This window comes from Streptomyces sp. NPDC027185 (assembly GCF_055567035.1).
In genome coordinates this window covers 555,512-611,710 of sequence record NZ_JBVHRF010000002.1, presented here as the reverse complement: position 1 = coordinate 611,710, position 56,199 = coordinate 555,512, and the positions used below count along the sequence as shown (strand labels likewise).

Genomic DNA, 56,199 nt, shown 5'->3' with positions numbered 1-56,199 from the left:
GGGTGACGGGGCGGCGGGCCGGGGCGGGGGCGTGGGCGGCGGGGCCGGGCCGTGAGGTGTCCGTACATCCGACCGGTGCGCCGCCCGGTCGCCGCGCACATGGGCGGATTCGGCGCCCCACGGAGCAACGCGCACGGCCGCCGGAGTGCAGCACATCCCGCTTTGGGCTCTTATGTGGTTTACGTGTGGCCGGAGAGCTGAGGAGGCGCCGTATGCGGGGAGCGAAGCGCGCGAGGTGGGCCGTCTGTGCCGTGTCCGTCGCCCTGACGGCGACCGCCTGCGGCGGCGGGGTCGACACCCGCGGGTCGGGCGCCGCCGGAATCGTCAGCTCGTCCTGGGGCGATCCGCAAAACCCCCTCGAACCGGCCAACACCAACGAGGTCCAGGGCGGCAAGGTCCTGGAGATGATCTTCCGGGGTCTCAAGCGGTACAACCCGAGGACCGGCGCCGCGGAGAACGTCCTCGCCGAGTCGATCGAGACCACCGACTCCCGGCACTACACCGTCACCCTCAAACCCGGCTGGACCTTCAGCAACGGCGAGAAGGTCACCGCGAAATCCTTCACGGACGCCTGGAACTACGGCGCGCTGCTCGACAACCGGCAGAAGAACGCACCGTTCTTCCAGTACATCGAGGGATACGACGCCGTCCACCCGGAGAACGGCAAACCCACCGCGAAAACCCTCTCCGGCCTCAAGGTCATCAGCCCCACGAAATTCACCGTCACGCTGAACCAGAAATTCTCCAGCTGGCCCGACACCCTCGGCTACAACGCCTTCATGCCGCTGCCGCAGACCTTCTTCACCCATCACGACGCCTGGGTGAAGAAACCGGTCGGGAACGGTCCGTACGCCGTGGAGTCCTACACCAAGGGCTCCGCGATGAAACTCCGGAAATGGGCGAAGTACCCGGGGCCCGACAAGGCCCGTAACGGCGGCATTGACCTGCGGGTCTACACCGACAACAACACCGCCTACACCGACCTCCAGGCCGGAAACCTCGACCTCGTCGACGACATTCCCGCCACCCAGCTCAAGAACGTCCACGCCGACCTCGGCGACCGCTACATCAACCAGCCGGCGGGCGTCATCCAGACGCTCACCATCCCGATGTACGACAAGGACTGGAACAAGAAGAACGGCGACAAACTCCGCCGCGGCATCTCCATGGCCATCGACCGCGCCTCGATCACCAAGGAGATCTTCCAGAACACCCGCACCCCCGCCACCGACTGGACCTCACCCGTCCTCGGCGCCAAGGGCGGCTACCGCCCCGGGCTCTGCGGCGAAGCCTGCGAATTCCACGCCGCCAAGGCGAAAGCGCTCGTCAAGGAGGGCGGCGGGCTCCCCGGCGGCCACATGACCCTCGGGTACAACGCCGACACCGGCTCCCACAAGGACTGGATCGACGCGATCTGCAACAGCATCAACAACGCCCTCGACGACGACAAGGCGTGCGTCGGCGCCCCCGTCGGCACCTTCGCCGACTTCCGCAACCGCATCACCTCCGACAAGATGACCGGTCCGTTCCGCGCCGGCTGGCAGATGGACTATCCGCTCATCCAGAACTTCCTCCAGCCGATGTACTACTCCAAAGCCTCGTCCAACGACGGCAAATACAGCAATCCAAAATTCGACACCCTCATCAACGAGGCGAACGCCGCCACCGACGAGAAAGCGGCCGTCGCGAAATTTCAGGACGCCGAGAGGATCCTCGCCCAGGACATGCCGGCCATTCCGCTCTGGTACCAGAACGGCAACGGCGGCTACTCCGACCGGATCGCCAATGTGGCGCTGAACCCCTTCAGCGTCCCCGTCTACAACGAGATCACGGTCCACTGACCCAGAACCCGGAGCCCTCATGGGACGCTATGTGATCCGGCGGCTGCTCCAGATGATCCCGGTGTTCATCGGCAGCACGCTTCTGATCTTCCTCATGGTGTACGCACTGGGTGACCCGGTGGCCGCACTCTTCGGCGACCGGGCGCCCGATCCGGCCACCGCCGCCCAGATCCGCGCCGATCTCTATCTCGACCAGCCACTGTGGAAACAGTATCTGCACTACATGGCGCAGATCTTCCAGGGGAATTTCGGCACCGCGTTCAACGGACAGCCGGTCACCGAACTCATGGCCGCCGCCTTTCCCGTGACGCTGCGGCTCACCCTCGTCGCCATCGTCATCGAAATGGTCGCCGGAATCGTCCTCGGCGTCTTCAGCGGACTGCGCCGCGGGCGCGCCGTCGACACCACCGTGCTGATCTTCACCCTCGTCGTGGTCTCCATCCCCACCTTCGTCAGCGGCTACGTCCTGCAATTCCTGCTCGGCGTGAAATGGAACTGGGTCAAACCCGCCGTCTCCACCGACGCCCCGCTCGATGAACTCCTGCTCCCCGGACTCGTCCTGGCGCTGGTCTCCCTCGCGTACGTCACCCGGCTCACCCGCACCTCCATCGCCGAGAACGCCCGCGCCGACTACGTCCGCACCGCCATCGCCAAAGGGCTGCCCCGCCACCGCGTCATCACCCGCCACCTGCTGCGCAACTCGCTGATCCCGGTGGTCACCTTCATCGGCACCGATATCGGCGCGCTCATGGGCGGCGCCATCGTCACCGAACGGATCTTCAACATCCACGGCGTCGGATTCCAGCTCTACCAGGGCATCCTGCGCCAGAACTCACCCACCGTCGTCGGCTTCGTGACCATCCTGGTGCTGGTCTTCCTCGTCGCCAACCTCCTCGTCGACCTGCTCTACGCGGTCCTGGACCCGAGGATCCGCTATGCCTGACCCCTACGCGCCCAAAGAGGCCATCACCCACGGCGACGGCGGACCCGCCGCGCTCGCCATCGGCGAGGCCGAATCCCTGGAACGTCCCCCCGGCGCCGGACCCGGCGGCACCCCCACCGGCAAACCCCGCAGCCTGTGGAGCGACGCCGCCCGCGACCTGCGCCGCAACCCGGTCTTCCTGCTCTCCGCGCTGATCATCCTGTTCCTGGTGGTCATCGCGATCTGGCCGCAGCTGATCGCCGACGGCAACCCCTACCGCGCCGACCTCGCCAAGGCCCAGGCGGGACCGGAGCCCGGCCACCCCTTCGGCTACGACACCCAGGGCCGCGACGTCTACACCCGCGTCGTCTACGGAGCCCGCGCCTCCATCACCGTCGGCGTCTGCGCCACCGCAGGCGCCGCCCTGCTCGGCAGCCTCCTCGGCGGGCTCGCCGGATTCTTCGGCGGCTGGTGGGACACGCTGCTCTCCCGGCTCGCCGACATCTTCTTCGGCATCCCCGTCATCCTCGGCGGACTGGTCTTCCTCTCCGTCGTCACCAGCTCCACCGTCTGGCCGGTCGTCGGCTTCATCGTCCTGCTCGGCTGGCCGCAGATCGCCCGTATCGCCCGCGGCGCCGTCGTCACCGCCAAGCAGAACGACTACGTCCAGGCGGCCCGCGCCCTCGGCGCCGGCAACGGCCGCACCCTGCTGCGGCACATCGCGCCCAACGCCGTCGCGCCGGTGATCGTCGTCGCCACCATCGCGCTCGGTACGTACATCTCGCTGGAGGCGACGCTGTCGTTCCTCGGCGCCGGGCTGAAACCGCCCACCGTCTCCTGGGGCATCGACATCTCCGCCGCCTCCACCTCCATCCGCAACGCGCCGCACATGCTGCTGTGGCCGGCCGGGGCGCTGAGCATCACGGTGCTGGCGTTCATCATGCTCGGCGACGCGGTCCGCGACGCCCTCGACCCCAAGCTGCGCTGAGGAGCGGGCAGATGACCAGCAACGACAGCGCCACCGCGCCCCGGCCGGAGAGCACGGACACCGGCGGGCCGCCCCTCCTCGACGTCCGCGATCTGTACGTGGAGTTCCGTACCCGCGACGGCGTCGCCCAGGCGGTCAACGGTGTCAGCTACCGCGTCGCCGCCGGGCAGACCCTCGCCGTCCTCGGCGAGTCCGGCTCCGGCAAGTCCGTCACCGCCCAGGCGATCATGGGCATCCTCGACTCGCCGCCCGGCTTCGTCACCGGCGGCGAGATTCGTTTCCAGGGCCGTGACCTGCTCACCCTCGGCCGGGAGGAGCGCCGCCGGATCCGCGGCACCGGTATGGCGATGATCTTCCAGGACGCGCTCTCCGCACTGAACCCGGTGATGTCGGTCGGCGCCCAGCTCGGCGAGATGTTCCAGGTCCACCGCGGGATGTCCCGCAAGGCGGCCCGCGCCGCGGCCGTCGAGCTGATGGACCGGGTACGGATCCCCGCCGCGAAGAGCCGGGCCGGCGACTATCCGCACCAGTTCTCCGGCGGGATGCGCCAACGCATCATGATCGCGATGGCGCTGGCCCTGGAACCCGCCCTGATCATCGCGGACGAGCCGACGACCGCCCTCGACGTCACCGTCCAGGCCCAGGTCATGGACCTGCTCGCGGAACTCCAGCGCGAGTACCACATGGGCCTCATCCTCATCACCCACGACCTCGGCGTCGTCGCCGACGTCGCCGACACCATCGCCGTCATGTACGCCGGACGCATCGTCGAGACCGCCCCCGTCCACCACCTCTACCGGGCCCCCGCCCACCCCTACACCCGCGGTCTGCTGGACTCCATCCCGCGCCTGGACCACAAGGGCCGGGAGCTGTACGCGATCAAGGGCCTGCCGCCCAACCTCACCGCCATCCCGCCCGGCTGCCCCTTCCACCCGCGCTGCCCGCTCGCCCAGGACGTCTGCCGCACCGACCGGCCACCCCGCTACGAGGTGGCCCCGGGCCGCACCAGCGCCTGCCACTTCTGGAAGGAGACGCTCGATGGAGCCCGCTGACCGCCGACCGGCCGACGCCTCCGGCGTGCCCGGTACGCCCGGGACACCCGATGCCTCCCGGGCGGCCGCAGGCCCGGCCGCCGGTTCCGGTTCCGCCGCCGGTTCCGGTTCCGCCGCCGGTTCCGGTTCCGCCGCCGGTACCGGTTCCGGGCCCGGGACCGGCCCAGGTTCCGGCGCCGCCCCCGGCCCCGGCAACGGTTCCGGTTCCGCCGCCGGTACCGGCCCACGCCCCGCTCCCGGCCCCCGTTCTCCCGCCGGTTCCGGCCTTGGGGAACCGGTGCTGGAGGTCCGCGGTCTGGTCAAGCACTTCCCGCTCACCCGCGGCATCCTCTTCCGTAAGCAGGTCGGCGCGGTCAAGGCGGTCGACGACGTCTCCTTCGACCTCCACCGCGGCGAAACGCTCGGCATCGTGGGGGAGTCGGGGTGCGGCAAGTCCACCGTCGCCAAGCTGCTGGTCGGTCTGGAACACCCCACCGCCGGGGAGATCCGCTACCGGGGCGAGGACATCACCAAACTGTCGGGCCGCGCCCTGAAAGCCGTCCGCCGCAACATCCAGATGGTGTTCCAGGACCCGTACACCTCGCTCAATCCGCGGATGACGGTCGGCGACATCATCGGTGAGCCGTACGACATCCATCCGGAGGTCGCGCCCAAGGGCGACCGGCGCCGCCGGGTGCAGGAACTGCTGGACGTCGTCGGGCTCAACCCGGAGTACATCAACCGCTATCCGCACCAGTTCTCCGGCGGCCAGCGCCAGCGCATCGGCATCGCCCGGGGCCTCGCCCTGCGCCCCGAGATCATCGTCGCCGACGAACCGGTCTCCGCCCTCGACGTCTCCGTCCAGGCCCAGGTCGTCAACCTGCTGGAGAAGCTCCAGAACACCTTCGACCTCAGCTACGTCTTCATCGCCCACGATCTCTCCGTGGTCCGCCACATCTCCGACCGGGTCGCCGTCATGTACCTCGGCCGGCTCGCCGAATCCGGCACCGACGAGCAGATCTACGACCACCCCACCCACCCCTACACCCAGGCCCTGCTCTCGGCGGTGCCGGTGCCCGACCCCGAGGCACGCGAGCACCGGACCCGCATCCTGCTCACCGGCGACGTACCCTCCCCGGCCGACCCGCCCTCCGGCTGCCGCTTCCGCACCCGCTGCTGGAAGGCCCAGGACCTGTGCGCCGAGAAGGTCCCGCCGCTCGACGTGCCGCCCCGCTACACCGCCCCGGACGCGGGCCCGGCCGCCCACCCCTCGGCCTGCCACTTCGCGGAGGAACGGGAGGTGGTGGCGAGCGAGTGAGGGCGGGGGAGGGGCAGGGCCGGGGCCGGGGCCGGGCGCCCCTGGAGCCGGGGCCCCGCCCGCCGCGCACCGCCCCGAACCGCCCCCGAACCGCCCCCGGAAAAGGCCGGAGCCCGCCTCCCGTGGATCTGGGGTGTGGGAAGCGGGCTCCGGCTCCGAGCGGAGGCGGTTGAGACCGGGTCAAAGGGTCTTGCCGGGGGAACCGGCGTCGTCCGCCGGGCCCTCCTGCGCTGCCTCCTCGATCGCGGCCAGGGCGGGGTCGAGGACGATGTCCTCACCGCGCGCCGCGATCGTCGGCTCCTGAGGGAAGTGGCAGGCCGTCAGGTGACCCGCGTCGTTCCCCGTGATCTGGACCAGCGGCGGCTCCTCGGTCGCGCACTTGTCCTGCGCCTTCCAGCACCGGGTGCGGAACCGGCAGCCGGACGGCGGGTTGACCGGCGAGGGCACGTCACCGGCGAGCCGGATCCGCTGCTTCTCCTCCTCCACCGACTCGGTGAACTTCGCCTCCGGCACCGCCGACAGCAGCGCGTGGGTGTACGGGTGGCGCGGCCGGCTGTAGATCTCGTCGCGGGTACCCACCTCGACGACCTTGCCGAGGTACATCACCGCGACCCGCTGGCTGAAGTGGCGCACGATCGCCAGATCGTGGGCGATGAAGAGGAACGCGATCCCCAGCTCCCGCTGGAGGTCCTGGAGCAGGTTGACGACCTGCGCCTGGATGGAGACGTCCAGCGCCGAGACCGGCTCGTCGGCGACGATCAGCTTCGGCTCCAGGGCGAGCGCCCGCGCCACACCGATGCGCTGGCGCTGACCGCCGGAGAACTCGTGCGGGAAGCGGTTGTAGTGCTCGGGGTTGAGACCGACCGTCTCCAGGAGTTCGCGGATCCGCTTCTCCCGGCCGCCGGCCGGATTGATCCCGTTGATCTCCATCGGGCCGCCGATGATGGTGCCCACCGTCTGCCGCGGGTTCAGCGACGCGTACGGGTCCTGGAAGATCATCTGGATCTCGGAGCGGACCGGCGCCAGCTCCTTGCGCTTGGCCCGGGTGATGTCCTGCCCCGCGTAGGTGATCTTGCCGGAGGTCGGCTCCATCAGGCGGGTCAGCAGCCGGCCGGTGGTCGACTTGCCGCAGCCCGACTCGCCGACCAGGCCGAAGCTCTCGCCCGCGTGCACGGTCAGATCGACGCCGTCGACCGCCTTGACCGCGCCGACCTTCCGCTTGAACGGGAAACCGCCGTAGATCGGGAAGTGCTTGGTGACGCCCTCGGCGACGAGCAGCGGTTCGCCCGCCGCGGGCGCGGCGTCCCGCGGCGAGGGGAGGGTGACGTTGTCTGTCATGGTGATGGCTCCCTAGCCCAGCCGGGGCTTGATCTGCTCGGTGAAGAAGGTCTGGCGCTGCTCCGCGCTGAGGTGGCAGGCGGCGGCCCGCCCGTCCGGCAGCGCCGGCCGCTCCTGGGTGCACAGCCCCCCGGCGACCTCGGCGGGGAAGCCGCAGCGCGGGTGGAACGCACACCCCGACGGCGGGTTCAGCAGGCTCGGCGGCGACCCGGGGATCGGGTACAGCGCCTCGTTGACGTCGGAGGACAGCCGCGGCATGGAGCTGAGCAGACCCCAGGTGTACGGGTGCTGCGGCTGCGTCAGGATCTCCTTGACCGAACCGCGCTCCACCGCCCGGCCCGCGTACATCACCAGCAGGTCGTCGGCGACGTCGGCGACCACACCGAGGTCGTGGGTGATCAGGATGATCGCCGAGCCGAACTCCTGCTGGAGGTCCTTGAGGAGGTCGAGGATCTGCGCCTGGACGGTGACGTCCAGCGCCGTCGTCGGCTCGTCCGCGATCAGCAGCTCGGGGTTGCAGACCAGCGCCATCGCGATCATCGCGCGCTGGCGCATACCGCCGGAGAACTGGTGCGGGTAGTCGTCCACCCGCAGGTTCGGCTGCGGGATGCCGACCTTCGTCAGCATCTCGATGGCCCGCTGCCGGCCCTCCCGCTTGGAGGCGCCGGTGTGCTTCATGTACGGCTCGGCGATCTGCCGCCCGACCGTGTAGTACGGCGACAGGGCGGTCAGCGCGTCCTGGAAGATCATCGCCATCTTGTTGCCGCGGAGCTTCTCCAGGGTCTTCTCCCGGGCTCCGGTCAGCTCCTGGCCGTCCAGGTGGATCTCGCCGCTGATCGCCGTCGACTTGGGGTTGTGCAGCCCCAGCACGGCGAGGTTGGTGACGGACTTGCCGGAGCCCGACTCGCCGACGATGCCGAGGGTCTGGCCGCGTTCCAGGTCGAAGGAGAGGCCGTCGACCGCCTTGACGATGCCGTCCTCGGTGGAGAACCGCACGTGCAGGTCGCGCACGGAGAGGAAGGGGTCGGACCCGGTCGGGGCCGGTGTGCCTTCGGTCGTGGGGAGTGTGGTCACTTCAGGCTCTCCTAGGACAGGCGCACGCGCGGGTCGATGAAGGCGTACGCCGCGTCCACGATGATGTTGAACACCAGGATCAGGGCGGCGCTGAAGAGCATCACGCCCAGCACCATGGGCAGATCGAGGGTGGTGACGGAGTCGATCGCCAGCCGGCCGATACCGGCGAGCGAGAAGGTGAACTCGGTGATCATGGCGCCGCCGAACAGCGAGCTGAGGTCCATGCCGAGGATGGTGACGATGGGGATCAGCGAACCGCGCCAGGCGTACCGCAGGAAGACGTAACGGGCGGGCATGCCCTTCGCCTTGGCGGTGCGCACGTGCTCCTCCTGGAGCTGCTCGATCATCGTCGAGCGGGACATACGGGTGTACTGCGCGGTGAAGATCGTCGACATCACCAGCCACGGCAGCAGCAGGCCCATGAACCAGCCGGCCGGGTTGCTGGTCAGATCCACGTACTTCGGCGAGTCCATCACGCCGCTGTAGACGAAGATGCCCAGGACGATGGGGCCGAGGATGTAGATCTGCACCGAGCTGAGGACCATCGAGACGCTGGTGACGGCCTTGTCGAGGAACGTCCCGCGCTTCCACGCGGCGAGCAGACCGGCACCGATACCGATGACGAGGAACGCGACGGCGCCGCCGAGGGCCAGCGAGGCGGTGGTGGGCAGCCGGTCGACCATCGTCGCCCAGACGTCCTGCTTGGTGGCGAAGGAGTAGCCGAAGCAGGGGGCGCCGCAGTGCCCGATGCTGTAGTCGCGGCCGACGAAGATGCCGGAGAGGAAGTCCCAGTACTGCGTCGGCAGGGGCTTGTCCAGGCCGAGGTTCTGGTGGATCAGGGCGATGTTGTCGGCGGTGCAGTTCTTACCGCAGGCCATCAGGGCCGGGTCGCCGACCGCGAAGAACACGAAGAAGGTGACGGCGCTCAGCAGGATGAGGGTGACGATCGCGCCGAACGTCCGGCGAAATAGAAAGGGAAGCATGACAGTTCGCTGCTCTCAGGACGGCGGCGGCTGTGGGCGAGGAGAAGGGGCGGCGAAGGCCCCGGAGAGCGCGCGCTCCGCCGTGTGCGCGCTCTCCGGAGTGCCTTGAGGGACGCTTACTTCTTGAGGAAGAGCGTGTTCGGGTCGATGTAGCTGACGTCGTTGTTGTAACGGGCGCCGCCGATGTTCGAACCGTAGAGCTGGAGCGTCTTCGTGTAGTAGGCCGGGGCTGCCGGGTTGACCTTCTCCACGATGTACTGGTGCAGCTTCTTCCACTCCTCGGTCGCCTTCTTCGCGTCAGCGATCTTGCTGATGCGGGCGATCTCCTCGTTCACGTGCTTGTCGTTGACGTGCGAGTAGTTCGACGAGCCGTCCTGGATGGTGGTGCCGTCGTACGACGGCGGGATCACCGTGGAGGCGTCCGGCCAGTCCTGGCCCCAGCCGGTCATGTAGATGTCGAAGCCGTTGTCGACCTTGCCCATCTGCTGGTACCAGGAGGCGGCGTCGACCTCCTTCTTCTGCACGTTGAAGCCGGCCTTGTTCAGCGCGTCCTCGATGAGGACGGCCTCCTTCTGGCGCGCCTCGGTGTTGGAGTAGGCGTAGACGAGCTTCATGCCCGTCTTGCCGGCCTCCTTCAGAAGCTTCGCGGCCTTCTCCGGCTCACCGTTGGGGTGCGACAGCTTGCCGTAGGGGTCGTAGCCCTTCTTGTAGCCGGCGACGGTGGGGGCGAGCAGACCGCCCGCGATCTCACCGCCGTAGCTGCCGCCGTTGACGCGGACGAGCTGGCTGTCCGGCAGCGCGTAGGTGATCGCGTCACGGATCCGCTTGTCCTTGATGCGGTCCATGTTGAAGTTCATCTGCCACACGTAGGGCTGGTAGCCCTGCACGAGGCGCTTGCTGGCGCTGGGGTTGTCCAGCACCTGCTTGGTCGAGGTCGGCTCGACCTGGTTGGTGAAGCTGACGGCGTTCTTGGCCTCACCCTGGTCCGCCATCAGACGCTTGGTGGAGTCCGACGCCTGGTGGTTGAAGGTGATGTTGTACCCGTCCGGGTACTGGTGCCGCATCGCGTCGGTCTTCGGGTCCCAGTTGGTGTTGCGCACCAGCTGCATGGACTTGCCGGCCTTGAACGACGCGATCTTGTACGGGCCGGAGGTGACCGGCTTGACGTCGTAGTTGTCCTTGGTGTCCTTCGGACCGTCCGGGACGACGCTGTAGCCGGGCATCGTCAGCGCGTAGGGCAGCTGCGACTGGGGCTGCTTGAAGTGGAAGATGACGGTCTTCTCGTCCGGGGTGTCCAGGACGGTCTTCGGCAGGTGGTCACCCTTGTACGGACCGTCCGGCAGCGCCTTGCGGTACGCGGTACCGGTGCCCGACAGCCACTGCTGGACGTAGGTCGGGCCGTCGGTGATGAACTTCGCGTACATCCGCTCGATGGTGTGGCGGATGTCCTTCGAGGTGATCGGCGTGCCGTCCTCGAACTTGATGCCGTCCTTGAGCGTGTACTTCCAGGTCTTGCCGCCGTCGGACATCTGCCCGGCGTCGGTGGCGAGGTCGCCGACGACCTTCTGCTTGCCGCTGTCGTCCTGCTGGAAGCTGGTCAGTCCACGGAAGATCAGCTGCGACAGCGACTTCATGTCGCTGACGTACATCTGCGCCGGGTCCAGGTGGTTGTAGCTGTCACGCTGGTAGACGCGGATGGTGCCGCCGGACTGCGCGCCCTTGACCTCCTTGGCCGGGCCGGTCGAGTCGGCGGCGGTGCCGAGCGGGACGGCTTCCGCCTGCGACGCGGCGTCCGCGTCGGTCTGCGACTTGTCCTTGCCGCTGCCGCTGCCGGCGCTGCAGCCGGTGAGCGCGAGCGAGCCGGCCGCGAGGGCGACTATGACCGCGCGTGCTCTGCGCGGGGAGAGTGCGTTCATGAGGTCAAGCACCTGCCTGTCAGTTTGGTGTCCTGATGTGCTGTCTGACGCTTCCGGTGGGAGGCCGGTGCGGGGGCGACAGCTGCCCCCCTCAAGTGGACGCTCAGCGACCGGATTTGGGGTCGAAGGCGTCCCGGACCGAGTCCCCGAGCAGGTTGAAGCAGAGGACGAAGATGACCATCGCGGCGCCGGGGAAGAGCAGGAACGTCGGGTCGCTCTCGTAGATGTTGCCCGCGGTGCGGAAGAGGCGGCCCCAGTCGGGGGTGGGCTCCATGATGCCGACGCCGAGGTAGGACAGACCCGCCTCCGCCGTCACGAACAGCGGGAGCATGTAGGTGCTCTGCACCAGGATCGGCGTGACCACGTTCGGCAGCAGCTCCTTGCGGATGATCCGCCAGGGCGAGGCGCCGGTGATCCGCGCCGCCTCGACGAACTCCCGCTCGCGGAGCGAGAGGACCTGGCCGCGCAGGAGCCGCGCCAGACCCATCCAGCCCAGCGCCCACTGCACGAGGATCAGCGCGACCACCCGGATGTAGGTGGGGGTCTCGTCGCCCGGCGGCACGAAGAGGGCCACGACGACGGGCATGAACGCCACGAACGTCAGCTGGCTGGGGAAGGCCATCAGGAAGTCCATGACCCGGCCGAGCCAGTAGTCGGTGCGGCCGCCGAGGTAGCCGGCGGTGACACCGAGGATGGTGCCGGTGATGACCACCAGAATCGTTACGGCGACCGAGATGCCCAGCGAGGTCCGCATGCCGTACAGCAGCTGGGTGAAGAGGTCACGGCCCAGCTGGGGCTCGATGCCGAACCAGTAGTCGGCGGAGACACCGCCGTTCGGCCCGGCCGGGAAGCCGAACTCGTCGAGGAGGTTCGGGTCGCTGTTGGAGTAGAAGGTGTACGGGTCCTTGCCGTACAGCGAGGAGATGACGGGGGCCAGCGCCGAGATGACGAAGAACGCCAGGACGACGATGCCGCAGAACATGCCGGTGCGGTCCCGCTTGAACCGCGCCCACATCAGCTGGCCGGGGGAGCGGCCGACGAGTTCACCGCCCTTGCGGTTCTTCTCCTTCTTCAGACCCTCCGGCTCAAGCCCTGGGGTATCGGACTGTGCAGCCGCGGTCTGGGATGGACTAGTCATCGCGAAGTGCCCCCGCGCCGAGTTCTCTTGGAACGTGAAGCGGCGCCGGTCGCACCGCTGGATGAGCGGACTTTCGCAAGTGATTTATGGCGGAGTCAAGGGGATCGGGGGCGCTGATGCGCAGGTCGTTCGCTTCTTGAGCGGATATTGCGCAGATCGACGCCAGGGCGTGCTTGACACCCCCGGAAGATGTCCGGAATGGCGGACATAAGGCAATCAATTGCTGTAACACGACGGCAACTTGGCCGTCGCTTCACCGATATACGGACGCGTCTTGCTGAACTACGTACGGTCATGAGGGTGCCGCGGACGCGGCCGGGAAGCGAACAGCACACCCGGCCGCACACCGCGGCACCGCTCCCGTCAGGCCGTCCCGGTGAGCCCCAAGGACCGCTTCAGGAAGTCCACCTGGAGCAGCAGGAGGTTCTCCGCCACCTGTTCCTGCGGCGTCATGTGGGTTACCCCGGACAGCGGCAGCACCTCGTGCGGCCGGCCCGCCGCCAGCAGCGCGGAGGAGAGCCGCAGCGAGTGCGCCACCACGACGTTGTCGTCCGCGAGCCCGTGGACGATCATCATCGGGCGGTGCGGCTCCCGCGCCCCGGACAGCCCCTCGTCGGTGAGCAGCGAGTTCGCCGCGTACACCGCGGGCTCCTCGTCCGGGTGGCCGAGGTACCGCTCCTGGTAGTGGGTGTCGTACAGCCGCAGATCGGTGACGGGGGCGCCGACCACCGCCGCGTGGAAGACGTCCGGGCGGCGCAGCGCGGCCAGCCCCGCGAGATAGCCGCCGAACGACCAGCCGCGGATCGCGACCCGCGTCAGGTCCAGCGGGAACCGCCCGGCCAGCGCCTGCAACGCGTCCACCTGGTCCTGGAGCGCCACCTCCGCGATCCGCCGGGAGACGGCCTTCTCCCAGGCGGGGGAGCGGCCCGGGGTGCCCCGGCCGTCCGCGACGACCACCGCGAACCCCTGGTTCGCGAACCACTGCGACGTCAGATGGGCGTGGTGGGCCGCGACCACCCGCTGACCGTGCGGCCCGCCGTACGGATCGAGCAGCACCGGCAGCGGACCGTCGCCCTCCGCGTACCCCTCCGGCAGCAGTACCGCGCACGGGATCTCCCGCTCCCCGGCGCGCACCAGCCGCGGCCGCGCCGCGAGCACCGGCTCCTGTGCGTACGAACCGATCACCGCGACGCCCTCCTCGGCGCCGTCCGCACCCGGCCGCACCACCTCGACCCGGGTGCCGGGCTGTTCCAGACTCGCCTGCGACAGCACCACCACGTCCCCGCCGCGCACCGCGGACGTCACCGTCGGGTACGGCCGGGCGCCGAGCCGCTCCGGCGCCGCGGGGCCGTCGCCGCGGTGGCGTACGCGGTACACGCCGATGTCGTGCATCTCCGGGCCGCTCGCCGCGAAGAGGACGTCGTCCTCGCCGATGTCCAGCACCGCGCGGACGTGCAGCGGCGCCGCCGTCAGCGCCCGGTCACCGGCGAACAGCCGCCGCGCGGCCGGCTCCGTACCGTCCGCGGTGTCCGCGATCCGGACGAGCCGTCCGTCAGGTGTCCACGCCGGGACGCCCGGGTGCAGCTCGTTCCACACCGGGTCGGTGTCCTCGTGCACCGTGCGCGTCGCACCGGTCGCCTCGTCGACCACCAGGCAGTGCTGGGTGCGCTGGTCGCGGCTCTGGACGAGCAGCAGCGGCGGGCCCGCCGCCGACCAGTGCACCCGCGCGAGATAGGGGAAGCGCTCACGGTCCCAGGTCACGTCCGTACGGGAGCCGTCGAGGCCCAGGAAGGCCAGCGTCACCTCGGCGTTGGGGGTGCCCGCCGCCGGGTACGGGACCTCGGCGGGCGCCCGGTCCGGATGTGCCGGGTCGGCGATCCACCAGCGGCGCACCGGCGTGGTGTCGGCGCGCGCGGCCAGCAGCCGGTCGCTCCCCGGCGACCACCAGAAGCCGCGGTGGCGGCCCATCTCCTCCGCCGCGATGAACTCCGCGAGCCCCCAGGTCACTTCGGGCCCGTCCGGCTCGGCCAGCGCCCGGTCACCGCCGTCGCCCTCGCCGTCGGCGCGCACCACCCGCAGCGCGCCGTCGGCGGCGTACGCCACGTACCGGCCGTCGGGGGAGGGGCGCGGGTCGACGACCGTGCCGGTGGCGGGGAGTTCGCGGGCGGTACCGGCGCGCAGTTCGGCGGCGAAGAGCCGGCCCGACAGGGCGAACGCCGCGATCTCGGCGGCGGCGTCCACCGCGTAGCCGACGATGCCCGCCGAGCCGTCGCGGGTGCGCTCCCGGCGGGCCCGCTCCGTCGCCGACAGCTCCTCCTCGGCGCCGGTGAGCAGCGCGGGCGGATCGGCGGCGAGGTACTCCCGGCCCCCGGCGACGTCGAGGACCCACAGCCGCTGGGTCCGGTCGGTGCCGGAGGCGGAGCGGAGGAAGGCGACGCGGGCGCCGTCCGGGGAGACGGTGAAGCCGCGCGGCGCGCCCAGCGTGAAGCGCTGGGTACGGGCGTGCTGGCGTGGGAAGGGCACGGGTTCGGACTGTCCGGTCATGGGCCGAGCCTATGGCGTACGTCCGGGCCGTGGACGGAACTTGGGACAGGGCCCGGCCGGCGGGCGGGACCTCACTCGTCGCACCAGCGAATCCGGCGTGCGCCCCTTGTCTGCTCCCGTGCACCGAGATATGCGCGCGCCCGGAAAGTTATGATCCCTTGCGCGTAGTGGGTGCGGGGTAAAGAGCCCTTTGCATTCCCGGGAGTTGAGCCGTCCACGGCGGTTTTGCCCCCTCATATCTGTCCGGTCCGTGCGTACTTGGAGGTGAACCGCCGTGGCACTCTCGATTTCGGCGGTGGTGCTGCTGGCGATCATCGTCTTCTTGCTGGTCAAGAAGGCCGGGCTGAAGGGCGGGCATGCGTTTGTGTGCATGCTGCTGGGCTTCTATCTCGCCAGCTCGTCCGTAGCCCCGACGATCAAGCAGCTGACGACGAACGTCGCCGGGATGCTCGGGGGTATCAAATTCTGACGTACAGCGCGTAGGGGCACCGTCCCCGGACCGGGCCGCGACACCGCGCCCGCTCCGCCCGCCCGGCACCGGACGCGATCTGGGGCCGGGCGGCGGCATGTCCGGGCGCGGACGGGCCGCGGGCGGGGCCGGGCGGTGCGGTGCGTTTGGGCCCCGGGCGGGCGCGGGTGGCGGCACCGGGCCCGGCGCCCTGAGCGGCGTGCCGGGCACCCGCGGGGCGTCCCGGGGCCCGCCGGGCGGGTGTGCCGGGGCCCGGACGCGGGCTCGTAGGCTGTTCCCATGACGGAGCCCGCCCCCACCCCGCCCGCGCACCCCGGTGCCGACCGGCCCCGTCGTCTGCTGCTGGTGCACGCGCACCCGGACGACGAGTCCATCAACAACGGCGTCACGATGGCCCGGTACGCCGCCGAGGGCGCCCAGGTCACGCTGGTGACCTGCACCCGCGGTGAGGAGGGCGAGGTCATCCCGCCCGAGCTGGCACACCTGGCGCCCGACCGGGACGACACGCTCGGTCCGTACCGCGTCGGGGAGCTGGCCGGTGCGATGGCCGCGCTCGGCGTCGCCGACCACCGCTTCCTGGGCGGCGCGGGGCGCTACCGCGACTCCGGGATGAGGGGCGCCCCGCAGAACGACCGCCCCGGCGCCTTCTGGGCGGCGCCGCTCGACGAGGCGGCCGCCCACCTCGTCGCCGTCGTCCGCGAGACCCGCCCGCAGGTCCTCGTCACCTACGACCCGGACGGCGGCTACGGCCATCCCGACCACATCCAGGCGCACCGGGTGGCGATGCGCGCGGCCGACCTCGCGGCCGACGGCACGTTCCGGCCGGACCTCGGCGCACCGTGTGCGATCGAAAAGATCTACTGGAACTGCGTGCCCCGCACGGAGGTGGAGAAGGGCTTCGCGGCGCTGCGCGCGGCGGGCCGCCTCTTCCCCGGCATCGCCGCCGTCGACGACGTCCCCGGGGTCGTGGCGGACGGAGAGGTCACCGCGGAGATCGCCGGGGAGGCGGTCCACGTCGCGGCGAAGACCGCCGCGATGCGCGCGCACGCCACCCAGATCGCCGTCGACGGCCCGTTCTTCGCCCTCTCCAACGACCTCGGGCAGCCGCTCTTCGGCACCGAGTACTACCGGCTCGTCCGGGGCACGGCCGTCCCGGCGGCGGACGGCCGTGAGCACGACCTCTTCGCGGGCACCACCGGCGACCCGGCGGGCCCTCACCCCACCGACGGCCACCAGGAGGCGGGCGTATGAGCGCGGAGAAGAAGAACGGCGTCCCCCGCACCCGGGCCGGCGGCTCCGGGGTACGCGCCGGGGCCGGCGGCGCGTCCGGCGGCGGGCGCGCGGGCGCCGCCGCCGCGGCGATGGCCCGGCCGGTGACACCCGGCCGGATCGCACTGTACGTCCTGCTGCTGATCGGCGGCGTGCTGGTCGCGCCCGCCGGGGTGCTGCTCCAGGCCGCGTGGTTCCCCGGCGGACTGCTGCTGGCGCTGGCCGGTCTCGCCGGGCTGCTGTACGGCGGCGGGCGGGCCACCGAGACCGTCGCCGGGGTGCTGGTGCCGGGCGCCGCCTGGCTGGTGACGGTCTTCCTGCTGCTGGGCACCGCCCGTCCGGAGGGGGATTTCCTCTTCGGCGCCGGGCTCGGCTCGTACCTCTTCCTGCTGGGCGGGATCCTGGTGGCTGTGATCTGTGCCACCGCGGCGCAGCGGCGGGCGCTGGGCGCACCGCCCGGCCGCGCCGTCTGACGCCGCGTCCGCCGCCCGTGCGCGGGCCGTGGCGCGCCGGGCGGACCGGCCGCGTGGCCGGGGACGACCGTCCGGCCGTCGCGGGGCGTGACGCCCGGTGCCGCGGCCCCGGCCCTTTCGCGGAGCGCGGGGGCGCGAGGAGGCGCCGCGGCGCGAGGTGCGGTGCGGAAAGAGCCGCGGCCCGCTCCGCGAAGGGCGGAACGGACACCCTCGGGGTACGCCCGTCGTCGTGGTCTTCCCGTGCTCTTCGGGTGGCCCTGCGCGGCGGCCAGTATGGTGGTGCGCGCCGCCGCGCCGCCCTGGGGGCGCCTCCCCGGTCCCGGGTCCTGGGCCCGGACTCAACTCTGACGAGCGGCGGAGCCAATCGGGAGAACCTGCTTTGAGTCGTGAATCTGACAGTTCGTCCTCCGGCCCCCAGGGCCGGGGCAGCGCCGTCTACCCCTCGGGAACGCCGCCGTACGGCACGGCCCGGGGAGCGGGCGAGGCGGCGAGAGGTGCCGCCGCGCAGCCGGAGGAGCAGAAGACCGAGACCACGCTGACGACGCGGATCAAGATCAACATTCCGGGCTCGCGGCCCATCCCGCCCGTCGTCGTCCGCAAGCCCGTGGAAGCGGGGGAGGAGACCGGTGTGAGCGGAGCGGACGGTACGCCCGGGGAGGGCGCCGCACCCGGCACCGGCCCGGCGGCGGAGGCGGCGGGCACCGCGCCCCGGCTCCCGCGCCGCTCGCCCGCCGACCGGCGCCCCGGCGGCGCGCCCGGCCGGCCCGGCGCCCCGTCCGGCTCCGGCGAGACCACCAGCTCCTGGTTCGCGCCCCGCAAGGGCCCGAGCGCGTCGTCCACGACCGGTTCGCACCCGGCGCCCGGCGCGTCTTCCACGACCGGTTCGCACCCGGCGCCCGGCGACCCGTCCACGACGGGTACGCATCCGGTGCCCGGCGACCCGTCCACCACCGGTGCGCACCCGGCGCCCGGTGCGTCCGGTGGCGCGCCGGGCCGGCCCGACCTGCCGTACTTCTCGGACGCGCCGTCCGGCGGCGCACCGTCCGGCGGTGATGACCCGCTCGGGCTCTCGCCGTTCGACGGCGGTGCCCGGCCGGCCCAGGAGCGCTCGCCGTTCGACGCCCCGGCGCCCGGCGCCGCCTCGCCGTTCGACGCGCCCGGCGACCTCAGCCCGTTCGACGCCCCCGCGGCTGCCGGGCCGGCCGGTCCCACCACCGGGCCCGCCCGTGGTGACAGCCCCGTCAACCTCCCGCCCGGCTTCAGCGACCCGGGCGCGCGCACCCCGTCCGGCGGCGCCCCCGCCGGGATCACCGGCGGTCTCGCCGCGGGCCCGGCGAGCGGCGTCGCGGCCGGTCCGGCCGGACCGAAGCCGTCGGCCAAGGGCCCGCGCGGCGGCGGCCGGGGCCCGGACACCCTCGTCGGCGGCGTCCCGAAGGTCCCCGCCGCCGACGGCCCGTCCTCCCGCGAGGGCAAGGACGGCGTGGCGGCCGCCCCGGCGCCGCTGCCCAGGATCCCCGAGCCGATCAACCCGCCGAAGAAGAAGGGCCGCAACAAGCTGGTCCTGGCGGGCGCCGGTCTCGTCGTCCTCGCCGCGGTCGCCTACGGCGCGGGGCTGCTCCTCGACCACGCCGACGTCCCCAACAACACCACCGCGCTCGGGGTGGACATCGGCGGACAGGCCAAGGACGACGCCGTCAAGAAGCTGGAGGCGGCGCTCAAGGACCGCACCGGAGCGCCGCTGAAGCTCACCGTCGACGGCGCCGAGCGGACCCTGGACCCGGTCAAGGCGGGCCTGGGCGTCGATGTGCAGGCCACCGTCCGGGGCGCCTCCGGCCGGGACTACAACCCGGTCTCCGTCATCGGCTCGCTCTTCGGTGTCGCCCGCACCGCGCAGCCCGCGATGACCACCGACGACGAGAAGCTGGAGGTCGCGCTGCGCCAGATCGCGGGCGGCTCCGGCGGCACCGGCGAGGGCGGCATCACCTTCTCCGGCGGCCGGGCCGTGCCGCACTACGGCAAGCCGCACAAGGCCGTCGACGTCGCCGCCTCCAAGGCGAAGGTCGCCGACGCCTACCGGCAGCGCGTCACCACCGGCACCCAGCCCGCCCTGACGCTGGCCGCCTCCACCCAGCAGCCCCGGGTCTCCAAGGAGGCCGTGGACCGGGCGCTCAAGCAGTTCGCCGAGCCCGCCATGTCCGGTCTGATCACCGTCCGCACGGACGCCGCGCACACCGTGTCGTTCAGCCCGGAGAAGTCCATCCCGAAGTTCCTCTCCTTCCGGCCGGGCGCCGACGGCAGCCTCGTCCCGTACTACGACCGGGCCGCCCTCAAGGCGCTCTACGGCGACACCTTCAACGGCGTCCTGCTCACCAAGGGCGACGGCAGCAAGAAGCCGGTCACCCCCGCCGAGGTGGCCAGCGCCGTGCAGCTGGCGCTCCAGGGCACCACCCCCGCCGACCGGGTGCAGACCATCGGCGAGGGCTGAGCCGCCCGCACCCCTGACGACGAGGCCCCCGGAAGCGCGTTCCGGGGGCCTCGCCCGTGCCGTCCCGGGACCGCACCCATGACAGATGTCATGGCGGAGTGCGGACAGCCGACACTGCCGCCGGGCACGCCCGTCCGGCGAAGCTTGGGGCATGACGACGACAACACCGACGGCCGCCCCGGACGCCGCGCGCCGGCCGGGCCCGGCCCCCGCGGTCAGCTTCCGCGAAGTCACCAAGGAGTACGGCGCGGTGCGCGCCGTGGACGGTATCGATCTGGAGCTGTACCCGGGCGAGACGGTCGCCCTGCTCGGCCCCAACGGCGCCGGGAAGTCCTCCACCCTCGATCTGCTCCTCGGGCTGCGCAACCCGGACTCCGGCACGGTGGGCGTCTTCGGCACCACCCCGCAGCGGGCCATCGCCCAGGGCAAGGTCGGCGCGATGCTGCAGAGCGGCGGCCTGATGCAGGGCGTCACCGTCCGCGAACTGGTCGGCCTCGCCCGGGACCTGCACCCCCGCGCCTACCCGCTCGACACGATCCTGCGCGCCGCCGACCTCACCGACATCGCCGACCGCATGATCGGCAAGCTCTCCGGCGGCCAGGAGCAGCGGGTCCGCTTCGCCCTCGCCACCGCCGGCGCCAACGACCTGATCGTGCTGGACGAGCCGACCACCGGCATGGACGTCTCGGCCCGGCAGGCGTTCTGGGGCACCATGCGCGCCCAGGCGGACGCGGGCCGCACCATCCTCTTCGCCACGCACTACCTCGAAGAGGCCGACGCCATCGCCGACCGGGTGATCGTGCTGCACCGCGGCCGGGTCCTCGCCGACGGCACCGCCACCGAGATCAAGGCCCGCGCCGGCGCCCGCCGGATCGCCTTCGACCTGGAGGGCACCGTCGACGAGCAGGCGCTGCGAACCCTGCCCGCCCTCACCGCGCTGGAGGTCTCCGGCCGTACCGTCCGCATCCGGTCGCACGACGCCGACGCGACCGTCCACGCCGTCTACGGCCTCGGCCTGTACCCGAGGAACCTGGAGGTCGCCGGGCTCGGCCTGGAGCAGGCGTTCCTCGCCCTGACCGCCGCCACCGACGCCACCACCGCCGAGGAGGCGGGACGATGACCACCTTGATCCTGCTGGAGATCCGCCGCGCGCTGCGGAACAAGAAGTTCATGTTCTTCTCGGTGATCTATCCGCCGGGGCTCTACCTGATCATCGCGGGCGGCGCGAACAGCAGCCCGATGCCCGGGATGAAGCTCGACATGGGGCTGTACTACATGGTCGCGATGGCCGCCTTCGGCGCCATGACCGCCGTCCTCCTCGGCAACGCCGAACAGATCGCCAAGGAGCGCGAACTGGGCTGGGTGCGCCAGCTGCGGCTCACCGCCCTGCCGGGCCGCGGCTACGTCTCCGCCAAGATCGCCGCGGCGGCCACCGTCAGCCTGCCGTCGATCGTGCTGGTGCTGCTGGTCGGCGCGCTGGTCAAGGACGTCCGCCTCGACGCCTGGCAGTGGGCCGCCATCGCCGTCTCCATCTGGCTCGGCAGCTTCGTCTTCGCCGCCCTCGGCGTCGCCATCGGCTACCTCGTCACCGGCGACGCGGTCCGCCCGGTCAGCATGCTCTGCTACTTCGCCCTGGCGTTCCTCGGCGGTCTGTGGATGCCGCTGACGATCCTGCCGCAGTGGGTGCAGAGCCTCGCCGACTACGTCCCCACCCACGCCTACGCCGCGCTGGGCACCGCCATCGAGGGCGGGGGCGCGCCGCACCTGAAGGACGTCACGGTGCTGCTGGTATACCTGGCGCTCTTCGTGAGCGGCGCGGCCTGGCTGTACCGCAAGGACACCCGGAAGGCATGACGACGGTGACGACGGACCGCGAGGCGGAGGAGAACCCGATCCGGATGGGGCAGCCGCCCCGCACCCGGCGGCAGGCCGTCTCCAAGGCGCTGTGGATCGCCGTGTGGATGCTCTACCTCGCGGGCCCGGTCGCCGATCTCCTCACCGGCTCCGCCCCGCTCACCACCCGCGTCCTGGGCGCCACCGGCCTCGCGGTGTACGTCGCGCTCTACTTCGCGCTGGTCTTCCGGCACATGTGGCGGGGCGTCACCCCACGGGCGGTGTACCCGGTGCTCGCCGCGCTGCTGGCACTCTCCGTGGCCCTCGCCTGGAACCTCGGCGCCAACTGGCTGGTGCTGTTCATCTTCACCTCGGTGGCCACCGGCGTCGTCCTGCCGTGGGAGCACGCCCGCTGGACCGTCCCGGCCGTCACCGCCGTCCTGCTCACCCTCGGCCTCCGCTTCCCCGAGGTCCGCGGCTACTACCTCCTCGCGTACGGCCTCCCGGCGCTCGGCAGCGGCTACACGATGGTCGGGGTGCAGTACCTGATCCGTACGACGAGGGAACTGCGCGCCGCACGGGAGGAGGTCGCCCGCCTCGCCGCCAACGACGAACGGCTGCGGATGGCCCGTGACCTGCACGATCTGCTGGGCCACTCGCTCTCGCTGATCACGCTCAAGAGCGAGCTGGCGGGCCGGATGCTGCCCGCCCGCCCCGAGGACGCGGCGGCGCAGGTCGCGGACATCGAACGGGTCAGCAGACAGGCGCTGGTGGACGTACGCGAGGCCGTCAGCGGCTACCGCAGGCCCCGGCTGGCCGTCGAGCTGGCCGGGGCGCGCACCGCGTTGCGCACCGCCCGGATCGCGGTGGACGCCGATCCGGCCCTCGACCGCCTCGACCACGCGCTGCCCGAGGCGGTCGAGGGCACCTTGGCCTGGGCGCTGCGGGAGGCCGTCACCAACGTCGTCCGGCACAGCGGCGCCCGGCACTGCGCCCTGCGCCTGACCGAGGAGACCGGTCCGGCGGACGGCGCGCGCACCCTGCGGCTGACCGTCTCCGACGACGGCGCCGGCGCCCCGCGCGCCGCGGCCGACGGCAACGGCCTCGGCGGTCTCCGCGAACGCCTCGCCCTGACCGGCGGCCACCTGGAGACCGGCCCCGCCGCCCGGCACGGCTTCGTCCTCACCGCCGTCGTACCGCTGCCGGAGAAGGACGAGGACGAGGACGAGGCCGCGGACGAGGGCGGCGCGGGGACGGCGGCTCCGGCCACGCCGCCCGCACCGGGGACGGTGCGGTAGCCGGCGGACACGGCGGGGCCTCTCCCGGCCGGTCCTCGGTCCCGCACCCGTCCGTCCGCTCGCGTTCTCCGCCCGTAAGCTGGCCGCATGATCCGTCTGCTGCTCGCCGAGGACCAGTCCATGGTCCGGGAGGCGCTGGCCGCGCTGCTGGAGCTGGAGGACGATCTCCGGGTCGTCGCCCAGGCGTCCCGGGGCGACGAGGTCGTCCCGCTCGCCCGGGAGCACACCGTCGATGTCGCGCTGCTCGACATCGAGATGCCCGGCATGAGCGGTCTCGACGCGGCGGCGGAGCTGCACACCGCGCTGCCCGGCGTCCGGATCGTCATCCTCACCACCTTCGGGCGGCCCGGCTATCTGCGCCGCGCCATGGAGGCGGGCGCCGACGCGTTCCTGGTCAAGGACGCCCCCGCGGCGCGTCTTGCCGAGGCCGTCCGGCGGGTGCTGGGAGGTGAGCGGGTCATCGACCCCGCGCTGGCCGCCGCCGCCCTCGCCGACGGCGTCAGCCCGCTCACCGACCGCGAACGCGAGATCCTGCTCCGCGCCGACGAGGGCGGCACCCACGCCGAACTGGCCCGCCACTTCCACCTCTCGCAGGGCACCGTCCGCAACCACCTCTCCGCCGCCATCCGCAAGACCGGCGCCCGCAACCGCGCCGAGGCGCTCCGCACCGCCCGCGCGAAGGGCTGGCTCTGACCTGCGGCGATGCCCGCCGGACGAGGAGTTGCCCGCACCACGGGCCCGCCCGGCCGCACCGCGTCCGGAAGCCGCCCCCCGGTCTACGGGCCTCAGTTGAGCATCGACCTGATCTCCGCCGCCCGCCGCCGTACCGTCTCCGCGGCCTGCGGGTCCACCGCCTCGACCACCCGGGCGTACTCCTCCAGCTCGGCCGCGCCCTCCAGGAACCGGCCGCAGCTCACCAGCAGGTGGCCCCGCTCCTGGCGCAGCCGGGCCGGATGGCCGGGGAGCAGCAGGGCCAGGTCGACGGCCCACAGGCCGACCGGGGCGTGCTCGGGGCGGGCCTGCGCCCAGGCGCGGATGTTGTTGAGGATGCGCGCGACGATCTCCAGCGGATCGGCGGGCAGCAGCATCGGCGCCTCCAGGGGCGCCCCGGTCGCCCCCGCCACCAGCTCCGCCGCGTCCGTGTCGGAGAGCAGCCGGCCCCCGGCGAACGGATCGGCCAGCACATGCGCCCCCTGCGGATCGCCGAACCCGACGACGAAATGGCCCGGCAGCGCCACGCCGTACACCGGCGCCCCGGCCCGCCGGGCGACCTCCGTCCACACCACCGACAGCAGGATCGGCAGCCCGCGCCGCCGCCGCAGGACCTGGTGCAGCAGCGACGACTCCAGCCGCCGGTAGTCGGCCGCCATCCCGCCGAAACCGAGGCGGCGGCCCAGCAGCTCACCGACGTTACGGGCCCACGCCGCCGGGCCGCCCTCCGGCGCGAACGGCAGCCGCCCGGCGAGTTCGTCCAGCTCGATCTGGACGGCGTCCGTGCCCGCCTCGTCCAGCGCCGGATCGCCCTCCGCGGCGATCAGCAGACAGAGCAGGGCCAGATCCGGCCGCTCGGCCCGCGCCTCCTCGGCGAACCGGCGCCGCCGCGCCCGCGCCGCCGCACCGGGCCCGTCCGGCCCGGTCGCGCTCAGGGGGCCACCGCCGCGGGCGCGGTCCGGTAGTGGTAGCCGTGGTGGTCGGTGAAGCCGAGCCCGTCGTAGAGCGCCAGCGCCGCCGCGTTGTCCGCCTCGACCTGGAGATACGCGGCCGAAGCCCCCTCGTCCAGGGCGCGGGCGGCGAGCGCCGCCATCACCAGGTGGGCCAGCCCCCGGCGCCGGGCCGCGGGCGCCACCTCGACCGCCGCGAACCCGGCCCACCGGCCGTCCACCACACAGCGCCCGATCGCCTCCGCGCCGCCGTCCGCGCCGTCCACCGTCGCGAACCACACCGACGGACCGCCGGTCAGCACCGCCCGCGCCCCGGGCACCGACCCCGGCGCCCGGTGGTAGCGCGCCAGCCACGCCGCGTCCGGCTCCCGCTCCAGCCGCACCCGGGCCAGGTCCGCGCCGGTGTCCGCGAGCGGCGCCAGCGCGGCGGTCCGCACCCGCGTGTGACCGGACGCCGGCCAGCCGCGCCGCGCCAGCTCGGCGGCCAGCTCCTCGTCGGCGTCCGGGCGGCCGGTGGTCACGGAGACGATCGCCGGCAGGGCGCGCGCCGCGTACCAGTCGGCGGTGCGCGCCAGCGCCTCGTCCAGCGGGACGCCGGGGGCGCCGAGCGGCAGGACCGAGTTGGCCCGCCGGGTGAAGCCGCCGGACGCCCGCAGCGTCCACCCGCCGAGACGCTCGGTCTCGACCGCCGGCCAGCCCCGGGCCGCGACCTCGGTCAGCTCCCGCACATCGGCCGCCGGGCCCCGCCGCCGGGCCGGGGTCTGTGGCACCACCTTGGCCGCGACCAGCAGTTCTTCCCCGATCCTGACCTGCTCGCCATTCCTGCGTGTGATGATGAGCACACCGTCCGTCCAGGATGTGAGCACCCCGACCGCGTCCGTGAACGCCCACTGACCTGCACTGTCGTCCGTACGGCGCCGGACCGATACCCTTTTGCCCACGTCAGCATGGGTGATGCGAACTTCAGCACGACCGTCGGTCATGAATTCCACCGCTCTTCCCGCCCCTCTTGTTCGTCTCGTGTCCGGGAACGGAGATACTAGGTGCGGGCATCGACGACGCCGCGCTCCCGCGCGCCCTGCGGCGGCCTGCCAATCGGTCCGCCGGCCCTACCGAGGAGGAACGACAGCGTGACCTACGTCATCGCGCAGCCTTGTGTCGACGTCAAGGACAAGGCATGCATCGAGGAGTGCCCCGTCGACTGCATCTACGAGGGCTCCCGGTCCTTGTACATCCACCCGGACGAATGCGTCGACTGCGGGGCCTGCGAGCCGGTCTGCCCGGTCGAGGCGATCTTCTACGAGGACGACACCCCTGACGAGTGGAAGGACTACTACAAGGCGAATGTGGAGTTCTTCGACGAGCTGGGCTCGCCCGGTGGTGCCAGCAAGCTCGGCCTGATCGAGCGCGACCACCCCTTCATCGCCGCACTGCCGCCGCAGAACCAGTAACGGCCCGGTCCGTGCGGGCGGCGCGACGCCGCCCCGCACGGGCGCGGCCGCCGGCCCGGTCCCGCGGCGTCCGAAGGTCCCGTACGGCACCGACCGCCGTACGGGACCTTCGCGCTTCCCCGGCCCCGGCCCGCGCCGTCGCGCCGGATCCGCCCCGCACCAGAAAGAGAGCATCGTGGGCGCAGTCTCCTCCCTCCTTCCGGTCTTCCCCTGGGACCGCCTGGAGCCCTACAAGGCCACGGCCGCCGCACACCCCGACGGCATCGTCGACCTCTCCGTCGGCACCCCCGTCGACCCGGTGCCCGAGCTGATCCGTACGGCGCTGAACGACGCGGCCGACAGCCACGGCTACCCCACGGTCTGGGGCACCCCGGCCCTGCGCGACGCCCTCACCGGCTGGGCCGCCGACCGCCTCGGCGCCCGCGGACTGACCCACGCGGGCGTCCTGCCGGTCGTCGGCTCCAAGGAACTGGTCGCCTGGCTGCCCACCCAGCTCGGCCTGGGCCCCGGCGACAAGGTCGCCCACCCGCGCCTGGCCTACCCGACGTACGAGGTCGGCGCCCGCCTCGCCCGCGCCGAACCGGTCGCCTACGACGACCCGACCGACCTCGACCCGGCCGGTCTGAAGCTGCTCTGGCTCAACTCGCCGTCCAACCCGACCGGCCGCGTACTGACCGCCGGTGAGCTGCGCCGGATCGTCGCCTGGGCCCGCGAGCACGGCATCCTGGTCGTCAGCGACGAGTGCTACCTCGAACTGGGCTGGGAGGCCGACCCGGTCTCCGTCCTGCACCCGGACGTCTGCGGCGACTCCCACGACGGCCTGGTCGCCGTCCACTCGCTCTCCAAGCGCTCCAACCTCGCCGGATACCGCGCCGCGTTCGCCGTCGGTGACACCGCCGTCCTCGGCGAGCTGCTGAAGATCCGCAAGCACGGCGGCATGATGGTCGCCGCGCCCGTCCAGGCGGCCACCGTCGCCGCCCTCGGCGACACCGCGCACGTCACCGAGCAGCGGGAGCGCTACGCCCGCCGCCGCGCCGCGCTGCGCACCGCGTTCGAGGCGGCCGGGTTCCGCATCGAGCACAGCGAGGCGTCGCTCTACCTCTGGGCCACCCGCGACGAGCCCTGCTGGGACACGGTCGGCCACCTCGCCGAGCGCGGCATCCTCGTCGCCCCCGGTGACTTCTACGGCCCGGCCGGCGACCGCTTCGTCCGGATCGCCTTCACCGCGACCGACGAACGCGTCGAGGCGGCCGTCCGCCGTCTCGCGTAGCGCACGGACGAAGGGGCCCGGGGAGTGGTGAACTCCCCGGGCCCCTCCGTGGTGTCCGGCGCCTCGGCGCCGGCCGTCAGCCGCCGATCGGGAGACCGCCGAGCAGGCCCTTCGCGGGCAGCTGGTGCGCCGCGCCGGCCACGCCCTTCACCGCGTCGGTGGGCAGCGTGTCGGTCGACAGACCGTCCTTACCGGTCTTGCCGAGGACGTCCCCGACGGTCTCGGCGGTGTGCTGGGTGGTCGGCGCGGCCCGCTCGACGACCGGGCCCGCGGTCTCGACCAGCGCCGGGGCGAGCTTCTGGGCCGCCGCGCCGCCGGCCTCGTTCACCAGGCCGACGCCTTCGTGCGCGACCGTGTCGACGGCCTCGCTGGTGCGGGGCGAGTCCAGGGTGGTCAGCCCGCCCAGGTCGGTCGCGCTCGGCAGGGGCGCGGCGCTCGCGGAACCGGCCACGGCGACCACGGGTGCCGCGCTCGCCGCGACCAGCAGGGCGGCTCGGGCGATCCGGCGCGTAACGGGGAGGGACATGGTGCTCCTTCGACGGGGGCGCGTACTTCTGACAGAGGGGCACGGGATGTGCCGGGTCCGCCGGGCGGACGGACGCCCTGACTACCGCGTCAGCCCTCCGAAGGTTGCGGTGAACTCCGGTAAAGAGTTGATAACGCGTCACATAATCCGTCGTGGCGAAATGCGGGCAATATGTGCGTCCGCTCGCCCGTTGCGGCACTGCCGCCACCCTTGTCCCACAAGGGAATGCGCCCGCGCCCGCTGTGCGCCGCGGAGCAACGGCGCGGCCGTTCACGGGAGTTGGCGGATGTGCCCCGATGGGGGGAAGCGCCGGACTACTGCCCGGTGGTGATCCGTACGGCAGGCGCCGCGCCCGGGGCGTCGCGGCCGGTGTCGCGCTGCCAGCCCTGACCGGCGTCCGCCGCCCGCCAGGTCCGCCCGGCGTAAGAGATCTGTTCGATGCCCAGTCCGGCGGAGTGGGCCACCGACCACAGCGCCACCTGCCAGCCGCGCCGCGCCCCGCCGTCCGTACCGGAGCCCGCCACCGGCACCGTCACCGTCCGGCCCGCGCCCTTCGAGGACGTGTCCTTCGCGCCCCCCGGGAGCACCCCGGCGCCGAACTCCCGCACCAGCAGCCCGCGCACCCGCGCCGCGTCCGCCGCGCCCGTGCCGTCCTCCGGGCGCGGCACCACACAGGTCAGCGCCGCGCCCCGGCGCCCGCTCAACGCGTCCGCCAGCAACGCCGCGTCCGCCTCGTGCTTGGCGTACGCCAGCGGATAGCCGCTGCGCTGCACCCGCTGCGCCGCCTCGGTCACCGGCAGCCGCTCGTAGCCGGGCACCTTCACCAGATGCGCGTAGAACTGCCCGGCGGCGTACACCGGATCCATGATCTGCCGGGGTGTGCCCCAGCCGTGCGAGGGGCGCTGCTGGAACAGGCCCAGGGAGTCCTTGTCGCCGTGGTCGAGATTGCGCAGCCCGGACTCCTGCATGGCCGTCGCCAGCGCGACCGTCACCGCCTGCGGCGGCAGCCCCCGCGCGCTCGCCACCGCCGAGAGGGTCGCCGCGTTCGCCGCCCGCTCCGGCGGCAGCTCGTACGCCGCGCCGCCGCCCGCCGCCGCCACCGTGCACCGCGGCTCCCCGGGCCCACCGGTCAGCCGCTCCACCGCGACGTACGCGCCCACGCCCAGCAGAACGGCGACGGCCGCGGCGGTACGCCACGGGCGCCGGCGACGGGCGGGGGGAGGAGCGGCGGCCTGCACGCCATCACCGTAGCGAAGCCGGCGGCGGGCGGCCCGGGGTCGCCCGCACTCCCCGGCGCCCGGGTCCGGCGGGCGGCCCGCGGCCCCGCGACGGCCGCGCGCGGCCAGGCTCTAGGGTTGACGGTATGGAGCGCTCCGCAGATCACCCCGCCCTCGACCTGTCGCTCGACGCCGCCGAGCTGACCGCGCGGCTCGTCGACTTCCCCTCCGAGAGCGGCAACGAGAAGGACCTCGCCGACGCCGTCGAGCACGCCCTGCGCGCGCTGGACCACCTCACCGTCGACCGCTACGGCAACAACGTCGTCGCCCGCACGCACCTCGGCCACGCCGAGCGGGTGGTGCTCGCCGGGCACCTCGACACCGTCCCGATCGCCGGCAACGTCCCCTCCCGCCTCGACGACGACGGCTACCTCTGGGGCTGCGGCTCCTGCGACATGAAGTCCGGTGTCGCCGTCCAGCTCCGCATCGCCGCCACCGTCCCCGCGCCCAACCGCGATCTCACCTTCGTCTTCTACGACCAGGAAGAGGTCGCCGCCCACCTCAACGGCCTCGGCCACGTCGCCGACGCCCACCCGGACTGGCTCGCCGGCGACTTCGCCGTCCTCCTGGAGTCCTCCGACGGCGAGGTCGAGGGCGGCTGCCAGGGCACCCTGCGGGTCCTGCTGCACGCCAGCGGTGAGCGCGCCCACTCCGCCCGCGGCTGGATGGGCTCGAACGCCATCCACGCCGCCGCCCCGATCCTGGCGAAGCTCGCCGCGTACCAGCCGCGTCGCGCCGTGATCGACGGACTGGAGTACCGCGAGGGCCTCAACGCCGTCCGCGTCGAGGGCGGCGTCGCCAACAACGTCATCCCCGACGCCTGCACCGTCACCGTCAACTTCCGCTACGCGCCGGACCGCACCCCCGAAGAGGCGCTGGCCCACGTCCGTGAGGTCTTCGCGGACTGCCCGGTGGACGAGCTCACCGTCGACGACCACTCCCCGGGCGCGCTGCCCGGCCTCTCCCATCCGGCGGCCAAGGCGTTCATGGACGCCGTCGGCGGCACCGCGCGCCCCAAGTTCGGCTGGACCGACGTCTCCCGCTTCAGCGCCCTCGGCGTCCCCGCGGTCAACTACGGCCCCGGCAACCCGCTCCTCGCCCACAAGCGGGACGAGCGCGTCCTCGCCGAGCGCATCGGCCACTGCGAGGAGCGGCTCCGCGCCTGGCTGACCAGCTGACCCGCCGCCGGGGCCCGCCCGCCCGGCGGGGGCACCGGCCCGCGCCGTCCGTCCCGCCCGTCGGACGAACGGCGTGGGCGGCCCCGCGCGGGATCTAGGCTGAAGGCCGCAACGATCAGTCGGCGGAGGGAGCACGACATGGCCAGTCCCGAGGGCGCAGCCACCCCCGAGGAGCAGCGGCTGGGACCCGTACTGCGCCGTCACGACCAGGTGCAGCGCAGCACCACCGACCAGCGGCTGCTGGACTCCGAGGGTCCCTCCGAGTGGGTGCACACCGATCCGTGGCGGGTCATGCGCATCCAGGCGGAGTTCGTCGAGGGCTTCGGCGCGCTCGCCGAACTCGGCCCCGCCGTCAGCGTCTTCGGCTCCGCCCGCACACCCCGTGACTCCGCCGAGTACGCGTCCGGGGTGAAGCTCGGCCGGGCGCTGGTGGAGGCCGGATTCGCGGTGATCACCGGCGGTGGCCCCGGCGCCATGGAGGCGGCCAACCGCGGTGCCCACGAGGCCGGCGGCACCTCCGTGGGCCTCGGCATCGAGCTGCCCTTCGAGCAGGGCATGAACGCGTACGTGAACCTCGGCGTCGACTTCCGTTACTTCTTCGTACGGAAGACCTGTTTCGTGAAGTACGCCCGCGGCTTCGTGGTGCTGCCAGGCGGACTGGGCACCCTGGACGAGCTGTTCGAGGCGCTGACACTCGTCCAGACCGGGAAGGTCACCCGCTTCCCGATCGTCCTCTTCGGCACCGCCTACTGGAGCGGACTGGTCGACTGGCTGCGCGAGACGCTGATCGCCCAGGGCAAGGCGTCCGCGCGCGACCTGGAACTCTTCCACCTCAGCGACGATGTGGACGAGGCGGTCGCGCTCGTGACGAAGGAAGTGGGTCCGGGGGTGCGGTGACGCCCGGCGGCGGGGCCGCCCGGCGCGGCCCCGCGCTCCCGGGGCGGGACGGTCAGGCCAGTCCGCGCCGGGCCACCGCCGGCGCCCGGCGCCCGGCGATCGAGGCGACCATCTCCAGCACCTGCCGGGTCTCGGCGACCTCGTGGACGCGGTAGACCTGCGCCCCCAGCCAGGCGGAGACCGCGGTGGTCGCCAGCGTCCCCAGGACGCGCTCCTTGACCGGCTTGTCCAGGGTCTCGCCGACGAAGTCCTTGTTGGAGAGGGAGACCAGCACCGGCAATGGGGTATCCCCTGCTCGAGCGAAGCCGAGAGCTTGGGGAACCGTGGCCGTCATCTCGCCCAGCCGCCGGGTCGCCTCCAGGCTGTGCCGGGTGTTCTTCCCGAAGTCGTGCCCCGGATCGATCATGATCGCGTCGCGCCGGACGCCCAGCTCCACGGCGCGCTCGGCCAGCCCCAGCGTCACGCGCAGGATGTCCGCCATCACGTCGTCGTACGCCACCCGGTGCGGACGGGTCCGCGGTTCGGCGCCCCCGGCGTGCGTGCAGACCAGACCCGCGCCGTACCGGGCGGCGACCTCCGCGAGCTTCGGATCGACGCCGCCCCAGGCGTCGTTGAGGACATCGGCGCCCGCCTCGCACACCGCCTCGCCGACCTCGTGCCGCCAGGTGTCGACGCTGATGACCACGTCCGGGTGACGCCGCCGCACCTCCGCGACGAAGCCGACGGTGCGCCGCGCCTCCTCCTCGGCGGTGACCTCCTCACCGGGACCGGCCTTGACACCGCCGATGTCGATGATCGCGGCGCCCTCGGCGACCGCCTGCTCGACGCGGTGGAGCGCCGCCTCGTCCTGGAACGTCGCCCCCTGGTCGTAGAAGGAGTCCGGGGTCCGGTTCACGATCGCCATGATCACCGGCTCGTCCGCGCCGAACTCGCGTTTCCCCAGCCGCAGCATGCTCACTCCTTGTCGATGGTCCGGCAGCGACCTTAACGGCCTCACCCTCGACGGGCGCGGGCGAGGCCGTCGGCTGTCACCCCCGCATGGCACGATCGGTGCAGGTGCGTCTTCCGGGGAGTTGGTCGTGTTCTGGTTTCTGCTGATCGCCATGGTCGTGGTGGTCGCCGTGGTCACCCTCGTCGTCGTGGGCGGCGAGCGCGGCGGGCTGCACGACACCGAGCCCGAGCAGCTCTACGACCCGCTGCCCCAGCAGCGCCCGCTCACCCGCGCCGACATCGACGCCGTACGCTTCGCGGTCACCGCCCGCGGCTACCGCATGAACGACGTCGACGACGCCCTCGACCGCGTCGGCGCCGAACTCGCCGAGCGGGACGCCCGGATCGCGGAGCTGGAAGCGGCGCTCGCCGGCGTGCACGCCGCGTCCATGGGCGGTCCGGGCCTGATCGAGGACGGCGCGCCCGGCGGGGAGCCGGAGCCCGGCGCCGCCGGCGCGGACGGGAGCGGGACGGCGGCGCGGCCCCGGTCCGCCGGAGCGGAGGCGGACGGCCGGACGGCCGGGGCGCCGGAAGGTGAGGGCCGGTCATGACGGGTGTGGTGACCGCCCCGGACGGCGTTCCGCGCTGCCCGTGGGGCATGGAGGCCGAGAAGATGGCCGATTACCGCGAGTACCACGACACCGAGTGGGGCCGCCCGGTCCACGGCGACGACGCGCTCTTCGAGCGGATGTGCCTGGAGGCGTTCCAGTCCGGTCTGTCGTGGATCACGATCCTCCGCCGCCGGGAGGCGTTCCGCACCGCCTTCGCGGGCTTCCGGATCGCCGAGGTGGCGCGGTTCACCGACGCCGACGCCGCACGGCTCCTCGCCGACCCCGGCATCATCCGAAATCAAGCCAAGATCACCGCGACGCTCGCCAACGCCCGTCTCGCCGCCACCCTGGCCCCCGGCGAGCTGGACACCCTGATCTGGTCGTACGCGCCCGAGCGGACCGGCCGCCCGGCGCCGCGCACCGTCGCCGACGTCCCGCCGGTGACCGCGGAGTCCACCGCGCTCGCCAAGGACCTCAAGAAGCGCGGCTTCCGCTTCGTCGGCCCGACCACCGCGTACGCCCTGATGCAGGCGTGCGGCCTGGTCAACGACCACCTCGCCGGGTGTCACGCCCGAAAGGCGACGGAGCGGGCGGCGGGCGCGGGCTGAGTCCCGGGGCCGCCCCGCCCCCGCCACGACCGCCGCCCGGCCGGGCGGCGCGCCCGGTCAGCGCCCGAGGTAGACCGGCTTCTCCTTCTTCACGAACGCCTCCACGGCGATGTGGTGGTCCTCGGAGGCACCGGCCCGCGCCTGGAGTTCCTCCTCCTTGGCGAGCGCCTCGGCCAGGGTGTGCCCCGCGCCGAAGGCCAGCGACTCCTTGAGCGCCGCGTACGCCAGGGTCGGCCCCGCGGCGAGCTTGCGGGCCACCGCCGCCGCCCGGTCGGCCAGCTCCGCCGCGGGCACCACCTCGCTCGCGATGCCCAGCGCGTACGCCTCCTGCGCGTCGATGCTGCGCGGGAAGAGCAGCAGGTCGGCGGCGCGGCCCGGCCCGACGACGCGCGGCAGGGTCCAGGACACCCCGGAGTCGGCGGTGAGCGCGACCCCGGCGAAGGCGGTGGTGAAGGACGCCGAGTCGGCGACGACGCGGTGGTCGGCGGCGAGGGCGAAGCCGAAGCCGGCGCCCGCCGCGACGCCGTTGACGCCCGCCACCACCGGCTTCGGCATCTCGGTGATCGCGGTGACGATGGGGTTGTAGTGCTCCCGCACGGTGCTCATCGTGGAGCCGTCACCGCGCTCCCGGTCCGCGGCGAGCAGCCCGATGTGCTCCTTGAGGTCCTGGCCGACGCAGAAGGCGCGGCCGGTGGCGGTGAGCAGGACGGCGCGGACGGCGGGGTCGGCCGCCGCACTGCGCAGATGGTCCCGGAGCGCCACCTTCGCATCGATGTTCAGGGCGTTCATCGCGTCGGGGCGGTTGAGGGTGATCGTGGCGAGTCCGTCGGTGACGTCGTGGAGCACGGTGTCGGCCATGAGTGAGGGGTCCCTCCGTCGCGGGTGGCGCCGCCCTTCGGGGGCGGTCAGCGCTCAGGATGCCGGAGATCATCAGGGCCGGGCATGTGACGTACGTCAAAGAATGAGGGTGGCCGAGGGTGTGAAGGGCGGCGCAGTATCGCAGGCCACTCACCGAATTGCGGGGGTTTGGGGGAGAGGGTTGCCGAAGGGAAGCTGTCCGATGTTGGTCATCGGGTCGTTCGATGCGGGATAATGGCCTGGAAGCAATGTGTTCGATGCCGGTGACGCGTGCCGAGATGCGGCCGTCGGCGGTCGGCTGAGGATGAGCTGGTTTCAGGAAGGGGAACGAGCATGGCGGCCATGAAGCCGCGGACGGGTGACGGCCCGCTCGAGGTGACCAAGGAGGGGCGGGGCATCGTCATGCGGGTTCCGCTCGAAGGCGGCGGGCGACTCGTCGTCGAGCTGACACCCGACGAAGCCAAGGCCCTGGGTGAGGCACTGGAGAAGGTCACCGTCTGAGAGGGCGGCCCGAACTGCTGCGGTTCCCCGGGGCGCTGACCCCAGGTACCCCCAGCCGATGATCAAGGCCCCGGCGGCGCGCCCCGCGCGCTCCGCCGGGGCCTTTCGTCGTCCGGGGGCGGGCTCCGGGCCGCCGTACGGCCCCGGCGGGACGGCTCAGCCGCGTTTGACCGCGCACAGCAGACCGTCGCCGACCGGCAGCAGTGACGGGACGAGCGCGGAGCTGTCCCGGACCGCGCGCAGCAGCTCGCGCAGGCGCAGCACCTCGTCGGGCTGCTCACCGGAGTCGACGGTCCGGCCGTCGGCGAAGACCCCCGCGAAGCAGACCAGGCCCCCGGGGCGCAGCAGCCGCAGCGCCTCGGCGAGGTAGTCGGTGCACTCCGCCAGATCGCCGTCGCAGAACACCAGGTCGTAGCCGCCGTCGGCGAGCCGCGGCAGGACGTCCAGCGCCCGGCCCGGGATGAACCGCGCGCGGTTCCCGGCGAAGCCCGCCTCGCGGAACGCCTGCTTGGCGAAGGTCTGCCGCTGCGGTTCGAGATCGACGGTGGTGAGCACGCCGTCCGGCCGCATACCGTGCAGGAGGTAGATGCCCGACACGCCCGTGCCGGTGCCGATCTCGGCGATGGCCTTGGCCCCGGCGGTGGCGGCGAGCATGCGCAGGGCGGCCCCGGTGGCGGTCGACACCGTACGGATCCCGGCGTCGCGGGCGCAGGAACGGGACCAGCGAAGGGCGATGTCGGTGGCGTCGTCGATGGTCCCGGCGCCGTACGCCTCGGCGAATGCCAGGCCCGTCTGCCGGTTGCCGGTAATGGCCCTCTCCTGTCCCCGTAGTTGACGCAACGGTGACTGTATCCGCTGCGTGCGGGAACCCGCAGATGGGACCGGGCGTTAATGGGGGACAGGGGGGATGCGGTGGTGAAGACCGACGAAGACACGCGGCAAGCGCGAAAGCCGCACCAAATGCAGGTCAAAACTGCTTATCCGGAGCTAACGGGCGAGGTGGATATGGTAGGGGCTCTACTGGACACCACCAGAGCCACCAGGGGAGGTGCGGCTACGACGGGTGACCGCCGAGGGCGCAGACGCCTGCGACGGCCGTTCGCCGAGCCGAAATCCGTGACCGACACCGCTGACCGTCTCCGCACCCACCACTCCGCTCCTACCGCGACCTTCGCCGCAGACGCGGATGCGCAGGCGTGGACTCCCCCCAGCTGGGAGGAGATCGTCAGCACCCACAGCGCACGGGTCTACCGCCTCGCCTACCGCCTCACCGGCAACCAGCACGACGCCGAGGACCTGACGCAGGAGGTCTTCGTCCGGGTCTTCCGTTCGCTGTCGACGTACACGCCGGGCACGTTCGAGGGCTGGCTGCACCGCATCACCACCAACCTCTTCCTCGACATGGTCCGCCGCCGTCAGCGGATCCGTTTCGACGCGCTGGGGGAGGACGCCGCCGAGCGGCTGCCCAGCCGCGAGCCGTCGCCCCAGCAGCACTTCAACGACACCCACTTCGACGCCGATGTGCAGCAGGCGCTGGACACCCTGGCGCCGGAGTTCCGCGCCGCCGTCGTCCTGTGCGACATCGAGGGCCTGTCGTACGAGGAGATCGCCGCGACGCTCGGCGTGAAGCTCGGTACGGTCCGCAGCCGGATCCACCGTGGCCGCTCGCATCTGCGCAAGGCGCTCAAGCACCGCTCGCCGCAGGTGCGCGCCGAGGAGCGCGAGCAGCGGTCGCTGGCCGCGGTGTCCACCGGGGAGGTCGGAATCGCGTGAGCCCGATTGGCGGTGCTTCCCCCGCCGAGCAGCATCTCGGTGACCGCCTCGCAGCCCTGGTCGACGGCGAGTTGGGACATGACGCGCGGGAGCGGGTGCTCGCGCACCTGGCGACCTGCGGCCGGTGCAAGGCGGAGGCCGACGCCCAGCGCCGGCTGAAGAGCGTCTTCGCGCAGGCCGCGCCACCCGGCCCCTCCGAGGGGCTGCTGGCGCGGTTGCAGGGGCTGTCCGGCGGAGATCCGGACGGCCCCGGCGACGGGCTGGGTCCCTTCGGCCGCGCCGAGTTCGACCGGGACGGCGGCGGCTTCGGCTATCTGCCCTCCTCCGGCGCGCACGCGAGCGGTGCCCGCGCGCCCCGGCAGCGGGGCTTCCGTATCCACGAGAGCGAGCGGCCTGCGCCGCAGCGCCGCCGGTTCGCGTTCGCCGCGGCCGGTGCCGTCTCGCTGGCCGCCCTCGCCCTGGGCGGCACGCTGCCGCTGGAGGCCGCGATCGATCCGCCGGGCCGTCAGGGCGGCACCGGCACCGCCGTCGTCCCGCTCAGCGCCACTCCGGTCGGGGGCAGCGATCCGCTCCGGGACGCCGGGTTGCTGACGTCCGGCGGTGTCGCCGGCCGGGCCGCACCCGCCTCGCCCGGGGCGACCGGCCTGTACGGTCCCGGCACGCCGCCCGGGGCGCCCCCGGCGCGGATACCGTCCGGCGGCCGGTTCGGCCCGCTGATGGCCCCGTCCGCCCAGGATGACGCCCGGCGCCCGTTCCCCCAGGCCGCCGGCGTCGTCCGTACCCCGGGCCCGTTCGCCCCCGCAGCCGAGATCCTCCGTCCGCTCGTCGGCTCCGCGCTCTCTCCCACCCCTTCCTCGCACCCGTCCGCCGCCCCGCGCTGACCACCGCCTGCGCTCTGTCACAGGGAACTGGTTGAATCGCTGCGGGGCGGTGCGTGTCGTCGACGGGCACGGTCCGCGAGGTGGCGGTGGCCCGCGCGGAAGCGGGCGAATGGTGGGGAGAGCATGGACGACGGTACGGCCACCGGGCCGAAGCTGAAGTGGTGGAACCGGCCGGGACGCACCCCCGACCCCCACCCCGGGCCGGGACCGCAGCCCCATCCGCTGCCCGCCGACGGCGGCGCCGCCCGGCCGCAGCCCGCTCCGCCCACCCCGCCCGGCCCGTCGGCCGCCGGCGCCCCGACGCCGGGCGCGGGCCCCGAGGCCCGGCCGGTGCCCGCGGGGCAGCCGGACCTTCCGGGCGCGGCGCAGCCGATGCCCGAGGCCGGCCCGCAGCCGCCCGCGCCCGCCGTGCCGCAGCCGTCGCCCGAGGGCGGCGCGGGCCCCCAGCCGGAGGTTGCCGCCGTGCCGCGGTCCGCCGCTGCGGTCCCGGCCCAGCCGCTTCCCGGGGGCGACGCGGCCCCGACGGCACCCGCGTCCGCCGTTCCGGCCGCTGCCGGGCCCACGTCGTGGCCGGTGTCCGACGACGAGTTCCCGCCCCCGGAGCCGCTGGCGGCCACGCCCGCGTCGGCGCGGGCCGGTTCCGCCGCCTCGGGCCCGGCCGGTCCGCAGGCCGCGGCGGAACCCGGCCCGCCGGCCGCTGCGGCTGCCTCGGCCCCGGCACCCGTACCGCCGACCGCCGCGGGAGCCCCGGAGCCCGTACCCGCGGATGTCTCCGGAGCCCCGCTGCCGACGGCCGCCGCACCGGGAGACGCCCCCACGACCCCTGGCGCACCCCCGGTGGCGCCCGCCGCCCCCGCCGCGCCGCCCGGTTCCGTGCCCGAAGGTGCGGCTCCCCGTGCGGCCGTGCAGTTGGCGAAGGCGGGGGCCGCTCCGGAGAAGCCGCGGCCGCGCCATGCGGAGGACCCGTACGGCACGCCGCCCTACGGTGACCCGGGTCCGTGGGCGCCCGCGCCGCCGGTGCAGCGGCCGGTGACCACCCCGGCGCACGGCACCCACCTGCCGCCGGCAGCCGCCGCGCCCGCCTACGGTTCGGCCGCGCCGCCGCTGCCGGGCGCGCTGCCGCCCCAGGCACCCGTGCCGGGCGGCCCGTACGGCGAGCACCTGCCCGCCGAGCGGCCCGTACCGCCGCAGCCGTATCCGCAGGGCGGGAACGGTTCGGACGGCCGCGGGTTCGTGCCCGTGCCGGGGGACGGCGGGCCCCGGTCCGCCGTCGCGCGCGCGGGGCGGCAGGCGGCCGACGCCCCGCTGCCGCCCGAACGGCCCGCCCCGCACCACGACGCCTCCGGTGACCACGGCCACCTCGTCCCGCCGATGGCACAGGGCGGCGCCTGGCAGCACTACGACCCGTGGCGCGCGCCGGCCGCCCCGCCGCCCCGGCGGACCCGGCGCGGTCCGCTCGTCGTCGGTGCGGTGCTGCTCGCGCTGTTCGCCGGCGGCATCGGCGGCACTGTCGGCGCGTACGTCGAACGGCACGGCGGGCCGGGCGACATCACACTGCCGCAGGACGACGAGGCGCCCCGGCCCCGTGATCCGCACAGCGTCGCCGGGATCGCGCAGACCGCGCTGCCCGGCGTCGTCACGCTCCACGTACGGGGCAACGCCGAGCAGGGCACCGGTACCGGCTTCGTTCTCGACAAGCAGGGCCACATCCTCACCAACAACCACGTCGTGGAGCCCGCCGGGGACGGCGGCGAGATCTCCGTGACGTTCAGCGGCGGGCAGAGTGCCAAGGCGCGCGTCGTGGGCCGGGACAGCGGCTACGACCTCGCCGTCGTCCAGGTCGACGGCGTCTCCGGGCTGCATCCGCTCGCCCTCGGCAACTCCGACGCGGTCCGCGTCGGCGACCCGGTGGTGGCCATCGGCGCACCGTACGACCTCGCCAACACCGTCACCGCCGGGATCATCAGCGCCAAGCAGCGGCCCATCACGGCGGGCGGCGAGAAGGGCGACGGCAGCGACGTGTCCTACGTGGACGCGTTGCAGACGGACGCGCCCATCAACCCGGGCAACTCCGGCGGGCCGCTGGTCGACGGTCGGGCCCGGGTCATCGGCATCAACAGCGCCATCCGCGCGGCCGACGGCTCCGGCCCCGACGGCCCGGCCCAGGGCGGCAGCATAGGGCTGGGCTTCGCCATACCGATCAACCAGGCGAAACGCGTCGCCGAGGAGCTGATCAACACCGGCCGGGCCACCCACCCGGTGATCGGCGTGACGCTGGAGATGGAGTACCCGGGCGACGGCGCGCGCGTCAGCGCCGCCGGCCAGGGCGGCCGGAACCCGGTCACCCCGGGCGGCCCCGGCGCCAAGGCGGGGATCAAGGGCGGCGATGTGATCACCCGGCTGGACGGCGCCCCCGTCCACAGTGGAGACGAGCTGATCGTCAAGATCCGCAGCCACCGGCCGGGCGACACCCTGACCCTGACCCTGCGCCGCGGCGGCCGGGACCGCACCGTCCGCCTCACGCTCGGCTCGTCCGGCACCGGCTGATCGTTTGCACGGCGTTGGCGCGGGCGACTCCCGCGCGACGCCCGGGGCCAGGTACCGTGAGGGGTGGCCTGGCCCCGGGCCGCCGAACGGCCACGGACTACCAAGGAGCTGAAGGTGTTCTTCGACATAGGACCCCTGGAGCTGGTGGCTCTCGTGATCCTCGGCGTGCTCATCTTCGGCCCGGACAAGCTGCCCAAGGTCATCGGCGACGTCATGGGCTTCCTCCGCAAGGTCCGGGAGTTCTCGGACAGCGCCAAGGAAGACATCCGCAGCGAGCTGGGCCCGGAGTTCAAGGACTTCGAGTTCGACGACCTGCGCCCGAAGAACTTCGTCCGCAAGCACGTCCTGGAGAAGGACGAGTACGGCCTGAAGGACCTCCAGGAGATCCGCGACGGCTTCGACCTCAAGCAGGAGATGGCCGACGTCACCGACGCCGTCCGCAGCTACGGCGACGACGCCCCGGCGGGCGCCGCGTCCGGCGGCGGACGGCTGAACCTCTCCAAGGACGGCGCCTCCACCGGGTCCGGCCGTATCGACCTCTCGAAGAAGCCGTCCGGCGGCCTCGCCCCGGGCGAGCGTCCGCCCTTCGACACCGACGCCACCTGAGCCGTCGTCCTCCGCCCGGCCCGCGGCCCGCTCGTCCACCGGGCGGATGTCGCCCGTCACGGGCACGCCCTTGCGCTCTGTCCCGCCCGGTCACTGGCTATGCTCCCGGTGTCCGGGGTGAGGACGCCTGAGGGGGGCGGGCCGCCCACGACACAGGGCAACGAGGAGGCTCCGCGCAGATGGAGACGGTGAGTCGGGCTGCGGCCCAGGCGGATACGGCCGACGCGGGGCGGAAGGTCGACGGCTATCTGCTGGCGGCCTTCCCCTGGTACGGCCTCGATGAGGCGTTCACCGGCCCGCGCTGGCTGATGCGGGTCGGCGCCGCCGCCGACGGCACCGTCGAACACGGTGCGACCGGCCACGGCGAGGAGCCGACGATAAAGACCGAGACGCCCAAGGAAGAACGGTTCACCGTTGTGGTGACGGTCGCCGGACGCCCCGTGCGGCGCAGCGGCGACGGCACCGGCGTGCTCGACGCGACCTCCGTCTCCACCGCCGCCTGGCTGGCCGGCTCCGGGCTGCTGGCCCACACCTGGCCGTCGACGATGGACCGCGCGCTGCGCCAGGACTGGCTGGACCAGCAGACCGCGCTCGCCTGGGAGCTGGCGGACGACCTCGACGGCGAGGGCTGGAGCGAGCTGCTGCTGCCGGTCGACGGCGAACCGACCCCGTTCCGCTACCGCGAGTCCGCGTACGGCTGGGTGCTGGCGGGTTCGGCGGGCGGTGAGGACGGTGTGCACCTCGGCGCGTACGGCCGGGGGATGAGCGCCTACGGCCTCGGCTTCGGGGTGATCAAGGACCTCGCCGCGTACGAGGGCTGAGCGCGCCGCGGCTGCGCCGAGGGGGCGGACCGGAGACTTCCGGTCCGCCCCCTCGGCGGTGCGGCGGGTGGCCCGCCGGGGTCAGAACTTGTTGCGCGGGGTGATCCCCAGCGACATGCCCTGGAGACCGCGCCGGCGGCCGCCGAGCTTGCCGGCGATGGCGCGGATCGCGGCGCCGGCGGGGGAGTCGGGGTCGCTGAGGACCACCGGCTTGCCCTCGTCGCCGCCCTCGCGCAGCCGGACGTCGATCGGGATGGAGCCGAGCACCGGCACCTGCGCGCCGGTCGTCCGCGTCAGCCCCTCGGCGACCCGCTCGCCGCCGCCGGTGCCGAAGACGTCGACCATCTCGTCGCAGTGCGGGCACGGCAGCCCGGACATGTTCTCGACCACGCCGACGATCTTCTGGTGGGTCTGCACCGCGATCGACCCGGCCCGCTCGGCGACCTCCGCCGCCGCCTGCTGGGGCGTGGTGACGACGAGGATCTCGGCGTTGGGGACGAGCTGCGCCACGGAGATCGCGATGTCGCCGGTGCCGGGCGGCAGGTCGAGGAGGAGGACGTCGAGGTCGCCCCAGTAGACGTCGGCGAGGAACTGCTGGAGGGCGCGGTGCAGCATCGGGCCGCGCCAGACGACCGGGGCGTTGCCGGGCGTGAACATGCCGATCGAGATGACCTTCACGCCGTTCGCCGACGGCGGCATGATCATGTTCTCGACCTGGGTGGGGCGGCCGTCGGCGCCCAGCATCCGGGGCACGGAGTGGCCGTAGATGTCGGCGTCGACGACCCCGACCTTCAGCCCGTCCGCCGCCATCGCCGCCGCGAGGTTGACCGTCACCGACGACTTGCCGACGCCGCCCTTGCCGGAGGCGACCGCGTAGACGCGGGTCAGCGAACCGGGCTTGGCGAACGGCACCTCGCGCTCGGCGGTGGTACCGCGCAGCGCCGCCGCCAGCTCCTTGCGCTGCTCGTCGCTCATCACGTCCAGCTCGACGCTCACGCCGGTGACGCCGTCGACGCGGGCGACCGCGTCGCGGACGCCGGACGTGATCGTCTCGCGCATCGGGCAGCCGGAGACGGTGAGGTAGACGACGACCGCCACCGCGCCGTCCGCCGCGATGTCCACCGATTTGACCATCCCCAGTTCGGTGATGGGGCGGTGGATCTCGGGGTCGTTCACCGTCGCGAGCGCTTCGCGGACCGCGTCCTCGCTCGGTGCGGCGCCTGGGGGCGTGTCGGTAGCCATGCCCCGATATTACGGCGGGGTAGGCGGATGGCGGAAAGCCCGTTCAGCGGTCGCGTTCGTCACGCTCCGCGCCGTCCGGCCGCCGCGTCTCCAGTTCCCTGATCAGCTCCGCCAGCTCGGAGCGGATCCAGTCGCGGGTGGCGACCTCGCCGAGCCCGAGGCGGAGCGCCGCGATCTCCCGCGTCAGGTACTCGGTGTCGGCGATCGACCGCTCGTTGCGGTTGCGGTCCTGCTCGTGGGTGACGCGGTCGCGGTCGTCCTGGCGGTTCTGCGCCAGCAGGATCAGCGGCGCCGCGTACGACGCCTGGAGGGAGAGCGCCAGCGTCAGGAAGATGAACGGGTACTGGTCGAATCGCAGCGCCTGCGGCACGGTGACGTTCCAGCCGATCCACAGCACGATCGTGACGGTCATCCAGACGAGGAACCGGCCGGTGCCCAGGAAGCGCGCGATCTTCTCCGACAGCCGCCCGAACGCGTCCGGGTCGTACTCCGGCAGCAGGGTGCGGCGCGGTATCCGGGGCTGGTCCAGGCGGACCCGCGGCCGCTCGTTCGCGCCGCGCCGCAGCGCCGACGCGCCGTTCGCCCGCGCCCGGACGCCGTCCCGCTCCTCAGGCCCCATGGTCCACCTCCGGCGCCCGCCCGTCGTCCTCGGGCCGTTCACCGGCGGGCGCTTCCTCGCCGTGCAGCTCCGTCTCCCGCCAGTCGTCCGGCAGCAGATGGTCCAGGACGTCATCGACGGTGACGGCGCCCAGCAGCGAGCCGCTGTCGTCGACGACGGGCGCGGAGACGAGGTTGTACGTCGCCAGGTGGCGGGTCACCTCGGGCAGCGTGGCGTCCGGCGACAGCGGCGGCAGATCGGTGTCGGCGATCGAGCTGACCAGCGTGAACGGCGGATCGCGCAGCAGCCGCTGGAAGTGCACCAGGCCGAGGAACTTCCCCGTCGGCGTCTCGTCGGGCGGCCGGCAGACGTAGATCTGGGCGGCGAGCGCGGGGGAGAGGTCCGGATCGCGGACCCGGGCCAGCGCGTACGCGACCGTCGCGTCCGGCCGCAGCACGATCGGCTCCGTCGTCATCAGACCGCCCGCGGTGCGCTCCTCGTACGCCATCAGCCGCCGGACGTCCGCGGCGTCCTCCGGGCGCATCAGCGTCAGCAGCCGCTCCTTCTCCTCCTCGGGGAGTTCGGAGAGGAGGTCGGCGGCGTCGTCCGGGTCCATCGCCTCCAGCACGTCGGCGCGGCGCTGCTCCTTCAGCTTGCCGAGGATCTCGACCTGGTCGTCCTCCGGCAGCTCCTCCAGGACGTCGGCGAGCCGGTCGTCGTCGAGGGCGGCGGCGACCTCGGCGCGGCGTTTGGACGACAGATGGTGCAGGACACCGGCGAGGTCGGCGGGGCGCAGCTGCTCGAAGGTGGCGAGCAGATTCTCCGCCCCCTGCCCGTGCTCCTCCAGCGAGAACCCGGTCACCGCCGACCACTCGACGGTCAGCGCCTCGCCCGCCCGTCGCCCGCCACCGCCCGTCGCCGAAGACGCCTCGCGGCGCAGCAGCTTTCCGCGCAGCGCCCCGCCCTTCCCGCGCCGTACGAAGACCTTGTCGATCTCCCAGTCGCGGCGGGCGGGGAGCTGGATGATGCCGATGTCGAGGACGGTGACCTCCTCGCCGGTCTCCACCAGCCGCACCCGGCGGTCGAGGAGTTCACCGAGGACCAGCGTCTCGGAGGCGCGTTGCTCGAAGCGGCGCATGTTGATCACGCCGGTGGTGACGACCTGTCCGGACTCCACGCCCGTCACCCGGGTCATCGGCAGGAAGACCCGGCGCCGCTGGGCGACCTCGACGACCAGCCCGAGCAGCCGGGGCGGACGGCCCTCGCGGGTGCCGCTGCCCTTCGTCCGCAACATCGCGACCAGGTCGCGGACGCGTCCGACCTGGTCGCCGTTGGGGTCGAAGACGGCGACGCCGGACAGGTGCGAGACGAAGATCCGGGGGGTCACCACCGCCATGCAGCGCGCCTTTCGTTCTCCGGCCGGTCGGACGAGGGAAGATTTCTGTACAAATGCGTCAATCCGGGTTCAGGCTAACGCGCCCGGCTCGTCCGCGCCCCGGCGAGCGGCCCGTCCGGCGGCGGACGGCGCGGGCGCCGGAGTGTCCCCTCGGGACCGGTACGCTGCCGTTCTGCTGTCGAGGTCACCCGTAACAGGAGGCAGAACCGACGTGAGTGCAACCCCCCTGGGGCCCGGCCCCCGACCCGTGACCGCCGCCCGTCGCGCGGGGCGGACGGCGCTCCTGGGGGCGGTGGGCGCGGGGCTGGCCCTGGCGCTGACGGGATGCGCCGAGGACCCGGACGCCGGCACGAACGGCGTCGGCAAGCTGTCCGCCACCACCATCGAGGCGAAGGCACGGGCGGCGGCGAAGAGCGCCGGTACGGTCCGCCTCTCCGGCAGCTTCGTCAGCCAGGGCGCCACCTACAAGCTGGACATGCACCTCACCGGTGACGGCGCCAAGGGTGAACTGACCACCCGCAGGTCGACGTTTGCGCTGCTGCGGGTCGGCGACGCGCTCTACCTCAAGGCGGACGCCGCGTTCTGGGCGGGGGAGAAGGCGGGCGGCGGCGGGAACGACGCGGCGGCGGCGGACAAGCTCGGCGGCAAGTACGTCAAGGTGCCCGCCGCCGACCCGGTCTACAAGCGCTTCAGCGGCTTCACCGACAAGGACGACCTGCTGGGGAGCCTGCTCACCCTGCGCGGCGAACTCGCCACCGGCGACCACGCCACCGTCGGCGGCGTCAAGACCATCCGCGTCGCGGGCGGCGGCGGCACCGGCGGCACCCTCGACGTCTCCCTGGAGGGCGAGCCCTACCCCCTCCAGCTGGAACGCGGCGGCGACGCGGGCACGGTCCGCTTCGACGACTGGGACAAGGGCGTCTCCCTCAAGCCCCCGGCCCAGGACCAGATCGTCGACTACGGCAAGCAGGTCTCGGCCCCGTCGGCGGGCTGAGGGCGAGGCGGCGCCCGGACCACCCGTGACCTGCTCAGGGACGGGACCGGGGCGCGGCCGGCCGCCGGGCCCCGGTGCACGCGGACGGCGGGGGACGGAAGGAAGCCGGGAACGGCGGGCCCTCGCCGGGCGCGCGGCGCTTCGCCGGCCGGCCCGCCCCGGAAGCCGAGAAGCCCCCGCCGGCCCCGGCCCGCCCCGCCCTCAGCCCTTACGCCCCCGCCGCAGCAGCTTGGGCAGCGCCGCCGGGACCGGGCGGCGGGTGATCGCGGGGGAGGGCAGCGGCGGGGCGGCGTGGGAGTCGTCCGGCATCGCGCCGGGGCGCTGCTCGGCGCCGACCGGCTCCAGCCGCAGCACCCGGCACTCGGCCGCCCAGCGCTCCACGAGCGTCTGAGCGTCCGGCGCGTTGAGCCGCTTGCCCTTCAGCTCGTCGACGGCGGTGCGCCACGCCTCACCCTCCGGCGCCGTCTCCACCACGCGCGCCCGCCATGCCACGAGACGGCCGCCCTTGTCCTTGCTGCGGACGGTGACCGTCGCGCTGCCGCCGTCGGTCAGCCCCAGATCCGCCAGCGGCTGCTCGCCCGCACCGTCCCCGACCAGGCACGCCGCACCGTCCACCCACTGATGCCACAGCGCCCGCGACGGACCGGTGGCCCCCCGCACCCAGATCAGCCCGGACTTCTTCGTGGCCTCTTCGATGAGCGCGCGGTCCTGGAGCGCCTGCGACGGGGTCGATGTCATGCCCGTCAGCCTAATGGGCCTTACGCACGCGCCCCGGGCCGCCGTCAGAGCCAGCCGTTGCGCTTGAACCCGCGGTGGATGCCGAAGCAGAGCGCGACGGTCGCCACCAGCACCGCCGGGTAGCCGTACTTCCAGTGCAGCTCCGGCATGTTGTTGAAGTTCATGCCGTAGATCCCGGCGATCATCGTGGGTACGGCGAAGATCGCGGCCCACGAGGTGATCTTGCGCATGTCCTCGTTCTGCGCGACGGCCGCCTGCGCCAGGTTGGCCTGGAGGATGGAGTTGAGCAGGTCGTCGAAGGAGAGCACCTGCTCGTTGACGCGCGCCAGGTGGTCGGCGACGTCGCGGAAGTACTTCTGGATGTCGGAATCGACGGGCCGCATCGGCCGCTCGCTCAGCAGCTGCAACGGCCGCAGCAACGGCGACACCGCCCGCTTGAACTCCAGGACCTCACGCTTGAGTTGGTAGATCCGCCCGGCGTCGCCGCCCCGTGTCCCGCCCCGCCCGGCACCCGAGCTGAAGACGTCGATCTCCACCTCGTCGATGTCGTCCTGCACCGCGCCCGCGACCGCGATGTACCCGTCGACGACCTGGTCGGCGATGGCGTGCAGGACCGCCGACGGGCCCTTGGCCAGCAGCTCCGGGTCGTCCTGGAGTCGGTGGCGCAGCGCCCGCAGCGAGCCCTGCCCGCCGTGCCGGACGGTGACGATGAAGTCCCGCCCGGTGAAGCACATCACCTCGCCGGTCTCCACGACCTCGCTGGTCGAGGTCAGCTCCGCGTGCTCGACGTAGTGCACGGTCTTGAACACCGTGAAGAGGGTGTCGTCGTACCGCTCCAGCTTCGGCCGCTGATGGGCGTGGACGGCGTCCTCGACGGCGAGCGGGTGCAGCCCGAACTCCGCGGCGATACCGGCGAATTCCGCCTCCGACGGCTCGTGCAGCCCGATCCACGCGAAACCGCCCTCGCTCCGTACGCTCGCCATCGCCTCGGCGGCGGTGCAGGCGGCCCGCACCCGCCGCCCCTCGCGGTACACGGCGCAGTCGACGACGGCGCTGTTGACGCAGGCCGGGGCGGACTTCTCGTAGCCGAAGGCGGCGCCGTCACGGCGGCGGGAGGGACGGACGGCGGCGCGCAGGTCACGGATCATCGACATGGCAAGCTCCTTCACGGGCCGGCCGTCAGCGGCGTGCGCGGGGCGTAACGCAGCCCGGAACGTGGACGTACGAGGCGTCATCGGCCGTACGTCCGCAAAGCGGGCGGCGTTCCGTGCCGGGGCACTGACGGCGCGCGGAGAATTCGAGGAATTCGCTGAGAGATACGGAACAGAGGGGCGAAGGCGCTCTTCCGTCATCTCCGTCCGACGCGAAGGAACTTCACGAGGTTTCGCCGCTGGGCCGCGGGGTACGGAAGCCTTCGGCGTTTCAGAAGATTCGCTGCGCGAGAGGGATGACAGGAGAACTATCGGTACTGCACGGTCGACTCGGATCCACCGCAGCCCCACCTCCTCCGGCCGGTCCCCGCTGGGGGACGACGTCATTCCCTGACCAGATGGCAGGCTATCAGCCGCCCGTGGTGCCACCGCGCCGCTTTGCCTGTTCGATACGAAGCCGATTCACGGCGTTCTCCCGCCTGCCCGCAACGCGGGCCCGAGGCCGTTCCCTGGGCTCCGGGACGGGCCGCCAGGCGTCCCGAGGGCCGCTCTATGCTCGCGGGCATGTCTGACGTTCTCGATCTGGTCGAAGCCCGGCTGCGCACCGCCCTGGGCGAGCCGGACGCCCGCGCCGCCGTCACCTTCCTCGGCACCGACCGTATCGAGGTGCTCCGCTTCGTCGGTGACGGCGTGGTGCGCTACGCCACACTCGGGATGTCCGCGCACCCGATGACGGACCCGGCGGGCGCCGCCCCCGGGTTGGGCGCGCCCCCGTCGGTGGTGTTCGCCGATCCGGTGGCCGGGCCCCGCGCCGAGCTGGTGATCACGCTGCGGCCGGGCCGCGCCGATATCGACAAGGTGCTGCGGCCGCTCGCCGTGCTCGCCGCGTCGCCGCAGGTCGAGGGCGTGGTGGTGGCGCCGGGCGCCTCCTTGGACACCGGGGAGCCGCTGTGGCCGGGCGCCGGTTTCACCTCCGTACTGGTCGCCGCGTCCGGAGGGCTCGTCGAGGACCTGGAGCTGGACCCGCCGCTGGATCCGGTGCGCTTCCTGCCGCTGTTGCCGATGACGCCCAACGAGGCGGCGTGGAAGCGGGTGCACGGGGCGGAGGCGCTCCAGGAGCGCTGGCTGGCGCAGGGCACGGACCTGCGGGACCCGCTGCGCGGCGGCGCGGATCTGTCGTGAGGCGTCGCGTGTGCGGTGCCGGGCACCGGCGGGCGGCGGGCGTACGGCCGTGGCCTGCGGTGGCCTCCGGCGTGCGGCGGACCCTCGGCCGGGGGCGGGCCAGCGGCGCGCACCGCTCCCGGGTGAGGGGCGTCCCGACCGGTCGGGTGATCGTCCTTGACGCGGCCGCGCGCCTGGAGGACCGTGGATCCCTATGAGGGGTGAACCCAGTTGCCCGAAGTGCGGTGGCCGCGTCCGGGCGCCCGGTCTCTTCTCCGACTCCTGGCAGTGCGCCGTGCACGGCACCGTGCAGCCGCTCCAGCCGGTCGTCCCACCGAGCGTCGAAGCACTCAGCGTTGTCGTGAACCGGTCACAGGTGCCGGTGTGGATGCCCTGGCCGCTGCCGGTCGGCTGGCTCTTCACGGGGGTGGCCTGCGCCGGTGACGACCGCAGCGGCGGCCGTGCCACCGCCGTCGCCTGCTCCGGCCCCGGCCCGCTCGGGGGCCCCGGCGAACTCCTGCTGATCGCCGAGGAGCTGGGTGTGGGGCTCGGCGCCCGCTACGCCGGGATCGACGGCCCGGACCCCGGACCCGGTATGCGCGTCGACGGCGCCCCGCACACCAAGGTCCTCGCCTCCGGCCGCCCGACACCGATGTGGCACGTCGAGGGCGCCCCGGCCGACCGCGCGGTCTTCGCCGGGGAGGCCCGCGGACTGTGGCTGTGGGCGATCGTCTGGCCCGAGCAGTCCGGGCTGATGATGTACGACGAGCTGGTCCTGACCGATCTGCGCGAGGCGGGCGCCGAGGTGGACCTGCTGCCGTGCGGGGCGCTCTCCCCGCGCATCCTCTCCTGAGCCCGGCGCCGTACCGCACCGCGTACGGCGGCTCCGCCGCGGGGTGGCCGCTCGCCGGCGCCGGGAGGCGGACGGGGGCTTCCGGCGGGCCGGTATCCTTGGCGCGACGCCCTCCGGTGCGCTACGGCGCCCGCCCGGGGCGCCGTCCGGTCACCGTCCCGTAGCGCAGGGGGGAGTTCGTCGTGCGCATCGATCTGCACACCCACTCCACCGCGTCCGACGGTACGGACACCCCCGCCGAGCTGGTCGCCCGTGCCGCCGCGCGCGCCCTGGACGTCGTCGCGCTGACCGACCACGACACCGTCGCCGGGCACGCCGCGGCGCGTGGTGCGCTGCCCGCCGGGCTGACGCTGGTCACCGGCGCCGAGCTGTCCTGCCGGATCGACGGCACCGGGCTGCACATGCTCGCCTACCTCTTCGACCCGGACGAGCCGGTGTTCGCCCGGGAGCGGGAGCTGCTCCGCGACGACCGGGTGCCGCGCGCCCGGGGCATGGTCGCCAAGCTCCGGGAGCTGGGCGTGCCGATCACCTGGGAGCGGGTCGCCGCGATCGCCGGGGACGGCGCCGTGGGGCGGCCGCACGTGGCCACCGCCATGGTCGAGCTGGGCGTCGTGCCGACCGTCTCCGACGCGTTCACCCCGCAGTGGCTGGCCAACGACGGCCGTGCGTACGTCGACAAGCACGAGCTGGACCCGTTCGCGGCGCTCCGGCTGATCAAGGACGCGGGGGGTGTCGCCGTCGTCGCGCACCCCGCGGCCGTCAAGCGCGGCGCGTGTGTGCCCGAGGGCGCCCTCGTCGAACTGGCCGCCGCCGGGCTCGACGGCATCGAGGTCGATCACATGGACCACGACGCGCCCACCCGCGCCCGGCTGCGCGGACTCGCCGCCGAGCTGGGGCTGCTGACCACGGGCTCCAGCGACTACCACGGCACGCGCAAGAGCTGCGACCTCGGTGAGTACACCACCGACCCCGAGATCTACGGCGAGATCGTCCGCCGGGCCACCGGCGCCTTCCCCGTCCCCGGCGCGGGCGGCTGAGCCCGAGCCGCCGGAGTCCGGCGGCTTCTCCCCCTTCCGGCGCCCGCCCCTGTGCGGTGCGTCCGCGCGCCGCCGTGCCGGTGCGCCGTCCCCCTCCGCTCCTTCGCAAGGCCATTCATCACCGTGTTCGACGTCGCTGCCTTCAGCACTCTCTTCGTGACCCTTTTTGTCATCATGGATCCCCCCGGGATCACCCCGATCTTCCTCGGGCTGACCGCCGGGCGCCCCGCCAAGGTCCAGCGCCGGATGGCCTGGCAGGCGGCGGTCGTCGCGTTCTGCGTCATCGCCGTCTTCGGGGTCTTCGGCCGCCAGATCCTGGGCCGGCTGCACATCAGCACGCCCGCGCTGATGATCGCGGGCGGGCTGCTCCTGCTGCTCGTCGCGCTGAACCTGCTCACCGGCAAGTCCGAGGAGCCCACGCAGACCAAGGACGTCAACGTGGCGCTGGTCCCGCTGGGCATGCCGCTGCTGGCCGGGCCCGGCGCGATCGTCTCGGTGATCCTCGCCGTCCAGCACGCCCACGGCGTCACCGCGCAGCTGTCGGTGTGGACCGCCATCGTGGCGATCCATCTCGTCCTCTACCTGGCGATGCGGTTCTCGCTGCTGATCATCCGCGTGATCAAGGACGGCGGTGTGGTGCTGGTGACCCGGCTCGCCGGCATGATGCTCTCCGCGCTCGCCGTGCAGCAGATCATCAACGGCGTCACCCAGGTCATCCAGGGCACCTGACCGGCCCCGGACGCAGTCGCGCCCCCGTACGGCAGGTCCGTACGGGGGCGCATCCGTGTCCACCGCGCGGGGCGGCTTCGGCGTTACCGGGCGGCGACGGTGTCGGCCGGGCGGATGTAGATGCGCTGGCCGATTGCGGCGGCCTGCTGCACGATCCGGTTGACGGAGGCGGCGTCCACGACGGTGCTGTCCACGGCGGTGCCGTCGACATCGTCCAGGCGCATGATCTCGAAGCGCATACGGCTTCCCTTCGTCTGATCCTCCTGCTGGAGAACTGATGGATGGCGAGCGCGGGCGTCGCTGCCCGAGCTTCTGACCTGTCCAACGTCCTGGCCGCCTGCAAACATTCCCTACGCTAAAGAAAATTTTCGATGGTCTAAGTATTTGCTGGTGAGGAGGGGAAAACACGGGTCCGGACCGCTACCGGCCCGGACCCGTGGCGACCGGCACGCACCGCCGGAGGATCGGCCCGTACGGGCCGGAGGACGGCTCAGTACTCGCTCCAGAAGGCGGCCAGAGCGGCGGCGGTCACATCGGGGCGTTCCGCGTTGGGGGAGTGCTCCGCGCCGTCGATGACCGTCCGGCGGGCGGCCAGCCGCACCGCCATCTTGTCGATCAGCGGCACCGGCCAGGCGTAGTCCACCACGCCGGAGACCAGATGCTTGGGCAGCGGCACCGCGGCCAGTTCGTCGACCCGGTCCGGCTCCTCCAGCATCTGCCGCCCGGCGGCGATCAGCTGCTCGGGGACGGTCGCCAGCCAACGCCGCCGCATGAAGTCACCGATCTCCGGCGCCTCGTCGTCCGCCGCCTCCGGTGGCTCCATCGACTGCATGACCTCCCAGACCTGCGCCATGTCCATCGAGCCGAGCGCGTCGATCAGCATCCGTACGCGGACCTGCTGCGCCGGGTCGACGGCCGCCGGGCCGGAGCTGAGGATCGTCAGCGACCGGAACGGCACCGGGTCCGCCAGCACCGCCGCCCGGCTCACCAGCCCGCCGAACGAATGCCCCAGCAGATGCACCGGGCCGCCCAGCGCACGGGCCTGTGCCAGGACGTCCTGCGCCAGCGCGTCCTGCGTGTAGGCGGCGACGTCGCGGGGGCCGGGCGACTCGAACTGGCCGCGGCCGTCCACCGCCACCGCCCGGAAACCGGCGGCGGCGAGCGGCGCGAGCAGCCCGATGAAGTCCTCCTTGCTGCCGGTGAAACCCGGGACCAGCAGTGCCGTGCCCAGCGGCGTCCGCTCGGGCAGGGCGTCGTGCGCGGCGAACTCCCCGCGCGGGGTGACCAGACGCCGCGCGCGGGCGCACGGCGGGAGCGTGAGTGTCGGCGGGCTGCTCATGGCTCCGAGGCTATCCGCCCGCCCCGGGGGCGCTGGTGCGCGGCGGCCCGCTGCGGCCCCGGGTTCGCCCGGTGGGCGGCGCCTTCCGGACGGGCCGGCGGCCGGTGGGCGGACGCTCCCGTACGGGCCGGTGGCCTGGTGGGCGGGCGGCCGGGGCGGGCGGCCGCCCCGGGGAGCGGGCGCCTTTCGGACGTAACTGACGGCGGGCGGGTGCTCTTCGGGGCCCGGGGCGGGCCGGCGTCCCCGTACGCGCCGACGGCCCGCCCCCGCCGGGTGGCGGGAACGGGCCGTCGGCCGGGTGCTGCGGATCAGCTCTCCGGCGTCGCCTCGGCGGCCGGGGCCTTCGCGCGGGTGCGGCGGCGGACCGGCTCGGCGGCGGCCTCGGCCGCCTCCGCGGTCTTGGCCGCGGCGCTCTTCCGCGTCCGCTTGGGCTTCGCGGGGGCCTCCGCGCCCTCGGCGGTCTCCACGGCCTTCGCGGCGGCGGTCTTCCGCGTCCGCTTCGGCTTCGCGGGCGCCTCCGCGCCGTCGGCGGTCTCCACGGCCTCGGCGGCCTTCGCGGCTGCCGTCTTACGGGTCCGCCTGGGCTTGGCGGGCGCCTCGGCGCCCTCGGCGGTCTCCACGGCCTTCGCGGCGGCGGTCTTCCGGGTGCGCTTCGGCTTCGCCTCCTCGGCGACCGGTGCGGCGGGCGCCTCGGCGGTCTCCACCGCGGCCACGGCGGCCTGCGGAGCCTGTGCCTCGGCGGGCTTCGCACCGCGCGTCCGGCGGCGGCGCGGCTTCGCCGGGGCGGCCTCCGCCTCCTCGGCGGCGGGCGCCGCGGGCTGCGCGTCCGCGACCGGCGTCACGGCCTCGGCCGCCCGGCCACGGGTCCGGCGACGGCGGCGCGGCTGGCGCGCCTCGCCGCCCTCGGCCGGTGCGCCCTCCGCGGAGTCCAGCGCGGCCTCGGCCTGCGGGGCCGCGGCGCCGTCGACGGCCGCGCCGCCTCGGGTGCGCCGCCGCTGACGGGGCGTACGGGTGCGCTCCGGGCGCTCCGTCGCCGCCGGTGCCTGACCCCGGCCCCGACCGCGGCCGCCGGTCTCACCGAGGTCCTCGACCTCTTCGGCGGCGAGCCCGGCGCGGGTCCGCTCCGAGCGCGGCAGCACGCCCTTGGTGCCCGCCGGGATGTGCAGCTGCTCGTAGAGGTGCGGGGAGGTGGAGTACGTCTCCTCCGGCTCGTCGAACGGCAGGTCCAGCGCCTTGTTGATCAGCTTCCAGCGCGGGATGTCGTCCCAGTCGACGAGGGTGACCGCGGTGCCCTTGGCGCCCGCGCGGCCGGTGCGGCCGATGCGGTGCAGGTAGGTCTTCTCGTCCTCGGGGGACTGGTAGTTGATGACGTGCGTCACGCCCTCGACGTCGATACCGCGGGCGGCGACGTCGGTGCAGACCAGGACGTCGACCTTGCCGTTGCGGAAGGCGCGCAGCGCCTGCTCGCGGGCGCCCTGGCCGAGGTCGCCGTGGACCGCGCCGGACGCGAAACCGCGCCGCGCGAGCTGATCGGCGATGTCGGCGGCGGTCCGCTTCGTGCGGCAGAACACCATGGCCAGGCCCCGGCCCTCGGCCTGGAGGATCCGCGCGACCATCTCGGGCTTGTCCAGGGAGTGCGCGCGGAAGACGTGCTGGGTGGTGTTGGCGACGGTCTGGCCCTCGTCGTCCGGCGCGGTGGCGCGGATGTGCGTGGGCTGCGACATGTAGCGGCGCGCCAGCGAGATGACCTGACCCGGCATGGTGGCCGAGAACAGCATCGTCTGCCGCTTGGCCGGCAGCAGCTGGATGATCCGCTCGACGTCCGGCAGGAAGCCGAGGTCCAGCATCTCGTCGGCCTCGTCCAGCACCAGGCTGCGGACCTTCGACAGGTCGAGCTTGCGCTGGCCCGCGAGGTCGAGGAGGCGGCCCGGGGTGCCGACGACGACGTCGACGCCCTTCTGCAACGCCTCGACCTGCGGCTCGTACGCCCGGCCGCCGTAGATCGCCAGCACCCGGACGTTGCGTACCTTGCCGGCGGTGAGCAGGTCGTTGGTGACCTGCTGGCACAGCTCGCGGGTGGGGACGACGACGAGCGCCTGCGGCGCCTCGGTCAGCTGCTCGGGGGTGGAGCGGCCCGCCTCGACGTCGGCGGGGACGGTGACGCGCTCCAGCAGCGGCAGGCCGAAGCCCAGCGTCTTACCGGTGCCGGTCTTCGCCTGGCCGATGACGTCGCTGCCGGAGAGCGCGACGGGGAGCGTCAGCTCCTGGATGGGAAAGGGGGAAACGATGCCGACGGCTTCGAGGGCCTCGGCGGTCTCGGGGAAAATCCCGAGCTCTCGGAACGTAGACAGAATCTTGCCTCTTCTGTGAGACGCGGCGTGAGGCGGCGAAGGGGGTCGTACCGCGCTTCGTACGGGGTGTGTACGGGCCGGGTTGCAAAGCCGACGGTGCGCGGGACCACTGCCAACGCTCAGGCACTCCTGCCGCGAGCGGTGTCCCTCCTGCTGATGCGTACGTCGCGTACGCGCCGCGGGGGAGGGCGGTCGGGTTGGAGCCGATCGGGCCACCGACCGGGCATCCGCATGCGTGGAACGACCCACCGATACTCGGCGGGCGCATTACCACTGTACCCCGGATGCGACGGGACACCCGAAGGCTTGTCTGAGTGAGAAAGGGAACAAGCCGCCCCGGGGCCGCTCCCCGGGCGGCCGGGAGCCCGCCGCGCGGCCCGGCGGCCGGGCGCTGCGGGCGCCGCCCGGCGGCTATTGTGCCGGTCATGGAGACGCCAGACACCGCCACCGCCGACGCGCCGGAACCGACCGGGATCGCCGCCCAGAACTGGACGGAGGCATCCGCCGAGCCGCACTACCGCGCCGCCGTGATCGACCTGCTGGGCGCCCTCGCCTACGGCGAGCTGTCCGCCTTCGAGCGGCTCGCGGAGGACTCGAAGCTCGCGCCGACCATGGACGACAAGGCCGAGCTGGCCAAGATGGCGTCGGCGGAGTTCCACCACTTCGAGCGGCTGCGGCAGCGCCTCGCCGACATCGAGGCGGAGCCCAACGAGGCGATGGAGCCGTTCGCCGCCGCGCTGGACGAGTTCCACCGCCAGACCGCGCCGTCGGACTGGCTGGAGGGCCTGGTCAAGGCGTACGTCGGCGACTCGATCGCCAGTGACTTCTACCGTGAGGTCGCCGCCCGGCTGGACTCCGACACCCGCGCTCTGGTGCTGACCGTCCTGGACGACACCGGCCACGCCACCTTCGCGGTCGAGAAGGTGCGTGCCGCGATCGAGGCGGACCCGCGGGTCGGCGGGCGGCTGGCGCTGTGGGCGCGGCGGCTGATGGGCGAGGCGCTGTCGCAGGCGCAGCGGGTGGTCGCCGACCGCGACGCGCTCTCGACGATGCTGGTCGGCGGCGTCGCCGACGGCTTCGACCTGGCCGAGGTGGGCCGGATGTTCTCCCGGATCACCGAGGCGCACACCAAGCGGATGGCCGCCCTGGGGCTGGCCGCCTGAGCGGCCCGCCCGGACGGACACGGGGAGCGGGGGAGGGAAGAGGTGGTCCGGGGGGGTCTCCCCGTTTCCACCTGCCGACGGGGGGGGCGAACCCCCTAAGGAGCCACGGATACAGGAGAAAAAAAAGGAAA

At 73.2% G+C, this 56,199-nt stretch carries 52 protein-coding genes; 31 read left to right on the top strand and 21 right to left on the bottom strand.

Going from position 1 to position 56,199, the window contains the following annotated elements:
* Positions 1-212 precede the first annotated feature (212 nt).
* The 5 genes from ACZ4M8_RS07870 (at position 213) to ACZ4M8_RS07850 (ending at position 6,100) form a co-directional block, all read left to right on the top strand.
* A complete protein-coding gene (locus ACZ4M8_RS07870) occupies positions 213-1,841 on the top strand; it encodes a peptide ABC transporter substrate-binding protein (protein WP_467604295.1) in 1,629 nt (542 codons plus the stop codon).
* 19 nt (positions 1,842-1,860) lie between these two features.
* Positions 1,861-2,784, top strand: a complete 924-nt coding sequence (locus tag ACZ4M8_RS07865; RefSeq protein WP_399086354.1) for an ABC transporter permease — start codon at positions 1,861-1,863, stop codon at positions 2,782-2,784.
* Positions 2,777-3,751 carry an ABC transporter permease gene (locus ACZ4M8_RS07860; RefSeq protein ID WP_467604293.1) on the top strand — a complete coding sequence of 325 codons (975 nt, stop codon included), beginning with the start codon at positions 2,777-2,779 and terminating at the stop codon, positions 3,749-3,751. The genes ACZ4M8_RS07865 and ACZ4M8_RS07860 overlap by 8 nt, the downstream gene beginning before the upstream one ends.
* An 11-nt stretch (positions 3,752-3,762) precedes the next feature.
* Entirely contained in the window at positions 3,763-4,803 is a 1,041-nt protein-coding gene (locus ACZ4M8_RS07855; RefSeq protein ID WP_467604291.1) for an ABC transporter ATP-binding protein, read from the top strand.
* Between the two features lie 277 nt (positions 4,804-5,080).
* Positions 5,081-6,100, top strand: coding sequence for an ABC transporter ATP-binding protein (locus ACZ4M8_RS07850; protein ID WP_467604288.1), 1,020 nt, complete (start codon positions 5,081-5,083; stop codon positions 6,098-6,100).
* Positions 6,101-6,280: 180 nt separating this feature from the next.
* Here the strand turns inward: ACZ4M8_RS07850 and ACZ4M8_RS07845 are convergent, their stop codons facing one another.
* The 6 genes from ACZ4M8_RS07845 to ACZ4M8_RS07820 all read right to left on the bottom strand — a co-directional run bounded on the left by ACZ4M8_RS07845 (position 6,281) and on the right by ACZ4M8_RS07820 (position 15,093).
* Complete coding sequence (locus ACZ4M8_RS07845) at positions 6,281-7,438, bottom strand: ABC transporter ATP-binding protein (protein ID WP_467604286.1); 1,158 nt, start codon at positions 7,436-7,438, stop codon at positions 6,281-6,283.
* Positions 7,439-7,450: 12 nt separating this feature from the next.
* Positions 7,451-8,512 (bottom strand): ABC transporter ATP-binding protein, encoded by a 1,062-nt coding sequence (locus ACZ4M8_RS07840; protein WP_467604284.1) that lies wholly within the window; start codon positions 8,510-8,512, stop codon positions 7,451-7,453.
* Between the two features lie 11 nt (positions 8,513-8,523).
* Positions 8,524-9,495 carry an ABC transporter permease gene (locus ACZ4M8_RS07835; RefSeq protein ID WP_399086337.1) on the bottom strand — a complete coding sequence of 324 codons (972 nt, stop codon included), beginning with the start codon at positions 9,493-9,495 and terminating at the stop codon, positions 8,524-8,526.
* A 116-nt stretch (positions 9,496-9,611) separates the two neighbouring features.
* A complete protein-coding gene (locus ACZ4M8_RS07830) occupies positions 9,612-11,411 on the bottom strand; it encodes an ABC transporter substrate-binding protein (protein WP_467604283.1) in 1,800 nt (599 codons plus the stop codon).
* Between the two features lie 103 nt (positions 11,412-11,514).
* The gene (locus tag ACZ4M8_RS07825) at positions 11,515-12,549 is read right to left on the bottom strand and encodes an ABC transporter permease (RefSeq protein WP_467604281.1); all 1,035 of its coding nucleotides are present in this window, start codon (positions 12,547-12,549) and stop codon (positions 11,515-11,517) included.
* 363 nt (positions 12,550-12,912) lie between these two features.
* Positions 12,913-15,093 carry a S9 family peptidase gene (locus tag ACZ4M8_RS07820; RefSeq protein ID WP_467604278.1) on the bottom strand — a complete coding sequence of 727 codons (2,181 nt, stop codon included), beginning with the start codon at positions 15,091-15,093 and terminating at the stop codon, positions 12,913-12,915.
* 274 nt (positions 15,094-15,367) lie between these two features.
* Here ACZ4M8_RS07820 and ACZ4M8_RS07815 point away from each other — a divergent pair, with 274 nt between their 5' ends.
* The 8 genes from ACZ4M8_RS07815 to ACZ4M8_RS07780 all read left to right on the top strand — a co-directional run bounded on the left by ACZ4M8_RS07815 (position 15,368) and on the right by ACZ4M8_RS07780 (position 23,613).
* A complete protein-coding gene (locus tag ACZ4M8_RS07815; protein ID WP_030287173.1) occupies positions 15,368-15,562 on the top strand; it encodes a hypothetical protein in 195 nt (64 codons plus the stop codon).
* Between the two features lie 279 nt (positions 15,563-15,841).
* The gene (gene mshB / locus ACZ4M8_RS07810) at positions 15,842-16,813 is read left to right on the top strand and encodes an N-acetyl-1-D-myo-inositol-2-amino-2-deoxy-alpha-D-glucopyranoside deacetylase (RefSeq protein ID WP_467604275.1); all 972 of its coding nucleotides are present in this window, start codon (positions 15,842-15,844) and stop codon (positions 16,811-16,813) included.
* Complete coding sequence (locus ACZ4M8_RS07805; protein ID WP_467604273.1) at positions 16,810-17,304, top strand: DUF6113 family protein; 495 nt, start codon at positions 16,810-16,812, stop codon at positions 17,302-17,304. Before mshB ends, ACZ4M8_RS07805 begins: the two co-directional genes overlap by 4 nt.
* A 379-nt stretch (positions 17,305-17,683) precedes the next feature.
* Complete coding sequence (locus ACZ4M8_RS07800; protein ID WP_467604271.1) at positions 17,684-19,789, top strand: hypothetical protein; 2,106 nt, start codon at positions 17,684-17,686, stop codon at positions 19,787-19,789.
* A 151-nt stretch (positions 19,790-19,940) separates the two neighbouring features.
* The gene (locus tag ACZ4M8_RS07795) at positions 19,941-20,909 is read left to right on the top strand and encodes an ABC transporter ATP-binding protein (RefSeq protein ID WP_467604270.1); all 969 of its coding nucleotides are present in this window, start codon (positions 19,941-19,943) and stop codon (positions 20,907-20,909) included.
* On the top strand, positions 20,906-21,643 hold the full coding sequence (locus tag ACZ4M8_RS07790) for an ABC transporter permease (RefSeq protein WP_467604268.1): 738 nt from the start codon (positions 20,906-20,908) through the stop codon (positions 21,641-21,643). The genes ACZ4M8_RS07795 and ACZ4M8_RS07790 overlap by 4 nt, the downstream gene beginning before the upstream one ends.
* Entirely contained in the window at positions 21,640-22,920 is a 1,281-nt protein-coding gene (locus ACZ4M8_RS07785) for a sensor histidine kinase (RefSeq protein ID WP_467604266.1), read from the top strand. The genes ACZ4M8_RS07790 and ACZ4M8_RS07785 overlap by 4 nt, the downstream gene beginning before the upstream one ends.
* Before the next feature lie 87 nt (positions 22,921-23,007).
* Positions 23,008-23,613, top strand: a complete 606-nt coding sequence (locus ACZ4M8_RS07780) for a response regulator (protein WP_467604264.1) — start codon at positions 23,008-23,010, stop codon at positions 23,611-23,613.
* 92 nt (positions 23,614-23,705) lie between these two features.
* Here the strand turns inward: ACZ4M8_RS07780 and ACZ4M8_RS07775 are convergent, their stop codons facing one another.
* Positions 23,706-24,566, bottom strand: a complete 861-nt coding sequence (locus tag ACZ4M8_RS07775; RefSeq protein ID WP_467605300.1) for a transglutaminase family protein — start codon at positions 24,564-24,566, stop codon at positions 23,706-23,708.
* Entirely contained in the window at positions 24,563-25,573 is a 1,011-nt protein-coding gene (locus tag ACZ4M8_RS07770; RefSeq protein WP_467604263.1) for a GNAT family N-acetyltransferase, read from the bottom strand. The genes ACZ4M8_RS07775 and ACZ4M8_RS07770 overlap by 4 nt, the downstream gene beginning before the upstream one ends.
* Before the next feature lie 138 nt (positions 25,574-25,711).
* On the opposite strand from ACZ4M8_RS07770, the gene fdxA reads away from it, so the two are divergent.
* Together fdxA and dapC are read left to right on the top strand one after the other, a co-directional pair.
* Entirely contained in the window at positions 25,712-26,032 is a 321-nt protein-coding gene (gene fdxA / locus ACZ4M8_RS07765; protein WP_004950253.1) for a ferredoxin, read from the top strand.
* 175 nt (positions 26,033-26,207) lie between these two features.
* Positions 26,208-27,302, top strand: coding sequence for a succinyldiaminopimelate transaminase (gene dapC, locus ACZ4M8_RS07760; protein ID WP_467604260.1), 1,095 nt, complete (start codon positions 26,208-26,210; stop codon positions 27,300-27,302).
* 76 nt (positions 27,303-27,378) lie between these two features.
* On the opposite strand, the gene ACZ4M8_RS07755 is transcribed toward dapC, so the two are convergent.
* Both ACZ4M8_RS07755 and ACZ4M8_RS07750 read right to left on the bottom strand, forming a co-directional pair.
* Positions 27,379-27,828: an ATP-binding protein gene (locus ACZ4M8_RS07755; protein WP_467604258.1), complete on the bottom strand. Its 450-nt coding sequence runs from the start codon at positions 27,826-27,828 to the stop codon at positions 27,379-27,381.
* Positions 27,829-28,142: 314 nt separating this feature from the next.
* A complete protein-coding gene (locus tag ACZ4M8_RS07750) occupies positions 28,143-29,066 on the bottom strand; it encodes a VldE C-terminal domain-containing protein (protein ID WP_467604257.1) in 924 nt (307 codons plus the stop codon).
* A gap of 125 nt (positions 29,067-29,191) precedes the next feature.
* Between ACZ4M8_RS07750 and dapE the strand changes: the two genes are divergently transcribed.
* Together dapE and ACZ4M8_RS07740 are read left to right on the top strand one after the other, a co-directional pair.
* Positions 29,192-30,283 carry a succinyl-diaminopimelate desuccinylase gene (dapE, locus tag ACZ4M8_RS07745; RefSeq protein ID WP_467604256.1) on the top strand — a complete coding sequence of 364 codons (1,092 nt, stop codon included), beginning with the start codon at positions 29,192-29,194 and terminating at the stop codon, positions 30,281-30,283.
* A gap of 138 nt (positions 30,284-30,421) precedes the next feature.
* A complete protein-coding gene (locus tag ACZ4M8_RS07740; RefSeq protein ID WP_467604254.1) occupies positions 30,422-31,180 on the top strand; it encodes an LOG family protein in 759 nt (252 codons plus the stop codon).
* A 52-nt stretch (positions 31,181-31,232) separates the two neighbouring features.
* Here ACZ4M8_RS07740 and folP read toward each other — a convergent pair whose 3' ends face one another.
* Positions 31,233-32,132, bottom strand: a complete 900-nt coding sequence (gene folP / locus ACZ4M8_RS07735) for a dihydropteroate synthase (protein WP_467604252.1) — start codon at positions 32,130-32,132, stop codon at positions 31,233-31,235.
* A 127-nt stretch (positions 32,133-32,259) separates the two neighbouring features.
* Here folP and ACZ4M8_RS07730 point away from each other — a divergent pair, with 127 nt between their 5' ends.
* Both ACZ4M8_RS07730 and ACZ4M8_RS07725 read left to right on the top strand, forming a co-directional pair.
* Positions 32,260-32,721, top strand: a complete 462-nt coding sequence (locus ACZ4M8_RS07730; protein WP_467604250.1) for a DivIVA domain-containing protein — start codon at positions 32,260-32,262, stop codon at positions 32,719-32,721.
* The gene (locus ACZ4M8_RS07725; RefSeq protein WP_467604248.1) at positions 32,718-33,329 is read left to right on the top strand and encodes a DNA-3-methyladenine glycosylase I; all 612 of its coding nucleotides are present in this window, start codon (positions 32,718-32,720) and stop codon (positions 33,327-33,329) included. The genes ACZ4M8_RS07730 and ACZ4M8_RS07725 overlap by 4 nt, the downstream gene beginning before the upstream one ends.
* Positions 33,330-33,386: 57 nt before the next feature.
* Here the strand turns inward: ACZ4M8_RS07725 and chcB are convergent, their stop codons facing one another.
* Positions 33,387-34,187, bottom strand: a complete 801-nt coding sequence (chcB, locus tag ACZ4M8_RS07720; protein ID WP_467604247.1) for a 2-cyclohexenylcarbonyl CoA isomerase — start codon at positions 34,185-34,187, stop codon at positions 33,387-33,389.
* 333 nt (positions 34,188-34,520) lie between these two features.
* On the opposite strand from chcB, the gene ACZ4M8_RS07715 reads away from it, so the two are divergent.
* On the top strand, positions 34,521-34,688 hold the full coding sequence (locus tag ACZ4M8_RS07715) for a DUF3117 domain-containing protein (protein WP_003985072.1): 168 nt from the start codon (positions 34,521-34,523) through the stop codon (positions 34,686-34,688).
* A gap of 156 nt (positions 34,689-34,844) precedes the next feature.
* On the opposite strand, the gene ACZ4M8_RS07710 is transcribed toward ACZ4M8_RS07715, so the two are convergent.
* Positions 34,845-35,528 (bottom strand): O-methyltransferase, encoded by a 684-nt coding sequence (locus ACZ4M8_RS07710; protein ID WP_399086271.1) that lies wholly within the window; start codon positions 35,526-35,528, stop codon positions 34,845-34,847.
* A gap of 165 nt (positions 35,529-35,693) precedes the next feature.
* Here ACZ4M8_RS07710 and sigE point away from each other — a divergent pair, with 165 nt between their 5' ends.
* The 5 genes from sigE to ACZ4M8_RS07685 all read left to right on the top strand — a co-directional run bounded on the left by sigE (position 35,694) and on the right by ACZ4M8_RS07685 (position 41,316).
* Entirely contained in the window at positions 35,694-36,461 is a 768-nt protein-coding gene (sigE, locus tag ACZ4M8_RS07705; RefSeq protein WP_467604246.1) for an RNA polymerase sigma factor SigE, read from the top strand.
* On the top strand, positions 36,458-37,342 hold the full coding sequence (locus tag ACZ4M8_RS07700; protein ID WP_467604244.1) for a zf-HC2 domain-containing protein: 885 nt from the start codon (positions 36,458-36,460) through the stop codon (positions 37,340-37,342). The genes sigE and ACZ4M8_RS07700 overlap by 4 nt, the downstream gene beginning before the upstream one ends.
* 606 nt (positions 37,343-37,948) lie before the next feature.
* Positions 37,949-39,889, top strand: coding sequence for a S1C family serine protease (locus ACZ4M8_RS07695; RefSeq protein WP_467605297.1), 1,941 nt, complete (start codon positions 37,949-37,951; stop codon positions 39,887-39,889).
* Positions 39,890-40,003: 114 nt separating this feature from the next.
* Positions 40,004-40,495, top strand: a complete 492-nt coding sequence (locus ACZ4M8_RS07690; protein ID WP_467604243.1) for a sec-independent translocase — start codon at positions 40,004-40,006, stop codon at positions 40,493-40,495.
* 179 nt (positions 40,496-40,674) lie between these two features.
* Positions 40,675-41,316 carry a hypothetical protein gene (locus ACZ4M8_RS07685; protein ID WP_467604240.1) on the top strand — a complete coding sequence of 214 codons (642 nt, stop codon included), beginning with the start codon at positions 40,675-40,677 and terminating at the stop codon, positions 41,314-41,316.
* An 81-nt stretch (positions 41,317-41,397) separates the two neighbouring features.
* On the opposite strand, the gene ACZ4M8_RS07680 is transcribed toward ACZ4M8_RS07685, so the two are convergent.
* The 3 genes from ACZ4M8_RS07680 to ACZ4M8_RS07670 are packed head-to-tail and all read right to left on the bottom strand — an operon-like array spanning position 41,398 to position 44,552.
* Positions 41,398-42,558 carry an Mrp/NBP35 family ATP-binding protein gene (locus ACZ4M8_RS07680; RefSeq protein WP_467604239.1) on the bottom strand — a complete coding sequence of 387 codons (1,161 nt, stop codon included), beginning with the start codon at positions 42,556-42,558 and terminating at the stop codon, positions 41,398-41,400.
* 43 nt (positions 42,559-42,601) lie between these two features.
* On the bottom strand, positions 42,602-43,177 hold the full coding sequence (locus ACZ4M8_RS07675) for a DUF1003 domain-containing protein (protein ID WP_467604237.1): 576 nt from the start codon (positions 43,175-43,177) through the stop codon (positions 42,602-42,604).
* The gene (locus tag ACZ4M8_RS07670; protein ID WP_467604235.1) at positions 43,167-44,552 is read right to left on the bottom strand and encodes a magnesium transporter MgtE N-terminal domain-containing protein; all 1,386 of its coding nucleotides are present in this window, start codon (positions 44,550-44,552) and stop codon (positions 43,167-43,169) included. Before ACZ4M8_RS07670 ends, ACZ4M8_RS07675 begins: the two co-directional genes overlap by 11 nt.
* Before the next feature lie 211 nt (positions 44,553-44,763).
* Between ACZ4M8_RS07670 and ACZ4M8_RS07665 the strand changes: the two genes are divergently transcribed.
* Positions 44,764-45,546: a hypothetical protein gene (locus tag ACZ4M8_RS07665; RefSeq protein WP_467604234.1), complete on the top strand. Its 783-nt coding sequence runs from the start codon at positions 44,764-44,766 to the stop codon at positions 45,544-45,546.
* 201 nt (positions 45,547-45,747) lie between these two features.
* Here the strand turns inward: ACZ4M8_RS07665 and ACZ4M8_RS07660 are convergent, their stop codons facing one another.
* Both ACZ4M8_RS07660 and ACZ4M8_RS07655 read right to left on the bottom strand, forming a co-directional pair.
* Positions 45,748-46,284 (bottom strand): hypothetical protein, encoded by a 537-nt coding sequence (locus ACZ4M8_RS07660; RefSeq protein WP_467604231.1) that lies wholly within the window; start codon positions 46,282-46,284, stop codon positions 45,748-45,750.
* 44 nt (positions 46,285-46,328) lie between these two features.
* On the bottom strand, positions 46,329-47,438 hold the full coding sequence (locus tag ACZ4M8_RS07655) for a magnesium and cobalt transport protein CorA (RefSeq protein WP_467604229.1): 1,110 nt from the start codon (positions 47,436-47,438) through the stop codon (positions 46,329-46,331).
* Positions 47,439-47,999: 561 nt separating this feature from the next.
* On the opposite strand from ACZ4M8_RS07655, the gene ACZ4M8_RS07650 reads away from it, so the two are divergent.
* The 4 genes from ACZ4M8_RS07650 to ACZ4M8_RS07635 all read left to right on the top strand — a co-directional run bounded on the left by ACZ4M8_RS07650 (position 48,000) and on the right by ACZ4M8_RS07635 (position 51,215).
* Entirely contained in the window at positions 48,000-48,617 is a 618-nt protein-coding gene (locus ACZ4M8_RS07650) for a suppressor of fused domain protein (RefSeq protein ID WP_467604227.1), read from the top strand.
* 193 nt (positions 48,618-48,810) lie between these two features.
* The gene (locus ACZ4M8_RS07645; protein ID WP_467604225.1) at positions 48,811-49,449 is read left to right on the top strand and encodes a DUF6758 family protein; all 639 of its coding nucleotides are present in this window, start codon (positions 48,811-48,813) and stop codon (positions 49,447-49,449) included.
* 182 nt (positions 49,450-49,631) lie between these two features.
* Entirely contained in the window at positions 49,632-50,486 is an 855-nt protein-coding gene (locus tag ACZ4M8_RS07640; protein ID WP_467604223.1) for a PHP domain-containing protein, read from the top strand.
* Between the two features lie 123 nt (positions 50,487-50,609).
* Complete coding sequence (locus ACZ4M8_RS07635; protein ID WP_467604221.1) at positions 50,610-51,215, top strand: MarC family protein; 606 nt, start codon at positions 50,610-50,612, stop codon at positions 51,213-51,215.
* A gap of 83 nt (positions 51,216-51,298) precedes the next feature.
* Here ACZ4M8_RS07635 and ACZ4M8_RS07630 read toward each other — a convergent pair whose 3' ends face one another.
* The 3 genes from ACZ4M8_RS07630 to ACZ4M8_RS07620 form a co-directional block, all read right to left on the bottom strand.
* Complete coding sequence (locus ACZ4M8_RS07630) at positions 51,299-51,454, bottom strand: hypothetical protein (protein WP_169750032.1); 156 nt, start codon at positions 51,452-51,454, stop codon at positions 51,299-51,301.
* A gap of 251 nt (positions 51,455-51,705) precedes the next feature.
* A complete protein-coding gene (locus tag ACZ4M8_RS07625) occupies positions 51,706-52,554 on the bottom strand; it encodes an alpha/beta fold hydrolase (protein WP_467604220.1) in 849 nt (282 codons plus the stop codon).
* 308 nt (positions 52,555-52,862) lie between these two features.
* Entirely contained in the window at positions 52,863-55,028 is a 2,166-nt protein-coding gene (locus ACZ4M8_RS07620; protein WP_467605295.1) for a DEAD/DEAH box helicase, read from the bottom strand.
* A 302-nt stretch (positions 55,029-55,330) separates the two neighbouring features.
* On the opposite strand from ACZ4M8_RS07620, the gene ACZ4M8_RS07615 reads away from it, so the two are divergent.
* Positions 55,331-56,068: a ferritin-like fold-containing protein gene (locus tag ACZ4M8_RS07615; RefSeq protein WP_467604218.1), complete on the top strand. Its 738-nt coding sequence runs from the start codon at positions 55,331-55,333 to the stop codon at positions 56,066-56,068.
* The last annotated feature ends 131 nt before the right edge of the window (positions 56,069-56,199 follow it).

Coding starts and splice junctions, on each gene's coding strand:
- ACZ4M8_RS07645 (WP_467604225.1), top strand. CDS start 48,811: ATGAGGGGTGAACCCAGTTGCCCGAAGTGCGGTGGCCGCGTCCGGGCG.
- ACZ4M8_RS07655 (WP_467604229.1), bottom strand. CDS start 47,438: ATGTCGATGATCCGTGACCTGCGCGCCGCCGTCCGTCCCTCCCGCCGC.
- chcB (WP_467604247.1), bottom strand. CDS start 34,187: ATGGCCGACACCGTGCTCCACGACGTCACCGACGGACTCGCCACGATC.
- ACZ4M8_RS07740 (WP_467604254.1), top strand. CDS start 30,422: ATGGCCAGTCCCGAGGGCGCAGCCACCCCCGAGGAGCAGCGGCTGGGA.
- ACZ4M8_RS07615 (WP_467604218.1), top strand. CDS start 55,331: ATGGAGACGCCAGACACCGCCACCGCCGACGCGCCGGAACCGACCGGG.
- ACZ4M8_RS07685 (WP_467604240.1), top strand. CDS start 40,675: ATGGAGACGGTGAGTCGGGCTGCGGCCCAGGCGGATACGGCCGACGCG.
- ACZ4M8_RS07630 (WP_169750032.1), bottom strand. CDS start 51,454: ATGCGCTTCGAGATCATGCGCCTGGACGATGTCGACGGCACCGCCGTG.
- ACZ4M8_RS07830 (WP_467604283.1), bottom strand. CDS start 11,411: ATGAACGCACTCTCCCCGCGCAGAGCACGCGCGGTCATAGTCGCCCTC.
- ACZ4M8_RS07870 (WP_467604295.1), top strand. CDS start 213: ATGCGGGGAGCGAAGCGCGCGAGGTGGGCCGTCTGTGCCGTGTCCGTC.
- dapE (WP_467604256.1), top strand. CDS start 29,192: ATGGAGCGCTCCGCAGATCACCCCGCCCTCGACCTGTCGCTCGACGCC.
- ACZ4M8_RS07845 (WP_467604286.1), bottom strand. CDS start 7,438: ATGACAGACAACGTCACCCTCCCCTCGCCGCGGGACGCCGCGCCCGCG.
- ACZ4M8_RS07790 (WP_467604268.1), top strand. CDS start 20,906: ATGACCACCTTGATCCTGCTGGAGATCCGCCGCGCGCTGCGGAACAAG.
- ACZ4M8_RS07855 (WP_467604291.1), top strand. CDS start 3,763: ATGACCAGCAACGACAGCGCCACCGCGCCCCGGCCGGAGAGCACGGAC.
- ACZ4M8_RS07755 (WP_467604258.1), bottom strand. CDS start 27,828: ATGTCCCTCCCCGTTACGCGCCGGATCGCCCGAGCCGCCCTGCTGGTC.
- ACZ4M8_RS07670 (WP_467604235.1), bottom strand. CDS start 44,552: ATGGCGGTGGTGACCCCCCGGATCTTCGTCTCGCACCTGTCCGGCGTC.
- ACZ4M8_RS07820 (WP_467604278.1), bottom strand. CDS start 15,093: ATGACCGGACAGTCCGAACCCGTGCCCTTCCCACGCCAGCACGCCCGT.
- ACZ4M8_RS07650 (WP_467604227.1), top strand. CDS start 48,000: ATGTCTGACGTTCTCGATCTGGTCGAAGCCCGGCTGCGCACCGCCCTG.
- ACZ4M8_RS07780 (WP_467604264.1), top strand. CDS start 23,008: ATGATCCGTCTGCTGCTCGCCGAGGACCAGTCCATGGTCCGGGAGGCG.
- ACZ4M8_RS07725 (WP_467604248.1), top strand. CDS start 32,718: ATGACGGGTGTGGTGACCGCCCCGGACGGCGTTCCGCGCTGCCCGTGG.
- mshB (WP_467604275.1), top strand. CDS start 15,842: ATGACGGAGCCCGCCCCCACCCCGCCCGCGCACCCCGGTGCCGACCGG.
- ACZ4M8_RS07675 (WP_467604237.1), bottom strand. CDS start 43,177: ATGGGGCCTGAGGAGCGGGACGGCGTCCGGGCGCGGGCGAACGGCGCG.
- folP (WP_467604252.1), bottom strand. CDS start 32,132: ATGCTGCGGCTGGGGAAACGCGAGTTCGGCGCGGACGAGCCGGTGATC.
- ACZ4M8_RS07715 (WP_003985072.1), top strand. CDS start 34,521: ATGGCGGCCATGAAGCCGCGGACGGGTGACGGCCCGCTCGAGGTGACC.
- ACZ4M8_RS07785 (WP_467604266.1), top strand. CDS start 21,640: ATGACGACGGTGACGACGGACCGCGAGGCGGAGGAGAACCCGATCCGG.
- ACZ4M8_RS07660 (WP_467604231.1), bottom strand. CDS start 46,284: ATGACATCGACCCCGTCGCAGGCGCTCCAGGACCGCGCGCTCATCGAA.
- ACZ4M8_RS07680 (WP_467604239.1), bottom strand. CDS start 42,558: ATGGCTACCGACACGCCCCCAGGCGCCGCACCGAGCGAGGACGCGGTC.
- ACZ4M8_RS07625 (WP_467604220.1), bottom strand. CDS start 52,554: ATGAGCAGCCCGCCGACACTCACGCTCCCGCCGTGCGCCCGCGCGCGG.
- ACZ4M8_RS07805 (WP_467604273.1), top strand. CDS start 16,810: ATGAGCGCGGAGAAGAAGAACGGCGTCCCCCGCACCCGGGCCGGCGGC.
- ACZ4M8_RS07860 (WP_467604293.1), top strand. CDS start 2,777: ATGCCTGACCCCTACGCGCCCAAAGAGGCCATCACCCACGGCGACGGC.
- ACZ4M8_RS07825 (WP_467604281.1), bottom strand. CDS start 12,549: ATGACTAGTCCATCCCAGACCGCGGCTGCACAGTCCGATACCCCAGGG.
- ACZ4M8_RS07865 (WP_399086354.1), top strand. CDS start 1,861: ATGGGACGCTATGTGATCCGGCGGCTGCTCCAGATGATCCCGGTGTTC.
- sigE (WP_467604246.1), top strand. CDS start 35,694: ATGGTAGGGGCTCTACTGGACACCACCAGAGCCACCAGGGGAGGTGCG.
- ACZ4M8_RS07835 (WP_399086337.1), bottom strand. CDS start 9,495: ATGCTTCCCTTTCTATTTCGCCGGACGTTCGGCGCGATCGTCACCCTC.
- ACZ4M8_RS07795 (WP_467604270.1), top strand. CDS start 19,941: ATGACGACGACAACACCGACGGCCGCCCCGGACGCCGCGCGCCGGCCG.